A 56451-nucleotide genomic window follows, 5' to 3' on the forward strand; every position below is an offset into this window, starting at 1 on the left:
CTCGCCTGCAAAACGAACACCGCGGCGTCTGTTGCAGGCGAGGGCGCCTGCGCTACGGCGACACCTTCAGCGCGCGGTTCGGCGGCGGCCCGCGTCTCAACTCCGCGAACGCCTGGAGCTGCCAGTGGCGCACCGCCACCAGCAGCGTCATCGGCGAGCGCTCGCCCAGCGGCAGGCGCGAATCGTCGTTGTGCAGGTCGGAGAACTCGCGCGTGATGCGCTTCAGGCGGTTGACCATCTCGGCGCTGGACGTCGTCGACAGCATCCCGTTCACGACCAGCATGAACTCGTCCGGCCGGTTGAAGCGCGACCGGAAGAACTCGTTGTGGGCCTGATCGTTGAAGAACCTCTGGATCGGCCCGTCCGGCAGCCACGAGAACGTCCGTGACACCAGGAGCTTGATGCGGTTGCCGGGGAGGAGCTCGATGAACTTGAGCTTGTCGAGCCGCGTCAGGAGCTGCACGCATTCGGCGGTGGTGATGTCGTAGGTCTCGACGATCTGGTCGAAGGTGACGTAGTTGAGCGCGCACACCGCGACCAGGAAGAGCTTGCGGTCGGACACGATCTCCCGCTCCTGCTCGTAGGTGAGGTGGGAGATCAGGGTCTCGTCGCGCACCACCGCGCGGGCGAGCTCGGCGAACTCGATCTGGGCGCCTTTGCAGATCTCGTCGAGACGCTTCAGGGTGAAGTCGCGGCGCGAGAACATGCGCTTCACGCTCGCCTCCGACAGCTTGAGCTGCCGCGCGAGATCGGCGTAGGTGACGCCGCGGGTCCTGAGCTCGCGCTTCAACACTTCGACCAGGGCCGCCGTGTGCGCCATCGATCCCCCTCGCGAGTCGTCGCGGTTCTTCGGGCGCATAACCGCAGGATGCGGCTTCGCACCATTCCGCGTCAGTAGCGCTTAATGATACCGCCGGGAATGCAGTCGGCAACCTTGCGGAAAACGCTCGCATCGTGCGTCCTGCGCGCTCATGATCGCTCCATCCCGAGTGCCTGCAAGCCGCTGAGTCTCTTCCTGCTTCGCCCGCTGCCAAGGAGGTCGACCATGGAAACGAATACGCCGCTTCGCACACCGAGCTCCACCCACCGCCCGATACAGATCGTCCTCGTGCGCGCCAACGGACCGCTCTTCTACAGCGTCGCCGCGGCGTCGCTGCTCGAAGCGATCGCGCCGCTGTATGCGCGCCGCCTCGTCTATCTCGCTCGCGATGACGACGCGCTCACGCGCTGGATCGCGGACGAATGGCTGCCGAAGAAAGCCGAGCGCGCCAGGGTGCTGCAGGACTATGTGCAACGCACGTGGCCGGAGCTCGACTGGTACTGCGCGCACGACCAGTATTGCGCCCAGGCGGCCGCCGACGGCGGGCTCGGCCCCCAGCGCGCGACGCTCGCGCACGAGCTCCTTGCCCGCTGCGTGGCGGCGGCACAGAGCGGCGTCATCTATCGCTGTCTCGCGCGCTGGGCGGACGACCCCTGCTTGCGCGCGCTGGCGGCGGAGATCGCACAGGACGAGGCCGACTGCTTCGCCTATTTCCGCGCCGCGTACGAGCGCGTCGCGCGTGCCCAGCGCTTCGGTATCGCGAAGGCATGGCGCACCGCAAGGGCCTGTGTGCGCACCGCGCGCGATACGCACCTGCCGCTCGTGTTCCGCGCGCTCAACGCGCAGTGCGGTCCGCAGGTGCCGTTCCCGGTGCTGCGCTACAGCGAGTTCCTGCGGCGCATGCGCCCGGTGATCGCGCGCTACGCCTATCCGGGCTCGCCCGAGCGCCTGCTGTTCCGGCCGTGGCTCGGCCGGCCGCGGGTCCCCAAGGTGTACGAGAAACAGCACCGCCACCCGGACTGGTTCAAGCCGCTGTTCAACTCGCCTGCGTGAGAATACGTCGAGCGGAACGCCTACCCGCCTTGCTCAAGCAGCAGGCTTGAGCGCCGCGGCGATCGCTGCCGCGAGCCGCGTCAGCGTGAGCGGCGCGCTGCCTTCGGCCTTGTTGTTGGCGATGACGTAAGCCGGCTCACCCGCACGCAGCGCCGCCGCGACCAGCCTCGCGATCGATTCGCGCGTCGTGACGTCCGGGTCGACCAGCCGATCGAAAGGCGCATAGCGCGCCCTGGCGGCCTCGTATTCCTCGCGCGGATTCAGATTCCAGCGAACCACGAGCGGCGCCGGCCCGGCGCCCGCCATCGCGGCCGCCTGTACCGCCACCGCGGGCAGCCGGGGATGAACCGCGACGCAGTAATGCGCGCCGGCTTCCCGCAATGCCGCGAAGAAGCGCCGCGTGAGGAGCGCGGCGTCGCGCACTTCCACCGCATAGAAGGGTCCCTGCGGCAGCGCGGTGAGGAACGCGTGCAGCCGATCGACGAAACGCGCGGGATCGCGCATCTGCGCACGTCCGAGAGGAGGGAACTGAAAGAGCAGCGGTCCCGCTTTGTCGCCGAGGCCTTCCGTGGCGGGCGTCACGAGCTGCGCGATCGCAGCCGACGCATCGAGGAACGTGGGGTTCCCCTGCGGCTTGCCGTCGCGGTCGCGCAGCCAGCTCTGCGTGACCGCGGCAGGCGCTTTCACGACGAAGCGGAAAGCCGCCGGCACCTGCTCGGCATAGGCCGTGTACTGGACGTGCTCCAGGGGCGCGTAGAACGCGCGGTCGACGCAGACCGTCGAGAAGAGCGGGTGCCGGGCGTACGCGGCAAGGCCGTGCCGCGACAACGTCGTCTCGTCGGCGGCCCGGTCCCAGACGAGCCCGCGCCAGCCCGGGAAGAACCACGACGAGGTGCCGAGATGGAGCTTAGTCGGGAGCGCGCTCGCGAGCTCGAGCGCTTCGCTGCCGACGGCCGCCGGTCCCACCGGCACTGTCTCGGGCGCGTCGCTTGCGGCCTTCTCGTTCGAAAAGAGCGGAAGCTGGCGCGCCATGAGACGGAGCCTTTACCAGCTTCCCGAGCTGCCGCCGCCGCCGGAGCTGCCTCCGCCGCCGGAGAAGCCGCCCGACGAAGAGCTCGAGCTCCACGATGAGCCGGAGCTCCACGACGAGCTTCCGCTGCTGCCGCCGATCACGAAGCCCCCGACGTTCGCCCGGCCTTTGCTGCGCAGGTCCTTGCGTGCGCGCTCGTACCACGCGCTGCGCGAGACCAGAAGCTTGGCGACCGGAAAGCCCACGAGGTACACGCCGAGCAGGGTCAGCGCGCCGTTCACGCCGAGGATGACCATCGGAAACATCGCCCAGAAGGGGATGAGGAACAGGTACAGGAACCAGCCCATGCCCGGCGTGAGCACGCCGATGACGGTGAAGAGACCGATGATTCCGAAGATGAAAGCGCCGAAGAGTATCTTCTCGCCGAGCGACAGATCGGGCCCCTGGAAGCCGGAGCCTGACTGCGCCGGCGCCGCGTCGGCGTTCGACTCCGCGACCGCCTCGCCCTCGCCCCGCAGCTGCATGAGGATCGCCGTGACGCCTTCCTCGACGCCTTTGTCGAACGCGCCTGCCTTGAACTGCGGTGCGATGACGTTGCGGATGATGCGGCTCGCGGCGACATCGGTGAGGCGGCCTTCGAGCCCGTAGCCGACCTCGATGCGCATCTTGCGCTCGCGCGGAACGATGACGAGCAGCACGCCATTGTCCTTGGACTTCTGTCCCAGCTTCCACGCCTGGAACACCTCCACCGCGTACTCTTCGATGCTGCGCCCTTCGAGGCCGGGAACGGTCAGCACGACGACCTGATCGGTCGTCCGCGTCTCGTGCGCCTTGAGAAGGCCGCTGACGCGATCGACCGCGGCGGGGGACAGCATCTCGGCGTTGTCGACGACGCGGCCGCTCAGGAACGGCACGTCGGCCGCGAGCGCGGTGTAAGCAAGCAGTAAGCATAGGATCCCGGCGAGCGCTCTCATGCGCTCCTCCCGACCAGCATCTCGTCGTCCAGCGCGTTCTCGCGAGGCTCCGGAACCATGCCGTGCGTCGACAGCAGCGCCTCGACGCGGGCGAACGCGAGGTCGAAAGCGCCCGCCATGTCGCCGCGCCGCATGAGCGCGCCGGCCTCGCTCCCGATCGCGCCGAGCGCCGCGGGCGGCGCGTACTGCGCGAGCCCCGAATCGGCGAGCACCACCGCCATACCTTCGAAACGGCACATGACCACGAGCACCGCGCGGCGGGTGCGCGTGCGAAAGAGCTCCCGCTCGAGGAACATCGACTCCGCGTATTGCAGCGACTCCCCGCGCGCGCGCACCCGGTCGAGGAAGAGTCGCCCGAACGCGGGGACGAGCGCAGCGAGCGCGGCGAGCACCGCACCGCTCCCGAGGATCAACATCGCGTCGAGCGCGGGGGTGCCGACGTCACTCCAGATGCGTATGACGGTCGGGTGCAACGCAGCGGCGAGCGCCGCGATGGATGCGCCGAGCGCGAACGCTTTCCAGGGGATTTCGGGATACGCGTCGGCCCTCAGCGTCACTGCGGCCACCGCCTCCACGCCGGTAGCTTTTTCGAAGCGCGCGACTAGCTGGTTGATTTGTAGTCGCTCTTTCTCCGAGACAGGCGCCATCCGCGGGCCTCCGTTTTTCGATGTGTTTTCATTCGAAGCCGAGCGCTCGCGACCATCGAGGTGTAGCGTTTGTCACATGCGCTCGAACTTGTGTTTCTACTCTCACGGCTGAGTGATTGACAACGGCGTTTTCCCTCGGCATCCTCTCGTCACCGCGCTGCGCTATAGGCGGCAAGGGCAGCAAATCCAACCGACCACCATACGATAAACGGGAGACACCGAATGGCTGCAAAGAAAAAGGCTACCAAGAAAGCACCGGCTAAGAAAAAAGCCGCTGCGAAACGCAAACCGAATGCGGCGTTCATGAAAGCGATGCAGCCGAGCGCGGCACTCTCGGCGGTCATCGGCGGCAACGCGATGCCCCGTACCGAAGTGACCAAGAAGATCTGGGCATACATCAAGAAGAACGGCCTGCAGGACAGCAAGAACAAGCGCAACATCAACGCTGACGACAAGCTGAAGGAAGTGTTCGGTGGCAAGAAGCAGGTCTCGATGTTCGAGATGACCAAGCTCGTCAACAAGCACCTGAAATAACCCCACCCGCGGCCACATTCTCCGACCTGACGGCCGGCGCCTCGAAGAGGGCCGGCCGTTTCGTTTTCCGCGGCCGGCGACCTGAGAAGCCGGACGTTTCGTTCCTAGCGGCGCCTGCCCGCGTACCACCCGCCCGCGATCAGCGCGCCCGCCATCGTCCAGAACACCGGCGCCATGCCGAGCGCCGCGCCCGCGGCGCCGAACATGAGCGGCATTCCCGCCTGGCTGATATTGAGGAGGAAGGTGCGCACGCCGACCGCTTCGCCCGCGCGTCCCGGCGGCGAGGTGTTATACAGCAGCGCCATCACCATGGGCTGCGCGCCGCCCAGCCCCATCCCGATCACGAACGAGAGCGCCACGAGCAGCGTGACGTCGCGTACCAGCGGCAATGCCGCGAGCCCGATCCCGGTGACGAGCATCGCGCCGATCAGCATCTTCCATTCGGACAGGCGGTGCACGATCGGCGGCATCACGAGGCGCACGACGAACACCGCAGCGCCGAACGCGCCGAGGATGAGACCGATCGTCGAAGCGCTGAGCCCGAGCTCCCTGCCGTGTATCGGCATCACGAACGAGAAGAGGTCCCAGCCCATCGAGAGGAGGCCGCTCACCACGAGCACGCGGCGCAGGGTGGGAACGCGCAGCAGGTCGACGACGTGTTTCCTGCCGCCCGCGTGCGCGTGCGGCTCATGGCGTCTCACTTCGATCTTCCACACCGACAAGAGCGCGATCATCAGCACCACCGCGCCCGCGAAGAGGGCGAACGTCCAGGTGTAGCCGACGAAGTCGATCGCGAAGCCCGCGGACATCGGTCCGAGAAAGCTCGACACCGAGAACGCGAGCGCGAGCACCGAGAAGTTGCGCGCGCGCTCGGCGGGCACGCCGATGAGACCGGCCGCCTGATTCACGGCGATATGGAAGTACATGAAGCCGCTGCCGGCGAACGCGCTCACCACGAACAGTGTCTCGAGCCGGGGCACGGCGCACGCCAGCGTCAGCGCGAAGAGGATCGCCGCCGCGCCGGTGTACATCGGACCCCGCACGCCCACGCGATCGATGTAGCGCCCCCACCGCACCGCGAACAGCACCGGCACGATCGCGAGCAGCGACATGAGCACGCCGACCGTCGCGGCGCTGGCACCGAGGTGCAGCGCGAACAACGACTGCGTGACGCGCATGCCCGCGAACGCGAGGTGCAGCAGTATGGTGAGAAACGCGATGCGGTACAGCGTCACGCGGGTTCGGCTCCCGGGCGTGCGCGCCATACCACGAGCGAGACGCCGAGCGTGGTCACCGCGATGCCCACGATGGACAACATCGACGGGACGACACCGAAGATGAGTAGCTCCGGCACGACCGCGAACACCGGCGTGAGATAGATCAGGCTCGCGACCCGCGCGGCGTGCCCGCGCCGCATGAGCAGGTGCAGCGCGTTCACGCCCAGGATCGACGCGCCGATCACGAGAAACACGATGGCGCCCGCGAGCGACCACGACCAGATCACCGGCGCCCCCTCCACGAACCACGCGAGCGGCGCGAGCACCGCCAGCGTGCACGCGAACTGGATGACCGCGGCCGCCCGCAGGTCGACGAGCGGACAGAACGCGCGCTGATAGAGGGTTCCCGCGGTCACGCCGCATAGCGCGATCGCGACCGCGACGAGGCTGCCGGCCGTCGCCTCGCGCACGTCGATCTTGTGCCATACCACGAGGGCCACGCCGAGCAGCCCGACCGCGATACCGGCCCACTGGCGCGTCGTCAGGCGCTCGTTCATCCAGCGCGCGGCGATCATCGCGGTGAGCAGCGGCTGGATCGACAACAGCACCGCGGTGATGCCGGCCGACATGCCGAGGTATTGCGTGTAGTGGCTGCCGCCGAGATGGACCGCGTGCATCAGGAGACCTGCGACGACGACGTGCTTCAGGTCGGTCGCCGTACGGGGCCAGCGCGGCCTCGTCACCACGGCGATGGGCACGAGGCATGCTAAACCGAACGCGAATCGCAGCGAGAGGAAGGTGAACGGCGGCGCGTGCGCGATCCCGATCTTCGTCGCGACGAAACCGGATCCCCACACCGCGACGAAATACCATGCGAGCGCCGCTTCCAGCCAGCGTCTTTGTGGGGACGTCTGCACGGAGAAGGCCGTATGTTTACGGCCACGACGGCAAAGACCGGGAGTATACGCGACCGCGCCACGCTCTTCGTTTCGCACGCGGGGAAACCGATAGAATGGCGCCGTTTCGAATCGACCGCGGCGCGCCCGCCGCACTATCCGGGAGGCAATCATGTTCGGCCGACTCATGCCGCGCGAAGGGCGGTTCTTCGAGCTGTTCAACGAGCACGCCGACGAGCTCATCATGGGCGCGCGCGAGCTCCAGGCGCTGATCACGAGCGAGGACGACGTCGAGCGGCGCGCGTACAACATCGAGTCGATCGAGAAGCGCGGCGACAAGATCGCGCACACCGCGATCGAGCTGCTGCACACGACGTTCATCACGCCGCTCGACCGCGACGACATCCACCAGCTCGTGTCCAAGATGGACGACATCCTGGACGTCATCGAGGACACGTCGCAGTCCATCTATGCCTACGACGTGCAGTCGATCACGCCGGAGGCGGTCCGCCTCGCCGAGCTCTGTGTCGCCTGTGTCGAGAAGGTGAAGTCCGCGGTCGGCATGCTCTCCAACATGGACAATGCCAAGGCGATCATGATCGTCTGCACCGACATCGACCGCCTCGAATCGGAGGCCGATCACGTGATGCGCTCGGCGATGGCCAAGCTCTTCCGCGACGAGCCCGACGTGAAGCAGGTGATGAAGATGCGCTCGGTGTACGAGATGCTGGAGACGGTCACCGACCGCTGCGAGGACGTCGCCAATCTCATCCAGGGCATCGTGCTCGAGAACTCCTGACGCAAGAGGCCCTCCGGGCCGGAAAGCATCACATGTCGTTCGAAGTTCTCGTCCTCCTGATCCTCGTCGCGCTCGCGTTCGATTTCATGAACGGCTTCCACGACGCCGCGAACTCGATCGCGACCGTCGTGTCCACGGGCGTGCTGCGCCCGCTGCAGGCGGTGGCGTGGGCCGCGGCGTTCAACTTTCTCGCGTTCTTCCTGTTCGAGACCAAGGTCGCCGCGACGATCGGCAAGGGCATCATCCATCCCGAGATCGTCGACCACTACGTGATCTTCGGCGCGCTGATCGGCGCCATCGTCTGGAACATCGTCACCTGGCTGTACGGCATACCCTCGAGCTCCTCGCATGCCCTGATCGGCGGGCTGGTCGGCGCCGGCGTTGCCAAGGTGGGCGTCGACGCGCTGATGACGAGCGGCCTCGTCAAGGTCGTCGCGTTCATCTTCATCGCGCCGGTCCTGGGCATGGTGCTCGGGGGGCTCCTGATGATCATCGTGTCGTGGGTGTTCTTTCGCGCGACCCCGCGCCGCATCGACAAGTGGTTCAGGCGGGCGCAGCTGTTCTCCGCGGCGCTGTACAGCCTGGGCCACGGCGGCAACGATGCGCAGAAGACCGCGGGCATCATCTGGCTGCTGCTGATCGCGGCGGACCACTCGACCACCGCCGATCACGTCCCGGCGTGGGTGGTGATGGCGTGCTACGTCACCATCGCCCTCGGCACGATGTTCGGCGGCTGGCGCATCGTGAAGACCATGGGCCAGCGCATCACCAAGCTCAAGCCGGTCGGCGGCTTTTGCGCGGAGACGGGCGGGGCGATGACGCTCTTCCTCGCCACCGGCCTCGGCATCCCGGTGTCGACGACCCACACCATCACCGGCTCGATCATCGGCGTGGGCGCGTCGCGCAACGTCTCGGCGGTGCGCTGGGGCGTCGCCGGCGGCATCGTGTGGGCATGGGTGCTGACGATCCCGTGCTCGGCGGCGGTGGCGGCGATCGCCTGGTGGGTGGGAACGCTGTTCTTGTAGCGCAGGCGCCCCCGCCTGCAAAACCTGTTCGGGCCTTTGCCTGCCGGCGAGGGCGCCTGCGTTACGGCGCGAGCCTGACGATCTCCCAGCTTCCCGCATTCTTGCGATAGACCAGCCGGTCGTGCAGCCGGTTCGGACGGCCCTGCCAGAACTCGACGGTCTCCGGTATCACCCGATAGCCGCCCCATTCGGCGGGACGCGGCGGGTTGGGGCCGTATTGCTTCCCGGCCTGCGCGTAGCGCTCTTCGAGGATGGCGCGCGCGGCGACCACCGCGCTTTGAGGTGACGCGATCGCCGCGATGCGGCTGCCGAGCGGACGCGTCGCGAAATAGGCGTCGGACTCTTCCGCCGTCGTCTTCTCGATCGCGCCCTCGGCGCGCACCTCGCGCTCGAGCTCGATCCAGTAGAAGAGCAGCGCCGCGCGCGGGTTGGCTGCGAGCTCGCCGCCCTTGCGGCTTTCGTAGTTGGTGTAGAACACGAAGCCGCGCTCGTCGGCGCCTTTGAGGAGCACGATGCGCGCCGACGGACGGCCGCCGGCGTCCGCGGTCGCGAGGGTCATCGCGTTCACCATCGGCAGCTGCGCTTCGACCGCTTCGGCGAACCACGTGTTGAACTGCGCGATCGGATCGTCCGCGGCGTGCGATTCGTCCAGCGGCTCTCCCGAGTAATCCTGGCGTATGCGCGCGAGGTCCAGAGTCATGGCACGAAGGTGGTGCGCGGCTCGCGGTCCTCGGGGAGCGGGATGAACTCGGGATCGCCCGGCACCATCGGGAACGTGCCGCTCTTCCAGCGCTCGGAGGCTTCGGCGATCAGCTCTTTCGAGCTCGCGACGAAGTTCCACCGGATGTGGCGATCGCTTTCGAGCGCCGACCCGCCGAGCAGCATCACGCGCGCGACCGAGCGCGCGCTCACGCGCACGTGGTCGCCCGCAGGCAGCACCGCGAGGTGATGCTCGGGCAGCGGGGATCCCGCGACCTCGACGTCGCCGCAGACGACGTACACGCCGCGCTCCTCGTGCTCGTGCGGCAGGTCGAAGGCCGAACCGGCTTCCATCTCGACCGCGAGATAGAACAGCGGCGAGTAGGTCGGCGTCGGCGCGGTGCGCCCGTACGCGGTGCCGGCGATGAGATGCATGTCCACACCCGGCAGCGTGATGCGCGGCACCGTGCTCTTCGGGTGGTGGCTGAACGTCGGTTCGCAGCCTTCGTGCTCCAGCGGCAGCGCCACCCAGGTCTGGATGCCGTGCAGCTTCGGTCCCGCGGGGCGCAGGTCGTCGGGGCTGCGCTCCGAATGGGCGATGCCCTTACCGGCCGTCATCCAGTTCACCGCGCCGGGCTCGATGCGCTGCACGGTGCCGAGGCTGTCGCGGTGCATGAACGCGCCTTCGAAGAGATACGTCACCGTCGCGAGCCCGATGTGCGGGTGCGGCCGCACGTCGACTCCGGTCCCGGGCGCGAGCTGCGCCGGCCCCATGTGATCGAAGAAGATGAAAGGGCCGACCATCTGGTGCGGATGGCCGGGGAGCAGACGGCGTACTTGGAAGCCCCCCAGATCCTTCACGTGGGGCTTGAGCAGAGAGACGGCGGACATACAGAGTGTTAAGTGTTGAGTGTTGAGTGTTGAGTGAAAAGCCACTCCATGGCGACACCCTACACTAAACACTCACAACTCAACACTTGCGGCTTCAGCCGCCGGTCGTTTCACCGCCCATCACCTGCAGGACGATCCCGGTGATGTAGGACGAATCCGCGTCCGACGCGAGAAACACGTACGACGGCGCGAGCTCCTCCGGCTGGGCGGGCCGGCCGATCGGCGCCTGCTCGCCGAACTTCGCGACCTTTTCCGGGGTCATGCCGTCGTCCGAGGGATTGAGCGGCGTCCATACCGGTCCCGGCGCGACCGCGTTCACGCGGATGCCTTTCTCGATGAGATTCTGCGCGAGCGTCTTGGTGAAAGCGTTGATCGCGCCTTTGGTCGCCGAGTAATCGGGTAACTGCGCCGAGCCCATGATGCCGGTCTCGGAGCTCGTCGCGATGATCGCCGCGCCCGCTTTCATGTGCTTCAGCGCGGTGCGGCACAGGCGGATGTAGGCGAGGATGTTCACCTCGAAGGTGGTCGCCAGCTCTTCGTCGGTGAGCTCGTCGAGCGATTTCTTGCGGTTCTGGTGCGCCGCGTTCGACACGAGGATGTCGAGCTTGCCGAGCTCGTTCACGGCCTGCTCGACCAGGTGCTTGCAGAACTTGATGTCCGAGAGATCGCCGGGGATGAGCACGCAGCGGCGGCCTTCGGCTTCCACCGCGCGGCACGTCTCGTCCGCATCGGTCTGCTCCTCGGGCAGGTACGAGATCGCGACGTCCGCGCCTTCACGCGCGTAGAGCACCGCGACCGCGCGTCCGATACCCGAATCGCCGCCGGTGATGAGCGCGCACTTGCCTTCGAGCTTGCCGGCGGCCTTGTAGCGCGCGGCCTGATAGCGCGGTCGCGGATCGAGATCCGCTTCGAGCCCCACGCCTTCCTGTTTCTGCTCGGGAAACGGCGGCTTGGGCTCGCTTTGCATCTGAGGCGTGGCGCTCGCCTGGGGGCTGCCTTCGAGGTCGCTGGTCTTGCGCTTCGCGGGCTGCTTGGCGGAGGAGGATTTCGAACCGGTCGGCATGGCGGTCTCCTGCGGGTCAAGGTCGTATCCGGAACCTTGACCCGCAGCAATGCGCATGCCGCCGGAACGTCATTCCCGACGCGCGCCCGCGGCGCGCGATCGGTAATCCATTTTTTGGGCCCTCGAAAATCAAATGGGTTCCCGCTTTCGCGGGAACGACGTCATGTGCCCGTCAACGGCTACGCTCGGCAAGAAATTCAGCCAGGATGCGCGCGGTGTGCGACTTGTCCGGCGTGCGCACGATCTGCCACGGCGAGCCCTGCACGACGACGCGCCCACCGCCGTCGCCGCCCTCGGGCCCGAGATCGACGATGCAGTCGGCTTCGGCGATGACGTCGAGGTTGTGCTCGATCACGACGACGCTGTTGCCGGCGTCGACCAGCCGGTGCAGCACGTGGATGAGCTTCTCGACGTCGGCCATGTGCAGGCCGACGGTCGGCTCGTCGAGCACGTACAGCGTGTGCTTCACCGCGCCGGCACGTCCCGGCCGATCGCCCGCGTCGCTCACATCGGTGCGCACCTTGGAAAGCTCGGTCACCAGCTTGATGCGCTGCGCCTCGCCGCCGGACAGCGTCGGACTCTGCTGGCCGAGCGTGAGGTAACCGAGCCCGACGTCCTGCAAGAGGCGCAGGCAGTGATGGATGGCGCGATGCGCGGCGAAGAAGTCGACCGCCTCGTCGACGCTCATCAGCAGCACTTCGCCGATCGACCTGCCCTTGAAGCGCACCGACAGGGTCTCGGGATTGAAGCGCTGGCCGTGGCAGACCTCGCACGGCACGCGGACATCGGGGAGGAAGCTCATCTCGATGCGCTTCACGCCCTGGCCTTCACATGCGTCGCAGCGGCCGCCGGCGGTGTTGAACGAGAAGCGGCTCGCGGTGTAGCCGCGCATACGCGCTTCGGGCACCTCGGCGAAGAGGCGGCGCACGTTGTCCCAGAAGCCGACGTAGGTCGCCGGGCACGAGCGCGGGGTCTTGCCGATCGGCGTCTGGTCGACTTCGAGCACACGGCCGACGCCTTCCCAGCCTTCGATCGCGCGACAACCCATGAGCGCCGGCGCGGCCTTCCGGTTGCGCGTTTCGGCGACGAGCCGGCACAGGTTGTCGTGCAGCACGTCGCGCGCGAAGGTCGACTTGCCCGATCCCGAGACGCCGGTGACCGCGACGAGGCGCCCGAGCGGCACTCGCACGTCGATGTTGCGCAGGTTGTGCAGGGTCGCGCCGCGCACGCAGATCGCGGGCGCGTTGCGCGCGATGGCGCGGGGCTCGTGCAACGGGTGCTTGAGCGGCTGCGCGAGGAAGCGCCCGGTGATCGACTGCGGCTGCCCGACGAGGTCGTCGGCATGGCCCTGGGCGATCAGCTCGCCGCCGACCTTGCCCGCGCCGGGCCCGAGGTCGATGACGTGATGCGCGCGGCGGATCGTCTCCTCGTCGTGCTCGACCACGATGAGCGTGTTGCCTTTCTTCTGGAGCGCGTCGAGCGTGTCGAGCAGGATGCGGTTGTCGCGGGGGTGCAGGCCGATCGTCGGCTCGTCGAGGATGTAGCAGACGCCGCGCAGGTTGGAGCCGAGCTGGGCCGCAAGGCGGATGCGCTGCGCTTCCCCACCGGAGAGCGTGGGCGCGGCGCGGTCGAGGGCGAGATAGCCGAGGCCGACGTGCTCGAGGAAGCCGAGGCGGCTCCTCAACTCGGGGATGATGTCGCGCGCGATCTCGGCTTCACGTCCCGCCATCGAGACGTCGTCGAAGAAGCGGCGCAGCTTCTCCACCGGCAGCTCGGTGAGTGCGGCGATCGACTGGTCGCGATAGCGGACCGCGAGCGCTTCCTTGTTGAGGCGGCGCCCTTCGCATTCGGCGCAGGTCTCGTCGATCTCCAGCCATTCGAGCCACGAGTCGAGGACGTGGTCTTCCGCGCCGGTCTTCTGGCGCTCTTCGTCGAAGTTCACCTCGTCGATCTTGAGGCCGGTGCCGTAGCACGCCTCGCACCAGCCGTGCTTGGAGTTGAACGAGAAGAGCCGTGGGTCGAGCTCGGGGAAGCTCTTCTGGCACGACGGGCACGCGCGGTTCACCGAGTACACCGCTTCGCTCGTCTTCTGGAGCGACGGGTCCTTCATCACCAGCGCTTTCTCGAGGCTGTCGAGGCCGTCCATGATGTGCACCACACCCTTGCCGTGCTCGAGCGCGGCCTTGAGGCATGCGCGCAGCGTGGCTTCGTTCTCGGGCTTCACCGTGACCTCGGCCACCGGCAGCTCGATGCTGTGCTCGATGAAGCGCGCGAGCCTGGGGAAAGGCTGCGTGGGCACGAACGCGCCGTCCACGCGCAGGTGGGTGTGGCCCTTGCCCGCCGCCCACTTCGCCAGATCGGTGTAGATGCCCTTGCGGTTCACGATGAGGGGCGCGAGCAGGCCGATGCGCTCGTTGCGGTAGTCGCGCATGACCGCGGCGACGATGCTCTCGATCGTCTGCGGCTCGATCGGCACGTTGCAGTCGGGGCAGTACTGCGTCCCGAGCTTCACGTAGAGCAGGCGCAGGAAGTGATAGATCTCGGTCAGCGTCGCGACCGTGCTCTTGCTGCCGCCGCGGCTGGTGCGCTGCTCGATCGCCACCGTCGGCGGGATGCCGAAGATCGCATCGACGTCCGGGCGCGACGCGGCCTGCACGAACTGCCGCGCATAGGCGTTGAGCGATTCGAGATAGCGGCGTTGGCCCTCGTTGAACAGGATGTCGAAGGCGAGCGTCGACTTGCCTGAGCCGGACACGCCGGTGATCACCGTGAACTCGCCACGCGGAATCTCGACGTGGACGTTCTTGAGGTTGTGCTCGCGGGCGTTGTGGACGCAGATGTTGTTCGAGCCGCGTGAGGCGTGAGGGGTGAGGGGCGAGGCGTCCTCGGCGGCAAGCGCCGCGGGGGCGGAGAGCGCGAGCTCGTATTCGCGCAGGGCCTTGCCGGTGTGCGATGCGTCGTGCGCCATGACCTGCGCGGGCGTGCCTTCGGCGACGATCTCGCCGCCGCCGTCGCCGCCTTCGGGACCGAGGTCGATCACCCAGTCCGCCGAGCGGATGACGTCGAGGTTGTGCTCGATGACGATCAGCGAATGGCCCGCGGAGATCAGCTTGCGCAGCGCCTTGAGGAGCTTGGCGATGTCTTCGAAGTGAAGGCCCGTCGTCGGCTCATCGAATAAGAACAGTGTCGAATGTCGAGTGTTGAGTGTTGAGTTGGTTGTCCGTTTGCTGCTGCTCGCCGCTTCGGCCAGGTGGCCGGCCAGCTTCAGACGCTGTGCTTCGCCGCCCGACAACGTGGGGACGGGCTGGCCGAGCTTGAGGTACTCGAGGCCGACATCGGCGAGCGGCTGCAGGACGCGCTGGATCTCCTTGTTCGACTTGAAGAGCGCGAGCGCTTCGGAGACCGTCATCTCCAGCACGTCCGCGATGGAGCGGCCGTCGACCTTCACTTCGAGGATCTCGTCGCGATAGCGGCGGCCGTTGCAGTCGGGGCAGCGCAGATACACGTCCGAGAGGAACTGCATCTCGACGTGCTCGAAGCCGTTGCCGCTGCACGTCGGGCATCGCCCGTTGCCCGAGTTGAAGCTGAACGTGCCGGCGGTGTACTTGCGCTCCCTGGCGAGCGGCTGCTGCACGTACAGCTTGCGGATCGCATCGAAGGCGCCGACGTAGCTCGCGGGATTCGAGCGCGTGGTGCGGCCGATCGGCGACTGGTCGACCATGACCACTTCACCGATCAGGTCGGCGCCTTTGAGCGCCTCGTGCGTGCCCGGTGATTCGGTCGGCTTGCCTTTCTGCTTGAGCAGCGCGGCGTACAGCACGTCCTGGATCAGCGTCGACTTGCCGGAGCCCGACACGCCGGTGATGCACACCAGCCGCCCCAGCGGGATCGCAACGTCGATGTTCTTGAGGTTGTGCTCGCTCGCCCCCAGGATCTGGAGGCGGCCCGAAGCATCGTCATTCCCGCGGAGGCGGGAATCCATTTCGACGTTCGAGGCCCCGACAATGGGTTCCCGATCGCTTCCGCTATCGCGGGTCGGGAATGACGATCTTTCATCGACGTGTTTGCGCCCGGCCAGGTAATCCCCGGTCAGCGACCCCGCCGCATTCCGTACCTGCGAAGCCGCCCCGAAGTACACGATCTCGCCGCCGCGCTCGCCCGGCCCCGGCCCCATATCGAGGATGCGATCGGCGGCGAGCATCACCTGCGGGTCGTGCTCGACGACCACGAGCGTGTTCCCCGCGTCGCGCAGCTTGTGCATGACGTCGACCACGCGGCCCATGTCTCGCGGATGCAGGCCGATCGAAGGCTCGTCGAGGACGAATAGCGTGTTCACGAGCGAGGTGCCGAGCGCGGTCGTGAGGTTGATACGCTGCACTTCGCCGCCCGACAGCGTGCGCGACTGGCGGTCGAGCGTGAGATACGACAGCCCGACGGTGCAGAGATAGTTCGCGCGCGTGCGGATCTCGCCGAGCAATAGCCCGGTCGCGTCGTCGAGCGGCTGCGGCAGCTCGACCGTGTCGAAGAAGCGCTTGGTACGCTCGATCGGCAGCAGCATGAGATCGTGTACCGTGAGGCCCGGCAGCTTTTCCAGCGTCTCGCGCGAGAGCTTTGCACCGAGCGGCAGGAAGCGCTGCGCCGGCGCGAGCACCGCGTCGGCGTTCGCTTTGGAGCCCAGACGCCACGCGAGCGCCTCGAGCTTCAGCCGTGCGCCGCCGCAGGTCGTGCACGCGGTGTAGGCGCGGTACTTCGACAGCAGCACGCGCACGTGCATCTTGTAGGCTTTCGTCTCCAGCCACGTGAAGTAGCGGCCGACGCCGTACCACGTGCCCGGCCACGATTTGCGCCAGCTCTTCCACTCGGGCTCGCCGTGCAGCACCCAGTGGCGCTGCGCGTCGGTGAGCTCGCGCCATGGCGTGTCCAGCGGGATGCCCCGCTTCTTCGCGTACTGGACGAGGTCGTCCTGGCACTCCTTGCCCGAGGCGGTCTGCCACGGCTTCACCGCGCCTTCGCGCAGGGTCTTCGATTCGTCGGGGATGACGAGACCGAAGTCGAGCCCGATGACGCGGCCGAAGCCGCGGCAGGTCTCGCACGCGCCGAGCGGCGAGTTGAACGAGAACAGCGACGGCGTCGGCTCCTGGTAGTGGATGTCGCACTCGGCGCAGTGCAGGTCGCTGGAGAACTTCCAGCAATCCAGCTCGGCCGACTCGTCGCCGACCACGTGCACGTTGACGCGGCCCTGGCCCACCCGCAGCGCCGCCTCCAGCGCTTCCACCACGCGCGAGCGCTCGGCGTTCCCCATGCGGAAGCGGTCCTGCACGACCTCGATGGTGTCCCCGCGCTGCTGGTGGATGCGGGTATAGCCCTGCTGCTCGAGCAGCGCTTTGACTTCGGCTTCGGTGAAGTTCTTCGGGATCGCCACGGGGAAGGTGACGACGAGGCGCGGGTCACCCGATCCGGACGCGCGACGCGTCATGTCGTCCGCGATGCTCTCCGGGTTGTCGCGCCGCACCGGCGCGCCGCAGCCGAGGCAATAGAGCTGCGCACCGCGGGCGTACAGCAGCTTCAGGTGGTCGTTGAGCTCGGTCATCGTGCCGACCGTCGAGCGCGAGGTGCGTACCGGGTTGGTCTGATCGATCGCGATCGCCGGCGGGATGCCTTCGATGGCGTCGACCTGCGGCTTGTCCATGCGGTCGAGGAACTGCCGCGCGTACGGCGAGAAGGTCTCGACGTAGCGCCGCTGGCCCTCGGCGTACAGGGTGTCGAACACCAGCGACGACTTGCCGCTGCCCGATACGCCGGTGACGACGACGAGCTCGTTCGCGGGGATCTCGAGCGTGAGGTTCTTGAGGTTGTTCTGGCGCGCGCCGCGGATGACGATCGCCTCGCGCTGGGCGCGCGGCGACGCTTTGAGCGGAGAAGAGGAAACAGCGGGCTTGTAGCCTGATTCGGGCATCGGACCTGACAGTGGAAAAGCGGTGAGGGAACTGCGGCGGCGGCCCTCGAAAAAGAGCCGCCTGTTGGTGCCCACATTTTACCCGACCGCCACCGCGCGCGGCAGTCGTCGCCCTGTGTTAACGTCGGCGCGAAGGCCGCCTGTTGACGGAGCGGCGGCTCATGGAGATACCGATGGCAGACAAGGTTCTACTGGTCGTTCCCGAAGCGCCCGCGCCCGCCGCCGAGGCGAAGGTGCAGGAGCGCGCGATCGACAGGAAAGGTATACGCCTCGGCGTGCTCGACAACAGCAAGGGCAACGCCGACCACCTCCTGAAGTTCATCGTCGATTCGCTGCAAAGCGAGGTGTCGGTCACCTCGGTCGTGTCCCTGCGCAAGGCGAGCGTGAGCCTGCCGGCGCCCGACGAGATCCTGGATCAGCTCGCGCGCGAGGCGGACGTCGTCGTCAGCGCGATGGCCGATTGAGGGTCCTGCACGTCGTGGAGTGTCCACGACATGGCAGAGCTCAGGAAGCGCGGGCTGGTGACGGCGGTGGTGTGCTCGACCGCGTTCAAGAAGCTGGGTGAGACCCAGGCGAAGATCTTCGGCGTGCCCGACCTGCCCCTGCTGGTGATCCAGCACCCGCTGGGCGGTCTGGACATCGACAGCGTGAAGGCGCGCGCCGAGGTCGCGACGCCGCAGTTCGTCAAGCTGATCAAGGACCACGCCGGCTGACCTCGCGCAGCACGGCCTCCCATTCCGCCGCGACCGATTGCGGCGAATGGTGAGCCGCGACATACGCCTGTCCCGCCGCAATCCGCTCCAGCACCGCGGCGCGATTGTCTAGCCCCCACGCGATGCCGGCGGCGAGGTCGCCGCCGACCGCCGCGAAAGGCTTGAATTCATCGTAGGCCGCGAGCGCGCCGGTGACCGCATAGCGTCCGGCGCGCAGCGCTTCGACGACGCGGTTCGGGCCTTTGGCCGCCGAGAACTCGTCGCTCTTCACCGGGATCAGCACGAGGTCGCACGCGTCGAGCGCTGCCCAGTTGCCGCCGAGCGTCCATTCCTGGAACGTCAGCCTGAGGTCGGGCCCGCTCATCTTCGCGAACGCTGCTTCGAGCCCTTCGCAGCGCCGCGTCAGCGCGACGATCTCCAGCCGGAAGTCCCTGCGCTGAGGCAGCGTCATCGCGGCCTCGAGCAGCGCGGGCAGGTTGAGCGGCGTGCCGAACCACAGCGCGCGCACGCCGGACGCGGCCGGCGACCAGCGCGGCGTTCCGGCAGGACCTTCGTACGGATCGCGGACGAGATGGGCCTCGCGATCGGTCGCGTCCTCGATCGCCGCGGCGAGCCGCAGGCTCGAAGCGGTGACGGTGCCGGCGCGCTCGACCAGCGCGCGGTAATACGGCGTGAGGTCGTGCGGCCGAGAGAAATAATCGTCGCAGACGTCGACCACGGTCGCGACGGCTCGCTCGTGCGCGCGCTCGAGCAGCGCGATGACCTCATGGGGCTCGGTATGGTTCTTGGCGACCACCAGCGCGTCGGCGTCGCGCAGCGCGGGGTGCGCATCGTCGATGGCCTCGCCGGGTGACAGGGCGTACCAGTCGCAGGTATGGCCGCGCTCGCGCAGCGCCTGTAACGGTATGGCGGCGCGATAGCGATAGCTCGCGAGGTCGGACAGGAGATCGGGCGACGAACGCTCGACGTTCGTTCCGGAGACGATCCAGCGGATGCGCATGACGCGGCTAGAATACCCGCAAGACACGAAGAGGAGCATGGCCGTGAGCGATCTCGCCGATCTTTTGAAAGCACCCGGAGCCGCCGTCGAGGCCGACGACGATTTCGAGGCGATCAACGCGCTGTATATGGAGCGCGGCTGGAGCGACGGCCTGCCGATCGTGCCGCCGACCGCGGCGCGGGTCGAGAAGATGCTCGCGTACTGCGACCGCCCGTGGAACGAATCGATCGCGAAGATCGCGCCGCGCTACGGCGAAGCGACGCCGCTGCGTCTGGCGGCGAACGCGGTCATGGCGGGCTGCCGCCCCGAATACTTTCCGCTCCTCGTGCTCGCCGTGGAAGCGCTGTGCGAAGAGCCTTTCAACCTGTACGGCATCCAGGCGACGACGCATCCGGTCGCGCCGCTCGTCATCGTCAACGGCCCGGTCGCGCGAGAGCTCGGCATGAACGGCGGACACAACGCTTTCGGCCCCGGCAACCATGCGAACGCCACGATGGGGCGCGCGATCAGGCTCGCCCTGCTCAACATCGGCGGCGCGATCCCCGGCGCCGGCGACATGTCCACGATGGGCGCGCCGTCGAAGTACAGCTTTTTCGTGTGCGAGAACGAGGAAGGAAACCCCTGGGAGACGCTCGCCGTCGAGCGCGGCTTCGCGGCCGATACGACGACGATCACGGTGGTCGGCGGCGAGCCGCCCCACAACGTCAACGACCACGAAAGCCTTTCGGCCGAAGGGATCCTGACCACGGTCGCGGGAACGATGGCGACGACGGGCAACAACGACGTCTATTACGACGCCCAACCGCTGGTGATCTTCGGCCCCGAGCACGCCAAGACCGTCGCGGACGGCGGCTATTCCAAGGCCGAAGCCAAACGCTTTCTCCAGCAGCACGCCAACCTGGCGATGAATCGCTTCTCGAAGGAGAACATCGAGCGCCGCTTTCGTTCCGGCCCGTTCAAGGCGCGCTACGGCGAGGCGCCGCTCGATACGCTCATCCCGATGGTCGAGCGCGCGGAGAACATCATCGTCGCGGTGATCGGCGGCGCGGGCAAGCATTCGGCGATCGTGCCGACGTTCGGCGCCACCAGGTCGGTGACGCTGCCGCTGCGCACGCAGGAAGGGCAGCTCGCGAAGAGCGTCAAGGATTTCAAGCGGTAAAATACGCGGTGCGTTATCACGCACCCTACGTGTCGATCGCGGTCGATCCGTAGGGTGCGCGTAAGCGCACCGCGCCGTTCAGGCGCGCGATAGCGCGCCCAAGACCTTGTCCGCGGTGAACGGCACCGACCGCAGCCGAACCCCCGTCGCATCGTAGATCGCATTCGCGATCGCCGACGGCACCACCGCCGCCGCGGGCTCGCCCGCGCCCCACGGCGCCTCGCTCGGCCGGTCGATGAGGTCGATCGCGATCTGCGGCACGTCGGGGAAGCGCAGGATCGGATAGCTCTCCCAGTCGACGCTGGTGACGCGCGAGCGGTCGAACTTGACCTCCTCGATCAAGGTGCGGCTCACCGTCTGCACGATGTTGCCTTCGATCTGGTTCTTCAGCCCGTCCGGGTTGATGATCTGGCCGCAGTCGTGCGCGCAGTAGAAGTTCGTCACTTTCACCGCGCCGGTCTTGCGGTTCACCTCGACGTCGGCGACGACCGCGACGTAAGTGCGCACGAGCTCGTACTTGATGTACGAGAAGCCGCGTCCGCGGGCGACGTCGCCGCTGTCGCGGCCGCTGCTCTTGCCAAATGAGCGCGGCGTCCACTGCGCGAGCCTGGCGGCGCGCTCGATGCACTCGGCGCCCCGCGCGTCCTTGAGGTGCTTCAGCCGGTACTGGATCGGATCCGCCCCGGCCGCCGCCGCGACCTCGTCGATGAAGCTCTCGTTCGCATAGGTGTTCTGCATGCGGCCCGGCGTGCGTATCCACGACGGCTTGAACGGCGTGTGCTCGAGCCAGTGCGCGGTCGCTTTCACGTTGGGGAAAGCGTACGGGATCGCGAGCGCCTGGTGGATGTTGCCGGGGAATGCGAGATCCTTCGGCATGCCGGCAAGCTCTGCGGCGACGAGTGTTACCTCGAAGCCTTTCGGCCGGTCCGGGATGTACACGTGCGAGTCCCACGCGACGACGTTGCCGTTCGAGTCGATTGCCGCCGAGTGCTCGAGCAGCGTCGGCGGTCCTTTGGGATCCCAGCCGTGCTCGTCCTGCCGGCTCCATTGCACGCGCACCGGGCGGCCGAGCTCGGTCGCGAGCAGCGCCGCGTCCGCGGCGGCGTCCTCATGGCCGTTGCGGCCGTAACAGCCCGCACCTTCGACGTACACGCAGCGCACGTGGTCGGGCTTCATCGAGAACATGTTGGCGAGCTGCTTCTTCAGCATGTGCGTCGCCTGCGACGCGCTCCACACCGTGAGGCGGCCGTCCTTGTATTCCGCGATGGCGCACGACGGGCCGATCGAGCCGTGGGTATGGATCGCGAAGTCGTAGGTCGCGTGCAGCGTCTTGCCGGTTTTCATCGCGTCGGCGGCGTTGCCGACGTTCTGGAAGACCTCCTCCTTGACGACGTTGGTCGAGCGCACGTGCTCCCACAGCTTCGAAGGATCGGGCAAGCCCTGCCAGTCCGACCATTTCGCCTGGATCGCATCGGCGCAGCGGATCGCCCCCCATTCGTCCTTCGCGACTGCGGCGAGGAAGTTGCCTTTGCGCACCGTCGCAAGGTAGCCGGGAAGCTTCTTCGCCGCGCTGTCGTCGTACGCAACGAGGTCGGCCTTGAGCGCCGCAGGCCGCACCACGCGCGCGTGCACCATGCCCGGGACTTTGACGTCCTGCATGTAGGTGAACCTGCCGTACACCTTGTCGGGAATGTCGAAGCGGCGTATCGGCTTGCCGACGATGGCGTAGGTCGCGGGCGGTTTGAGCGCGACCTTGTCGTTCACCTTGGTCTCGAAGTGGCTGCCGCCGATGAGCTGGGCATAGGGCACGCTCGCGCCGCCGCCGAGGCGCATCACCGCGCCGTCCTTGGCATAGACGCCGTCGCGCGCGAGATTGAGCTTTTGCGCGCCGCGGTCGAGCAGCGCTTCGCGCGCGGTTGCGCACGCGCGGCGGATCTGCATGCCGCCGAGCTGTATGGTGAGGCTGCCCCAGGTCTGGCCCTGGTCGGGTGTCAGGGCGGTGTCGCCCTGCACCAGCGTCACGCGCTCCAGCGGTACGCACAGCTCTTCAGCGGCGATCTGCGACAGCGCGGTCGAGACGCCGGTGCCGAGATCGACCTTGCCCGAATACACCGTGACGCGGCCGTTGCCGTCGATCGCGACGAAGCCGTCGACTTCGTTGGCGGCGACGGTCTTGGTCGCCGTCGCGGCGGCGCCCGCGATCGTCGGCGCCACGCTGAAGGTGACGACGAGCGCGCCGGAAGCTTTGAGGAATTCGCGTCGGGTGAGGATCGTATCGTTCATGACCGTCCTCCTTACGCGGCCTCGGACGCGCGCTTGATCGCGCGAACGATGCGCACGTGCGTGCCGCAGCGGCAGAGATTGCCGGCGAGCGCCTGGCGGATCTCGTCCTCGGTGGGTTTCCTGTTGCGGTCGAGGAGGGTCTTCGCCTGCATGATCATGCCGTTGATGCAATAGCCGCACTGCACCGCCTGCTCCTCGACGAACGCGCGCTGCAGCGGATGCGGCTTCTGCGGCGTGCCGATGCCTTCGAGGGTGAGGATGGTCTTGCCGGCGGCTTCGGACACCGGGATGGAGCACGAGCGCACGGCGCGCCCGTTCATCTCGACGGTGCACGCGCCGCACTGGCCGAGGCCGCAGCCGAAGCGCGGACCGTGCAGGTCGAGATCGTTGCGCAGAACGTACAGGAGCGGGGTCCTGGGATCGTCGACGCGCACGGCGTGTGACCGGCCGTTGACGCGTAGCGTGTAGTTGGCGGCCATCGTTGTCTCCTCCTGTGGGGCGGCAAAACGACTCTAGACCCACCGCCGGCCGCGGGCAACTTCCCCGTCATTCCCGACCCGCGCCAGCGGGAGCTATCGGGAATCCATTTTGATGTCGAAGCCGAAATGGATTCTCGCCTTCGCGAGAATGACGATCACATTTCGCCGAGCGCGCGATTCACCCGCGGCATGACCTCGGTCGCCATCAGCTCCATCGAGCGCTTCGCGAGCACGGGGTCGTGCCAGTCGTGGCCGACGTAGAGCAGCGTGCCGAAAGGCCCGACGTTGTTCCTGAGGCCGACGATTTTCTCCGCGACCGTTTCCGGCGTGCCGTAGATCGGCAGGCGATTGAGCACGTACTCGAGCGTGCATTCCGAATCGGGCATCGCGAGGTCGTGCTTGAACGTGTCGAGCATGCCGCGCGCGCGGCGCTTGGCCATGAGGTTCCAGAAGTAGAAGCCGTAAGCGCCGTTCGGATCGAGCGCGTAGCGCTTCGCCGTCGCTTCGTCGTCGGCCACGAAGATGCTGCGCGCGACGCGCCAGTCCTCGCCGCGGATCGCGTGGCCGCCGCGCTCGCAGCCTTCCTTGTAGGTCGGCCAGTGCGTCGCGAGCCAGTGCGGGTGGATGAAGTTCGCCGAGATCGGCTTCCATCCGCGTGCCGCCGCCGCTGCGAGGCCTTTGGAGTTCGGCACCACGACCGTGATGACGATCGGCGGATGCGGCTGCTGATAGGGCTTCAGCATGCAGCCCTGACCCGCCTCGGCGAGCAGCGTGCGGCGCGTGGAGAGCTTCCAGAACTTGCCGTCGATGTCGTACGGCGGCTCGCCCGCCCACAGCGCGAGGATCTGATCGGCGCACTCGACGAACATCGAGTTGCGGTCGGCGTCGAGGTTCTCGAATATCTCCCAGTCGGAGCGCAGGCCGCCGGGACCGATGCCGAGGATGAAGCGCCCTTCGAGCATGTGGTCGATCATCGCGACGTGCGCCGCGAGCTGCGCGGGATGGCTGTTCGGCAGGTTGAGCGTGCCGGGGCCGAGCTTGATCTGCTTCGTGTCGTGCGCGACGCTCGCGATGAACGACAGCGGCGAAGGAATCGTCTCGCACACGTCGGTGATGTGCTCGCCGATGAACGCTTCGATATAGCCGAGCCGGTCGGCCAGCAGGATCGCTTCGCGATCCTCCTTCAGCGTCTGCGTGTAGTTGCGCGTCTGGGGGTGGATCGGCATGGTGAAGTAACCCAGCTTCATCGTGCTGCCTCTATAGGGTAACGATCATGAACCGCAAAGGACGCAAAGGACGCCAAGGAAAAGCGAAAGAATGCGTAGGGTGCGTTAGCGCCAGCGTAACGCACCGCACCCTTTCGTAGGGTGCGCGCGAGCGCACCGGGGTCCTTTGCGGTGCGTTATCACGCACCCTACGGTCTCTGTCCCACGACCGGTGGGGTAAACAACGCAGCCACTTCGTTGCTGCGCGCCTTTGCGACGTAGCGCTTCGCATCTTCGGGCAGCAGGTAGCGCTGCTCGACCAGCTTCTGCACCGCGGCTTCGTAGCGCTTCACGTAGTCGGCGTGGCTGCCGTAGCGTTCCTCGATCGAAGCCCGCGGGTCGTTGCGCGCGGCGCGCTCGGCGCGGGTGCGCGCGAAAGGCGCGTACGTGCCGTCGCGGTCGCACAGCTCGCCCTCGGGGAACGGCGTGCGATAGAGGTTCCAGCCGGTGTGCGTGCCGAGCGGCACCGCGATGTCGGGGAGCTTCACCCCGGCGAGCTCGTTGCCGTCGGCGTCGACCTGCGGCACGAGCGGCCGGTACGGCTTCGCCATGTCGATCGAGGGGCGCGTCCAGTCGGTGATGACGCCGATCTCGTTCATGAGGCGCGCGACGGTGACTTCCGGAATCGCCGGAAAGCCGAGCTGCGCCGGCAGCGTGAGCGTCGCGTCGGCGAGGCGAGGCACGTTCGACGGCGGCGGCGCCTTGCCGTCGACCCATTCGTCGAGCGCGACGAAGAGCGCGCGCTGCAACGGTATCGGGTTGTGCGGGTTGCGCGGGTTCGTGCAGCTCCCTTTGGTCGAGGTCATGTACGCGCCGGCGTTGTGCTGGGTGCCGGTCACGAGGTAGGAACGGGCGTTGGAAGGCAGCTCGATATCGCCGGTGCCGAGCGGATCGGTCGTCAGCAGCGATGCGCCTTTCTGCCAGTACTCGGTGGAAGTGTTGGTCTCCATCCACAGCGGATCGAAACCGTCGTTGCGAAAGAGGCCGCCGGTCCTGCGCGTCACCGGATCGGTCAGGCGCGCGGTGGAAAAGGGGAACGCCGCTTCGGGAAACGTGTGGTCTTCGTGCTGCGTGCTGGTGCGGTTGGGCTGGCCGAACTCTTCGTTGAGGAAGACGCCGCCCACGCCCGCGGTGTGCGCCATCACCCCGTCGAACACCTTGCGCTGCGCTTCGTCCTGGTTGAAGCCGTCGCGCACGAAATCGCGCAGGAAACGCCCACTCTGCGACGAGCCGTACGCGAGCGCGCGCGTCATCTTCGTTCCCGCCGGGTTCGGCGTGCCTTTGGCATCGCGCGCATCGTTACGCAGGAACGCGACGAAGTCTCGCGTCGCGGCCATGCCGATGCCGAGCACGCGCGGGTTCTTCGCCGGATATTGCAGCTCGTAGATCGAGCCCGGCTCGGGCTTGCCGCCGGTGAGCTGGATCGTGCGCGCATCGGCGTAGCGCCACGCGGTGGCCGCGACCTCGCGGCGCTGACCGTCATCGGTCCGGCGCACCGTGAGCCTGGCGGCGTTGGTGTCGAGGCTCGCCGCTTCGTACGTGAGCCTGAAGCTGTTGCCGTCGGCGCGCGAGCCGCCGTCGCCTTCGTCGCGCGCGCGCGTGCCGCTCACGAACTCTTCGCGGATGCGACGCATGATCGCGGCGCCGTTGTTGGTCGCGACGACCGGTTTCATGCGCAGCCCCGGCGCATCGGGATCCCAGCCGCTCCATGCGAAGGTGTACCCCTGCCGGAAGAACAGGCCGTCGCCGACGTCCGCGGCGACCTTGGGATCGTTGGTGCGGCTCTTGGCTTCGGTGAAGCGCGCATGGAAGTTCATCCGGCCGCGGTTGTTGACGTCGTAGATGAGCTTGCCGTTGCGCTTCGCAGGGTCCGCCGGCCGCATGATGAAGAAATCGGCTTCGTATTCGACGCGGCCCGCAGCATTGCGCGGCGCGCGGTCGAGGTTGACGATCACCGCGTTGCGCGGGTCGCGGGGATCGAGCTCTCCCCTGAACGTGCCCTTCACTTTTTCGTAAGCGCCACCGTCGCCGAACGCGGTTCCCGGCGCGAAAGGCTCGACGGATTCGATCTCGATGGTCGTGATGCGTGCGTAGGCGGTCGTCGACATGAGCGCAAGAGTGCACGCGAGCGTGCGCGTGGTCGGGTTCATCGGGGTCCTCCCCAGGGCGGTTTATGTTACTGCGTAATTTACTGCCGAGGGCGGAGTCGCCGCACCGCGGCTAACGCGCCCTACGCAACGGCATCGATGCCCAGCGCCTGCGCGAGCACGCTGCGCATCCGATCCCAGTGCGAGCCTTCCCAGTAGATCCGGTCGCAGCCGGGGCAGTGCATGAACTGCCGGTATTGCGCCTGGATGCGCTCGGGCACTTTCGCGGCAACTGCCGAAGGATCCGCCGGCTGCAAAGGCAGGTTGCAGTGCAGGCACAGCGCGAACGGCTTCATGTGCTCGGCGAGCGGGTAACGCTGCGCCATCTCGGCGAGCTGCTTCTCGGGTTTGAGCGCGCGCACGAACGCGCCGCGCATGACGTCGCGGCGCTTCAAAAGCTCGCGGTCGCGCGTGAGCACCACGCGCCGCTCGATCGAAGCGATATCGGCGATCTGCGGGTCGTTCAGGGCGTTGTCGTAGATCGTGTCGAAGCCGAGCATGCGCAGCATGCGTCCCAGGCCGCCGAGGTGCGCGTCGGCGACGAAGGCGAGCGGCGTCTCGAAAGGCGCCGCGCCGGGCGCGTGCGTGAAAACCTCGACCTCGTCGTGCTCACGCACCGTGCGGTCGAGCGTGGCCGCCGAGCCGTTGACGGTGATGCGGCCGATCTCGGTGTGCGGCACGCCGAGCGCCTCGATCGCCTGCTTCATCGTCGCGGCGCGCGCGTATTCGTGGACGATCGTCGCGCCGCGCTGCTCGCGCGGCAGGAACAGGTCGAGCTCGGGCGCGAACGTGAACGTTGCCGCGCTCAACGGGAGGGGCCGCAATCCGTTATCATGGGGGTCTTCCGTTCCAAATCCCTCCAGGTATTCATTCCATGGCTCAGTACGTCTATACGATGCGCAGGGTCGGCAAGGTCGTTCCGCCGAAGCGCGTCATTCTGAAGGACATCTCTCTCTCGTTTTTCCCCGGCGCCAAGATCGGCGTGCTCGGGCTGAACGGCTCGGGCAAGTCGAGCCTGCTGCGCATCATGGCGGGCGTCGACAAGGATTTCGAGGGCGAAGCGATACCCATGCCCAACATGCGTGTGGGTTTCCTGCCGCAGGAGCCGCACCTCGATCCGGAAAAGGACGTGCGCGGCAACGTCGAGGAAGGCGTGGGCGAGACGATGGATCTCCTCACGCGCTTCAACGAGATCAGCGACAAGTTCGCCGAGCCGATGGACGACGACGAGATGGCGAAGCTGCTCGAAGAGCAGGGCGAGCTCCAGGCCAAGATCGACGCCGCCAACGGCTGGGAGATCGAGCGCAAGCTCGAAGTCGCCGCCGACGCGCTGCGGCTGCCGGCGTGGGACGCCGACGTCGAGACGCTCTCGGGCGGCGAGCGCCGCCGCGTCGCGCTGTGCCGGCTGCTGCTCTCCGAGCCCGACATGCTCCTCCTCGACGAGCCCACCAACCACCTCGACGCGCTTTCGGTGCAGTGGCTGGAGCAGTTCCTCGAGCGCTATCCCGGCACGGTGGTCGCAGTCACGCACGATCGCTACTTCCTCGACAACGCCGCCGGCTGGATCCTCGAGCTCGACCGCGGCTACGGCATTCCGTACGAAGGCAACTATTCGTCTTGGCTGGAGCAGAAAGAGCAGCGGCTGGAGATCGAAGCGAAGCAGGAGACCGCGCGCATCAAGACGATGCAGCAGGAACTGGAGTGGGTGCGCTCGAACCCCAAAGCGCGCCAAGCGAAGAGCAAGGCGCGTCTCGCCCGCTTCGAAGAGCTGCAATCGCAGGAGTTCCAGAAGCGCAACGAGACCAACGAGATCTACATTCCGCCCGGCCCGCATCTGGGCGACCTCGTCATCGAAGCCGAGAACCTGAAGAAGTCGTTCGGCGATCGCGTGCTCTTCGACAACGTCTCGTTTCGGCTTCCTCGCGGCGGCATCGTCGGCATCATCGGGCCGAACGGGGCGGGCAAGACGACGCTCTTTCGCATGCTGACGGGCGTCGAGAAGCCGGACAGCGGGACCTTGCGCATCGGCGAGTCGGTGAAGATCGCGTACGTCGACCAGAGCCGCGACGCGCTCGACGACAGCAAGACGGTGTGGGAAGAGATCTCCGACGGTCTCGACATGCTCACCGTCGGCAACTACAGCACCTCGAGCCGCGGCTACGTGGGACGCTTCAACTTCAAGGGCACCGACCAGCAGAAGATGGTCGGCCAGCTTTCGGGCGGCGAGCGCAACCGGCTGCACCTCGCGAAGGTGCTCAAGGCGGGCGGCAACGTGCTGCTCCTCGACGAGCCGACCAACGACCTCGACGTCGAGACGCTGCGCGCGCTGGAGGAAGCGCTGCTCGATTTCCCCGGCTGCGCGGTCGTCATCTCGCACGATCGGTGGTTCCTCGACCGCATCGCGACCCACATCCTCGCGTTCGAAGGCGAGAGCCAGGTGGTGTGGTTCGAGGGCAATTACGCCGAGTACATGGAAGACCGGCGCAAGCGCCTGGGCGAAGAGGCCGACAAGCCGCATCGCATCAAGTACAAGGCTTTGATGTAACCAGAAACGGTCATCGCGAGGAGCGATAGCGACGCGGCGATCTCGTGGCGCACGTCTCGGACGCTCTGGGATTGCTTCGTCACTCCGTTCCTCGCAATGACACCTTCCGGAGATCCTCGACGAACCGCGCGTACTCCTCCGCCTGCCGCGCTTCGGGCACTCGGAGGAGATACGACGGATGCACCGTCACCAGCACCTGCGTGTCGTCCGACACGCGCATCAAAGACCCGCGATTCTTCTGTACCGCCGTCGGACGTCCGAGCACCGAGTGCGCCGCCGTCGCACCCATGGCGACGATCAGGCGCGGCTGGACCAGCGCGATCTCGCGTTCCAGCCATGGCCGGCACGCTTCGATCTCCTGTTGCGCGGGCGTCTTGTGGATGCGCCGCCGGCCGCGCGGCTCGAACTTGAAGTGCTTCACCGCGTTCGTCACGTAGACGGCCGCGCGTTCGATACCTGCCTGCGCGAGCCCGCGATCGAAGAGCCGGCCCGCGGGACCGACGAACGGCCGGCCGGCGAGATCCTCCTGGTCGCCCGGCTGCTCGCCGACGAACATCACCGAAGCGTTTTCGGATCCTTCGCCGAACACCGTCTGTGTCGCTTTCTTGCACAGCGCACACGCAGTGCAGCGCCTCGCGGCGCGCGCGATCGTGGCGAGCGAGTCGAGGTCGTGCTCGGCGACGTCAGCGGCATGCGCCGGCGCGCGCAAGCGCGGAGTCGACGCGGGCTCCTCGATCATGCGCTGTGTCGCGCGCGGCGCCGAGGCAATTAGCGACGTGATGAGCCCGGCCTCCGGCAGATTGCGCCAGTACCTGGCAGGCATGTGCGCGCGCATCGTGTCGGTCTTCAGGCGCGCGGGATTGAAGATGCTCGCGTAGTAGGTGCGCCACAGGCTTTCCAGCGCGTCGCCGTCGGGCGCGTCCGCGCGCTCGGCGCCGGGGCCGAAGCGCAACGCATCGCCGTCCCAGTGCGCGCTCACGCGCGGCGTGAGGATCGAGAACCTCATCGCGGCGAAGCGGCGCACGAAGAACGGTGCGGCCGCTTCGAGCGTGTGATGCACGGGCTCGAACCACGCGACGTAGACCGGGCCGTCGTCGGTCGGCACTTCGCGAAAGCGCACGAACGCATGCGTCTTGTGGATCTCGCGCGAGACCGCGTCTTCCATGGCGCGTGCTCGCGCCACGTCGGCGTCGCTCGCGACGTCCATCAGCTTCGGCTCGGCGCGCAACCGCCAGAGCAGACGGTAGAGCAGGGCGAAACGTGCGGGATCGCTGTGCAGGATCGCGCGCCGGGCGAGCGACAGGTAGGACCGGGGGACTTTGAAACCGGGGTCAGACCCCGAAACAACGGGGTCTGACCCCAAGACGGGGTCTGACCCCAGCAGCGTCGCTGCGCCGCCGACCACCCAGTCGACGTCCTCCGGGCGCGCCGCGTCCGCGACCAGCGACCGCGCCGCGTCTCGCCAGCCGTCGAAGTCGATCTCGCTCGCCAGCCGGACGAGCCGCATCAGAACAATGCGAGCTGCTCGGTGCGCCGCGCGCTGCCGGCGAGCTTCTCGCTGTCGAGCGCGCTGTACGCGCGATGGTCCGCCGTCACCACGAACGGCAGCGCTTTCGACAGCGGCACCTTCAGCCGCGCGAGGTCGTCGCTGCGGATCGCGCGCACGCGCCGGGCTTTGAGGATGCGCGCCACCGTGCGCGTGCCGAATCCGGGCACGCGCAGCAGCATCTCTCTGTCCGCGCGGTTGACGTCGACCGGAAAGCGCTCGCGATGCGCGAGCGCCCAGGCGAGCTTGGGATCGATGTCGAGGTCGAGCATGCCGTCTTCGGCGACGACGATCTCGCTCGAGCCGAAGCCGTAGAAGCGCATCAGCCAGTCCGCCTGATACAGCCGGTGCTCGCGCACGAGCGGCGGCGCCTTCAGAGGCAGCGCGGCGTTGGAATCGGGAATCGGGCTGAACGCCGAGTAATACACTCGCTTCAGCTTGTAGGCGCCGTACAGGTTCGCGCTGGTCTCGATGATCGCGCGGTCGTCGCTCGCGTCGGCGCCGACGATCATCTGAGTGCTCTGTCCGGCCGGCGTGAAAACGGGCGGTTTTTGCTTCGCCTTTTTCGCATCCTCGCGCTCGTCGAGCCGCACGCGCACGCGCGCCATCGAGCGGCGGATCGCACCGGCGTCTTTTTCGGGCGCGAGCCGCGTGAGGCCCGCTTCGGTCGGCAGCTCGATGTTGATGCTCAGGCGGTCGGCGTAGCGCCCGGCCTCGGCGATGAGCTCCGGGCTCGCGTCGGGTATGGTCTTCAGATGGATGTAGCCGCGGAAGTGATGTTCCTCGCGCAAGGAGCGCGCGACGCGTATCACCTCCTCCATCGTGTAATCGGGGCTTCTGATGATTCCGGAGGAAAGAAACAAACCTTCGATATAGTTGCGGCGGTAGAAGTCGAGCGTGAGCTTGACGAGCTCCGGCACGGTGAAGCGTGCGCGAGGGACGTTGCTCGAGATGCGGTTGACGCAATACAGGCAGTCGTAGGTGCAGAAGTTGGTGAGCAGCACCTTGAGGAGCGAGATGCAGCGGCCGTCGGGCGCGTAGCTGTGGCAGATGCCCATGCCCTCGGTCGAGCCGATGCCTTTGCCGTCGGCAGAATCGCGCTTCGAGGTGCCGCTGGACGCGCAACTGGCGTCGTACTTGGCGGCGTCGGCGAGGACGGTGAGCTTGCGGGCGAGGTCCATCGGGAGGCATTACAGCGGCGAGGCTGTATAATCATACAGGAGTCTGGCGGCGTGGCAAGAGTGGGCGTGATAGGCGCGGGCCTCATGGGTACCGCGGTGACGAAGCGGCTGGTCGCGGCGGGATTCGAAGTGCTGGCATACGACGTCGACGCGGACAAGCGCCGCGCGATCGAAGCCGCGGGCGCGCAAGCGCAATCGACCGCCGGCCTGGTGATCGCAGGGTGCGAGATCAGCGTGCTCTGCGTGTTCAACACCGATCAGGTGGAGACGGTGATCGCGGGGCCGGGCGGCGGCGTGGACGCGATCGCGCAGGGCGGCACCGGCGCGCGCGTCTTCGTCGTCACGAGCACGTGCGATCCGGAACGACTCGCGGCGCTGGCGCGGCGCGTGTCACCCGAAGGCGCGCGCGTCGTCGAAGCGCCGATCTCGGGAACGAGCCGCCAGGTCGCGAACGGCGACGGTGTGTTCCTGATCGGCGGCGAGCGCGAGCACGTCGAGCGCGCCTCGGCGGTGCTCGACGCGATCTGCCCGAAGCGTCATTACCTGGGCGCGGCCGGCAACGGCTCGCGCGCCAAGCTCGCGGTGAACCTCATCCTCGGTCTCAATCGGGCGGCGCTCGCGGAAGGCCTGGTGTTCGCGCAGGCGCTCGGCCTCGACCCGGTCGCGTTCCTGAACGTCGCGCGCGGCTCCGCGGCGTACTCGCAGGTGATGGACGTCAAGGGCGAGCTCATGGCCAGGCGCGAGTTCACCCAGCCGCAGAGCCGCATCGATCAGAGCCTGAAGGACTTCACGCTGATGCTCGAGCAGGCGCACGCGAAGCACCAGGGGTTGCCTTTCGCGTCGGTGTACGTGCGCATGCTCGAAGACTGCATCGCCAACGGCGAAGGGGAGTGGGACAACGCGGCGATCGCGGCGGCGATCGCGAGACTGCGTGCGCCGTGACGTCGGCGTTTGCCCGTAGGATGCGCGCTAGCGCGTCGCTAAAAAGGCGCGGTGCGCTCGCGCGCACCCTACGTTACTTCGTGGAGCGTATAGAGAGGTCGAGCCCCCGCAGCAGCGGCAGCACGACGTCGATCGTCGGGGTCTTGACCCCCGCCTCGCGTGCGAAGGCCTGCATCTGTCCCAAGTGCGACTCGACTTCCACGGACCGGTTCAGCAGGACGTCCTGAAGCATCGACGGCGTCGACATCGGCCCCGGCGTCACGCGCGCCGCGGCCTTCTCCGGGTCGATGTCCTTGCGCAGGTCCCATCCCATCGCGGCCGCGACCTCGAGCGACTCGCGCATGATCGCGATGCCGACCTCCTTCAGGCCAGGATTGCTCCAGGTGTCGTAGTGGCCGCGCCGCGTGAGCGCCGCGATCGAGTTGCCCGGCGCGTTGTTCATGAGCTTGCGCCAGATGTCTGCACGGATATCCGCCGTGGTCTCGGCAGGCAGGCCCGACTGGTCGAACAGATCGACCACCGCCTGCGCACGCGCCGTCTGCCGGTCGTTCGGCTCGCCGATCACGAAACGGTTGCCGCCGATGTGCAGGATCACGCCGGGGCTCACCACTTCGTTGGGCGAATAGACGACGCAGCCCAGCGAGCGCTCGCGCAGCCGGTTCCACAGCCCGCCTTCGGGGTCGAGCAGCGGCAGGGCGCCCTTCGAGTTGCGCTTGCCGATGTTCCACCACCACGTAAGGCCGTTCAGGGGAAAAAGCGCGACGCCGTCCGGCGCCAGCAGCTTCTCGATGGTCTCGGCCAGCGCCGGCACGGCATGCGCTTTCACCGTGACGATCACGAGATCCTGCTTCGGGAGCGAAGACGGATCGTCGGTCGCGGCCGCAGGCTCGCCGACGATCTCTTCCCTGCCCGACTTCAGCGTGATGCCGTTCCTGCGGATCGCTTCGAGCTGCGCGCCGCGCGCGATCACCGACACCTCGCAGTGACCGGCATGGGCAAGCCGCGCCGCGAGGTGGCCGCCGACGGCGCCGGCGCCTAGTACGCAGACTTTCATCCGTTATCCCTAAGCAGTGAGCTGCTTGACCACCTGATCGACGTATTTGAGCGTCAGCTCCCGCATCTCGTCAGCCTTGAGATTGCTGATCGGGTGCGGCAGCTCGACGTAAGGATGGCCTTCCATCCCCTTGCCCTTGAACTGGAACACGCACGCGTTGGTGAACGCCTGCGTGATGATGACGGTCGCCGGGATGCCGCGTTTCTCGAGCTCTATGGTGTCGTGCACACTGCACAACGTGCAGGACCCTCATCCGCCGACGGCCGCGATCGCGACCTCGACCTCCTGCGCCATCTCGTCGATGATCGAGGCGACCGCGGGCTTGGAGTAATGCTCCTTGCGCATCAGCACCACGCGCGCCACGCCGTGCTGCTCGCGCAGCGCGTCGCCGATCGTCTTCAGGATCACCTCGCCCTGCTCCTTGGTGTTGTCGAGCAGGCCGACGACCTTGCCGGCGAGGTCCATCGGCCGCGGCGCGGCCGCGATCTTCGCCTTTCCGCCGCCGGCGGTGGGGTCGATCCAGGGTAATGCTTCGCTCATTGCTGCTCCTTTTTCGCAGGGTGCGTGCTAACGCACCGCTAATCGATCGGTGCGCTCGCGCGCACCCTACGGTTACGCGTCGTACTTTCCATGCACCGCCCGGCTGCCCCCGCTCCACCCGTGACAGATCGCCGTGCACGGTCCCCAGCCGCCCGCGACGAGGAGCTGGAGGTCCTTGGGATCCTTGATCGCCGGGATGAACTGCTCGTCGTCGTCGGGATCGACGCGGATGGGGAACTGCAGCGCGCGCTCGCGCCGCCAGTTGCCGCCGTCCTTCAGGTCTTTCACCTTGCGCCCGGCGAGCCGGCAGAGCTCCGCGTGCACGTCCGCGCGCGACAGGCCGCCCTTGGCGCAGATCGTCGCGTGCTGGGGTCCCATCACCACGACCATGTCCGATTGCGCGTGCATGTTCCACGAGCCCATCGCGACCATCGAATCGGCGATGCCGTTCAACAGCCGCTTCGGTTCCTGCGAGACATCGTCGAAGCACAGCCGCGGGCTCTCCACCATCGCGCACGTGATCACGTTCTCGTCCGAACCGTAACCTTTCGAGACCGCGAGCGTCTCCCACGGGCTCTTCTCGACGTTCTCGCCGATGCACGCGGTGTAGCGCATCGGCGTCGCGAAGATCGTCGCCGAGCCGATGCCGGGTATGCCGCCGCCGAGGTTGAGCATCATGAGGCGGATGGCGCGGCCTATGGTGGCGTTCGCGCGGAACGAGGGCCCGAAGCAGCCGTTGCCGCCGTGGATGCCGATCTTCTGCGCGTACGGGCCGTTGACGATCATCAACGGCGCCACGCCGTGCATCGTGCCCTGCACCCCGTTCATGTTGAATTTTTCGAGCAGCATGAGCTCGAGCGCGCCGAGCACGACCGGAAGATATTCGGGCTTGCAGCCGGCCATCAGCGCGTGGATCGCGACGGTGCGCACCGTCGCCGGCTCCATCGCCGGCGGGACGTTGCCGATCACCTCGTCCGGATCGCGTCGGGTCGCGGCGAGGAAGCGCTCCAGCCGCGCTTCGGTGGGCGTCACGACGGGCAGGCCGTCGGACCATTGTTTGTCGAGAAAGAATTCGAATTCGTCAATCATCGTTGGCCATCATCTCGTAGGATGCGCGCGAGCGCATCGCGCCTTTAGCGGTGCGTTCGCACGCACCCTACGGTCATTCGGTTCGATACGTTCCATGCACCGAGCGGCTGCCGCCGCCCCACCCGTGACACACTGCGGTGAGCGGTCCCCATCCTCCGGCGACGATGAGATGCAGGTCGCGCTCGTCCTTGATCACCGGCACGAAGCGCGCTTCGTCGGCCGGATCGACACCCAGCTTCTGCGCGCGCTCGACGCGCCAGTTGCCGCCGCGCTTCATGTCGCGCACCGCGAGCCCGGCGAGCTCGCGCAGGCGCCGGTGCACGTCGGCGCGGCTCATGCCCGCCCTCGCGCAGATCGTCGCGTGCTCCGGGCTCATCGCCACGACCATGTCGGAGCGCACGTGCATGTTCCACGAGCCGAGCGCGGTCATCGAATCGGCGATGCCGGTCAGCAGGCGCTCGGGCTCCTGGTTCGCGTCGTCGTAGCACAGGCGCGGGCTCTCGACCATCGCGCAGGTGATCACGTCGTCTTCCGCCGAATAGCCGCGCGAGACCGCGAGCGTCTCCCACGGCGTCTTGTCCAGGTTCTCGGTCAGGCACGCGGTGTAGCGCAGCGGTGTGGCGAACACCGTGGCCGATGCCACACCCGGTATGCCGCCGCCGAGGTTGGTCAGCATGAGGCGTATGGCACGGCCGATGGTCGCGTTGGCGCGAAAACCCGGTCCGAAGCACCCGTTGCCGCCGTGCAGCCCGATCTTCCGCGCGTACGGACCGTTGACGATCATCAGCGGCGCGACGCCGTGCATCGTGCCCTGCACGCCGTTGAGATTGAACTCGGTCTTCAACATGATCTCGACCGCACCGATCACCACCGGCAGGTACTCGGGCTTGCACCCCGCCATCAGCGCGTGGATCGCGATCGTGCGCACCGTCGTGGGCTCGCCCGCCGGCGGGATGTGGCCGACGAGCTCGCCGGGCGCACGCTTCGTCCCCGACAGCATGCGCGTCAAGCGCGCCTCGGTCGGCGTGACGACCGGAAGGCCGTCCGACCATTGCTTGTCGAGGAAGAATTCGAACTCGTCGATCATTCCGGATTGATCTTCGCCGCCTTGATCACCTTCGCGTACTTCGCGGTCTCGCTGCGGATGAATGCCGCGAACTCCTCCGGCGTGTTGCTGTGCGGCTGGGTGCCGAGCTTGACGAGCGCCGCCGCGTTCTTCGGGTTCGCGACCGCCGCGACGATCTCCTTGTGCAGCCGGGTCACGATCTCCTTCGGCGTGCCCGCGGGAACCAGCAGGCCGTACCACTGCGTCACTTCGTAGCCCGGCAGCAGCTCGGCCATCGTCGGCAGGTTCTGCATCGAGCGCTTCGGGCCGGTCGTCGCGAGCGCGCGCAGCTTGCCGGCGTCGATGTGCGGCACGACCGACGGGCCGCTGCCGAACATCATCTGCGATTCGCCGGTGAGGATCGCCACCGCCGCGGGGCCGTTGCCTTTGTAAGGCACGTGCAGGATGTTCACTTTCGCGAGCAGGTTGATGAGCTCGCCCGCGAGATGCGGCCCGCCCAGGTTGCCGCTCGACGCGTAGGTCAGCGCGCCCGGTTTGGCGCGCGCCAGCGCGATCAGCTCTTTCACGTTCTTCGCGGGGAGCGAAGGGTGCACGGTCAGGATGTAGTCCGAAGTCGCGACGAGCGAGAGCGGCTGGAAGTCCTTGAGCGGGTCGTAGGCGAGCTTCAGGCCCGAGCCGGGAAGGATCGCGAGCGGCGCCACGTTGCCGAGCACGATCGTGTAACCGTCGGGCGGAGATTTCGCCGCGAGCTCGGTGCCGATGCGCCCGCTCGCGCCGCCCCGGCTGTCGACGACGACCTGCTGGCCCATCTGCTCGCCGAGCGACTGCGCGATGATGCGCGCGGTCGCATCGGTGCCGCCGCCGGGCGGATACGGCGAGATCAGCCGCACCGGTTTGCTGGGGTAGGCCTGCGCGCACGCGAGCTGCACTGCGCAGCACGAGAGCGCGACACAAAACAATCCTCTCAACATCTTCATCCTCCTGCGGAGCCTGGTTTTTGGACGGGCCGGCGGGACGCGCACGCTCGTAGGCGCGCGCGAGGGTGGGACTGCGGCTTCTGCGGCCGCTCGTTCAGCCTTCGATCGGGTGCTCGGCCGCCTTGGCGGTCGATCAGCCTTCGAGATGGTTCTCGGGCGCCGCGGTCCAGACGTTGAAAGCCGGTCGCGCGACGATCTCTTTATACCATCGATCGATATTCGGGAACGACGGGCATTCCAGGGCGAAGAGGCGCCAGCGGTGCACGCGCAGGCCCACCGCGATGTCGCCGTAGGTGAAGCGCTCGCCGCACATGTAGCGCGTGCGCGAGAGCTGCTCTTCCATGATGGACAGGCGCTTCACGAAGTCCGTCCGCGCCTTTTCGAGCGCCTGCGCATCGCGCTTGTCTTCCGGCAAGCGGATGAGGTGCATCGCCATCTCGTGCTGCGGCGGCAGCAGCTCGTTGTTCTCCCAGTCGAGCCAGCGGCTTGCCGACGCGAAGGTGCGGACGTCGTTCCCGTAGAGGAGGTCGGGCGCGTACTGCATCGCGAGGTAGCGCACGATCGAGTTCGATTCCCACAGCACGAAGCCGTTGTCGTCGATCGTGGGCACGCGGCCGTTCGGATTCATCGCACGGTATTCCTGCGTATCCACGAGCCCGAAAGGCTTGTTGCCTTTCGAGACGTGGCCGCCCGGACCCATGACGCCGCTCGCCAGGACGAGGTCGAAAGGAAGGTCGATCTCCGCGAGCGTCCACAGTACTTTCTGCGTGCGGCCGGAGGTGGGGCGGCCCCATAGCTTCAGCATCAGCCGCGCCCCGCGTAGGGCATCTTGGTCGCCATCACCATCAGGTGATAGATGTTCACGTCGAGCGGCTGGTTCGCCATGAAGAGCACCGAGCGTGCGACGTCCTCGACGTCGATCATCGGCTCGACCTTGATCTCGCCGTTCGGCTGCTTCACGCCCTTGGACATGCGCGCCGCGAGCTCGGTCATCGCGTTGCCGACGTCGACCTGGCAGCACGCGATGTCGTGCTTGCGGCCGTCGAGCGAGATGGTGCGCGTGAGACCGGTGATCGCGTGCTTGGAGGCGGTGTACGGCGCCGAGTCCGGCCGCGGCGCGTGCGCCGAGATCGAGCCGTTGTTGATGATGCGGCCGCCCCTGGGATCCTGGTCCTTCATCATGCGAAAGGCCGCCTGCGCGCAGAGGAAGCTGCCGGTGAGGTTGGTGTCGACGACCGCTTTCCAGCGCTCGTACGGAAGCTCGTCGAACGGCACGCCGGGCGCGTTCTGGCCGGCGTTGTTGAACAGCGCGTCGATGCGGCCGAACTTCGATTTGACCGTGTCGAACAGCGCCTGCACCGACGCGGGATCGGCGACGTCGGTGGGCACGCCGATCGCGCGCTCCGCGCCCGCGCCCGCGGCCTTGACCGCTTCGTCGAGCATCTCCTTGCGCCGTCCGACGAACACGACGCGCCAGCCGTCGCGCACGAACGCGAGCGCGGTCGCTTTGCCGATTCCGGTGCCTGCGCCGGTTACCACTGCGACTTTGTCGCTCATGCTCCCTCCCTCGTGTTGGTTGTCAACGGCGTCCCGCGTAAGCGTTGAGATCCGCCACCTGCTTCACAGTCTGTTCCGCGGCCCGGTACGCGTCGAGCGCTTTCGCCGCCGCGCCCTTGACCAGACTGTCTTCGATCAGCGGCAGCTTGTCGACCAGCGGCACCACCTTCCATTGCGAAGCCGGAAACGATTCGAGCAGCATGCGATACGCGTCGACCGCCAGCCGATAGTCGCGGAGATCCTTGTCCGCGGCTTGCTTGAGGCGCACCGCTTCGGCCGGCCAGCCGGCGGCGCCGCGGTCGGCCTTCATGTGCGCGGCGAGCGCCCTGTAGCTCGCGTCGAGCGCGGCGCTGCTCTTCTGGATCTCGACCGCGCGCCGGCCGATCTCACGCGCGGTCACGAGATAGTCGTCGGCGGCGTCGGCGAGGGGCGTGAACGAGGCGGTGTTCATCCGTCTCAGCGTCGCCGCGTAGCCTTCGAGCGCGGTCGCGTGCGCTTCGAAGTCGATCTGCGTCGGCGTGCCGGGCTGGGCCTCGACCACCGCGCGCACGCGCACGGCGGCGTCCTCGACCATCGTGATCACGTGAGTGCGGCGCGAATACTTCTCGTAGGCGAGATAGCTTCCGACGGCGAGGACGAGCGCGGCGACGAAGACCGCGGCGATGCGTAGCTTGTTCTGCATGAACCGCCGATGGTACCTAGGGCGGCGGGGTAGCGTAAACCGGTTAATATGAACCGATGAAAGCGATGCGGCTGAAAGCGGCGAAGACGCCGCTCGCGCTCGAAGAGGTCGCCGATCCGGTTCCCGGGCCCGGCGAAGCCGTCGCGCGCGTGCTCGCGTGCGGCGCGGGGCTCACCATCCATCACGCGCGCGCCGGACGCATCGAGGTCGATTACCCGCGCATCCTCGGCCACGAGATCGCCGGCGAGATCGTCGCGGTGGGCCGCGGCGTCACGAACCTGAAAGCGGGCGACGGCGTCACCGCGTATTTCTATCTCACGTGCGGCGAGTGTCGCTGGTGCCGCGTGAACCGCGAGACGCTCTGCGACGACTTCCGCGGTTACGTCGGGCGCGAGATCGACGGCGGCTACGCCGAGTACATCAAGCTGCCCGCGAACACCTTCATTCCGATTCCCGAAGGCCTCGACTGGCGCGCCCATCCCGCGGAAGCGGGCGTGGTGTGCGACGCGATCGCCACCCCGGTGAAAGTCATCCGCAAGGCGCGCCTCGCGCCCACCGATACCGTCGCGGTGTTCGGCGCGGGCGGGGGCTTAGGCGTGCACATGCTGCAGGTCGCGCGCTGGGCGCACGCGCGCCGCGTGATCGCGGTGGAAGTCGCGCCGTCCAAGCGCCAGGCGTGCCTCGACGCGGGCGCCGATGCGTTCGTCGACGCGTCGCAAGGCGACGTCGCCGAGCAGTTGATGGACGCGACACGCGGCAAGGGGATCGACGTCGCGATCGATTTCGTCAGCGCCGCGGCGACGCTGGAAGCGGGCTTTGCGGCGCTCGGCAAAGGCGGTCGCCTCGTGACGCTCGGAGGCAATTCGGGCAGCTTCACCGCCAATCCTTCGCAGATGCTGAGAAAAGAGCTCGAGCTCCTCGGCAGCCGTTATGCGACCAGGGCGGAGGTCGCCGAATCGCTGGAGCTCGTCGCACGCCGCGAGCTGTGGCCCATCGTTCCAGAGAAAGTGCCGCTCGCCGAAGCGGAGGCCGTGCACCAGCGGCTCGAGCAGGGGCTGGTCACGGGCCGCGCAGCGCTGATGATGTGAGTGAATCCGTAGGCTGCGCTAGCCGCGAGGCCGCGTAACGCCAGAGAGGCCGCACGTCGGCTATACGTAAGGCTCGGCTTCGAAGTGCGCAACACGGATGCCTTTCGCTACGATATCTTGGCTCGCGATCGCGAAGGCTAGAGTCGGCACCAGCGAGCTTCGAGTCGCAACATTCGCCAGCGCAACCGCCGTGCACGGCACGGCGCACCGTGTAGTGATGAAGCGAGCTCTCGGGGCGGCGAAAGGGCGCTGACGCGCCTTCAACGGCGCGGTGCGCTTGCGCGCGCCCTAGGTCCAAGCTACGCCGAAGCCGAACAGCGGACTTAAGCGTTCGCCGCGGCCTGGAGGGGCAGGGGCGGGGTGCTGGTGACGACGCAATTGCGGCCGCGGGCCTTCGCGGCGTAGAGCGCTTCGTCGGCTCGGCCGAGCAGCATCTCGAGCGTCGCGAGGTGCTCGCCGCTCTCGCCCGCGATGCCGACGCTCACGGTCACGCGCACCTTGTCGTTGGCGGGACAGAGCGCCGCGTCGGAAACTTCCTCGCGGATACGCTCGGCGAGCGCGATCGCCGCGGGCTCGGAGGTGCCGGGCAGCAGCACCACGAACTCTTCCCCGCCGTAGCGCGCCAGCAGGTCTTCCTTGCGCAGGCAACTGCGCGCGAGCCTGGCGAACCCCGCCAGCACGTCGTCGCCCGACAGGTGGCCGTGGGTGTCGTTGATGCGCTTGAAATGGTCGAGGTCGAGGAGGAGCAGCGACACCGCGCCGCGGCTGCGGCGGGCGCGCGAGAGCAGCGGCTCGGCAAGCTCCTTGAAGGTGCGGCGGTTGTAGACGCCGGTCAGCCCGTCGGTGGTCGCAAGCTCGTGCTTCTCGCGGTCGCCGCGCTCCTTGTGCATGAGCAGGAAAGCGAAAGACGAGGCGATCGTCACCGCGTAGAACGCGAGGAGCGATACGCCCGGCGCGGGTCGCGGACCGAAGGTCGGCAGGATCGCTTCCGGCTCGAACCAGGCCGTGAACGCGAGCCAGAAAAGTCCCGCCGCCATCACGAAGAAGCTGCCGGCGAGCAGGAGCCGGGTGCGCTTCTCGGCGGAGACGCGGTAGTACAGGAGCCCCGCTCCGGTGGCGAATTGTGCGAGCCCGAAGCCCAGACCGCACACCGCCAGCCGCGCGCGCGGATCCCGCACGTAAATGACCACCACCAGGAAGGCGATGACCGCCGGCCCGTAGAGCAGCCAGCGCGGCGTCGTCTTGCCGTGGAATTCGAGCAGCGCGCTCACCTGGAGCGACCAGCAGTAGACCAGGAAGGCGGTCGCGACCGCGATCGAGATGAAGTCCGGGACGTCGTTGCGCGAGAGGACCAGCAGCCACGAGAAACCCTGGACGATGAGCGAGCCCGTCCACGGGCCCAGCCCCGCCTGGAAGCGCCCGGCGAACGTGATCCACATCGCGCCGGCCATCAGCAGGTTGCTGACGATCAGTACGAGGAGGAGGGTCTGGGTATCGAGCGTCGGCACTGCGTCGATCGTCCGGGTCCGTTGGTTGTCCCTGAAGCACGCGGCGGGCCGGAAATATCGCTCCCGGAGCCCGGTGTGAATGCCTTTTAGCGGCCGTCGCGCCGCGATCTTTAGTCCGTTGCCCCGAATCGCAGGAATGGCGTCACGGGATTCTAAGCTGACTCGGCGCTCGCCCGCCGTGAGGTTTAGTACATTAGTCCCAGCGTACTCCTCAAAGAATCGACCAGAAGGTTGCGTAATGCCCGCCAGCGCGCCGCTTCGCCCGTCGTGTGCTTCTGGTTGACCTCGATCTCGACGCCGGTGTAGCGGCCGTCCGGATAGCGTTTCCGCAGGTGCGTCGTGAGGCCGTCGGCGCTCCCGCGGTAAGGATAGTTGCGGCGCACGACGAGGGTGCGGTCCGCGCTCAGGATCTGCCGCCGCCACGTGAGACATAAATCACGCTCGCTCCTGCGCGTCGGGTCGTAGAGCAGCCCGACGTCGGCCCGCCGCACGTCGCTCCCGAGCTGCGGCGTGAAGCTGTGGCTCGAAATGTGGACCACGTGCGCGCCGGCCGCGACGCCGGCGCCGACCTGCGACTCGACCCAGTCGCGGTACGGCCGGTAATAGCGGGCCAGCACCCGCTCCTGCTCCGGCGGCGGCAGGCCGAGCGTCGCTTCGGAGAAAAGCTGCTTGTGGTTCGGCGAGCGGTTGAGCTCGACCAGGAGGCGGCTCGTCGTCGAATACACGAGCTCGGCATCGAATGCTTTCGCGAGATCGCGCGCGAGCGCGAGCGCGCCGGGGTCGTAGCCGCGGTGACTGGCGAGCGCGGAGCGCATCTTCGCGAACAGCGGGCGGTATGGCGCGGGGATCTTGTTGCCGCCGTGCTCGCAGGTGACGAGGACGCGCACCCGGTTCATGGATCGAAGGGCTTGCCTGCCTGCAGTGCCTCGGCCAGCGCAGTGTACAGCTCGTGCAGGGCGCTCCGGCTCGGTCGCGGGCCGATCGCGCGCAGCAGGCGGCGTGCGAGCGGGCCGCGCGCGAGCACGTACTCGACCACCGGCTGCCAGACCCTGCGATGCGCGCTGCCGGCGCGCTCGAGGTGCTCGGCGATGTGCTCCCACACCACGCCCGCGGTGCAGTCGCGGCGCTGCACGCCGAAGAGCGCGAGGTACGCCTCGTTGCCGATGCGTGCGCGATCGGCCTCGTGGATCGCCGCGAGGAAAATGTTCGCGAGCGCCCGGGTCGGAAGCTGCTTCGCCGGATCGGGCCTGTAGTACGCGCTCTCGGTGAGCCACTGCGCGAGGTCCATGACGAGCGCCGCGAAGGCGACGTCCACCCCCGGGCATTCCTGCGCGTCGAGCACCCGGATCTCGATCGCGCTGCGATCGAAGCGCGCGATCGCGCCGCGCGCATTGAGCCACTCGTACTGGAGCACGCCTTCCGGGTCGTGCGGCTTGACCGCGCGATACATGGGCTGGAGGATGCGCGCTTCGTATTCGGCGCGCGACGAGACGATCTCGGGAACGATCTCGCCGTTGAGCGCGGGCAGCGCATCGGCGTTCCTGCGATAGGCCTCCATGCGAAAGTCGAGGATGCCGTCGGCGCGGCCGTCGGCATACGGCGAAGCCGCCGCCAGCGCCGGCAGTATCGGCAGGATCACGCGCACCGCCGCGTGCAATCGCGCGAACTCTTCGTCGCCGGCGAACGGAAGGTTCACGTGCGAGGCCTGGAGATTCGCCCAGCCGTGGCCGCGGCAGTCGAACAGCCGGTCGTAGGCGCGGTAGATCGCCGCGTTGTCGTGCGGCCAGATGCGCGTTTCCTGCGCGGGGTTCATCCACGGATGCATGCCGCCGGGCAGGAGCCGCGCGCTGTGCTTCGCGAGCGCCGTGTTCATCGCCACGATCTCTTCCTGGAAGCGTGCGGAAAGCTTCGCGAGATCGTCGGTCGGTGCGAGGTTCTTCACCTCCAGGAGGTGCATCACGAGCTCGTTCGACCAGCCGAGCTCGCCGCGCGCGGCGGCGTTCACCGGATCGCTCGCGCCCGCGGCGTCCATCAGCACGCGGTCGGCGATCGGCAGCACGTCGAGGGTCGCGCGGTCGACGAGCATGTACTCGATCTCGACGCCGCAGCCGTCGAACAGATGACGCGCCGGTGACTCCACGTCAGGCGGCAACGCGCCTGCGCGCGCCGATGCGTCTCGCGTACACCCCCATCACTTCGCGGTACAGCGCATCCTTGAGGATCTGGTCTTCGTTGCCGGCGTCGATGTTCGGATTGTCGTTCACTTCGATGAGATAGCACCGGTCGCCGATCTGCTTGAGGTCCACGCCGTAGAGGCTGTCGCCGATCAGGTTCGCCGCGCGCACCGCGGTATCGACGACGCACTCGGGCGCTTCGCCGACCGACAGCGCGACGGTCTGACCTTCGACGCGGTGCGCCGAATCGCGCTTGATCACCTGCCAGTGGCCGGGCGCCATGAAGTACTTGCACACGAAGAGCGGGCGCCGGTCGAGCACCGCGACGCGCCAGTCGAACGGCGTCGGCAGCCATTCCTGGGCGATGAGCAGCTCCGATCGCTCGAGCAGCGGTGTCGCGCGCGCCGCGAGCTCCTGCACGTCGTGGATCTTCACCACGCCGAGCCCGAAGCCGCTGTCGGGCTGCTTGAGGATGCACGGCAGTCCCAGCGTCGGCACGACGCGGTCCAGGTTCTCGCGGTGGACCCTCATCGTCTTCGGCGTGGGAATGGCGTGGCGCGCCATCAGCTCGTGCAGGTAGACCTTGTTGGTGCACTTGAGGATCGAATCGGGGTCGTCCATCACCGGCATGCCGAGCGCCGCGGCGCGCCGCGCGAACTCGTAGGTCCAGTGCCCGACGTTGGTCGTCGCGCGGATGAAGAGGCCGGCGAAGTCGGCCAGCCGCGCCAGATCCCCGGGTCCGATGATCTCGCCGCGCAGTCCCACGCTGGACGCCGCGTCGATGAATTTGTGCAGCGCCCGGTCGTTCGACGGCCGGTCGATCTGGCGCTCGTCGCGCAGGATCGCGACTGCTGCGACGTCGGAGTCCACAGGCGTGCTGCGCGCGCGCCGCCTGCCGGTGGCGTACCCGGTTGCGGCGGCGAGCAGGAAAGCGCGATGCTGGGGCGGGATGTCCGCGACGCCGATCGCGCGCACTTCCGCCAGACGCCAGCGCGAGCCCGTGCGCTCGAACACCGCGCGCAGCAGAGGCGCTTTGCACGCCGCGAAGAGGTGTTGCGCCAGCGCCGGATTGAGCTCCGCCGGATCGCAGCCGAAGTAGGCATCGAGCTCGAAGAGATTCGACGCATCGTGCAGCAGCGAGCGCTGCACGAGCGCGTCGAGGTCGTCCGCCAGCATCTCGGTGTGCGCGGGCGCCTGCAGGTCTTCGATCGTCTTCACGTCCGGGAGCGGACGGTGGCCCCGCGCTTCGGCGAGCAGCGACACGTAGTAGCCGCGTCCCTGGTAACGGTCGGCCCGGCACAGGTTGACGACCTGCGCGTCGGTGCTGCCGTGCGCGGGGTCGGTGAGGTAAGCCCTCGCCGTTGCGACGCTGGACCCCGGAATCTCGAAAGGCCAGTCCTGATGGCGGTTGACGACGAAAAGGGGTTTCACGCGCTTCCGGGCGGCGGGTGGATGATGAGCAGGTTGGCGTCGTGCGTGACGATGCCGAGCAGCACCGCGCCGACCGCGCGATCGATGCCGATCCAGTATTCGTGCGTCTTGCCGTACGGGTGCGGCTGGTACGGATCGACGATGAGCACGCGCCGCCGTTCGGCGTCGTAGCCCGCGATCACCACGAAGTGACCCGACGGGGTGCCGCGAACGTCGTCCTTGATGTCGTCGGGGCCGTATTCGCGCGACGCATGATAGAGGTAGGTCGAGGACAGCCCGGTCACGATCGGCAGGCGCCGCCGCAGGATGCGATGGATGAGCGTCGGCGAGAGGTCCATGAAGCGCAGTCGTCCGCCGAGCTCGAGGAATTCCAGATAGGCCGGCGTCACCTGCTCGAAGCGCCGACGCTCCATCTTGAACTCGAGCTGGCGCGTGAGCTTTTCCGAGATGTCGACGTCGCGCCTGAACCACGTCGGATCGAAGACGAGGAGGTTGTAGGTGTAGATCGTCGCGGCGTAGCCGTGGCGCAGCGCGTCACACGCGAGATACACCGCGTACGTGCCGCCGTGCTCCATCCGGTAATTGCGCGCGATGATGTCCGACAGCGGCACCTTCTCGCCCCAGTAGGTATAGACCGCGTGCAGGCACGTCGGTCCGCACGTGGTCTCGTCGGGCTGGCGGAGGATGGTGAGCGGCAGGCGAAATTCGCTCGCGCGGATCGGGTGGCGGCGCGGCGGGCGCGCGATCAGCGGGGCGTTCACACGTTCCCGGCTGCAGTTTTGGTGCCCATGAGCCTCCGTCGTTCCCGCGAAGGCGGGAACCCATTTTTTTCGGTCTCGAAAATGGATTCCCGATAGTCCCGCTACCGCGGTTCGGGAATGACGACGTTTACCGCGGCGCCCAGGAATCCTTGAGCGTCACCGACCGGTTGAACACCGGCGCTCCCGGTTTCGAATCGCGGCGGTCGGCGCAGAAATAGCCGTGGCGCTCGAACTGGAAGCGTTCCTCGGGCCTGGCGTCCTTCAGCGCCGGCTCGACCTGGGCGGTGATCACCCGCTTCGAATCCGGATTGAGGTCTTCGAGGAAATCGCGGTCGCGCCCCGGGTGCGGCACGCGGAACAGCCGGTCGTACATCCGCACCTCGGCGGCGACCGAGTGTGCCGCGGAGAGCCAGTGGATGGCGCCTTTCACTTTGACTTTCTCGGCGCCCGGCGTGCCCGATTTGGTGTCGGGAATGTATTCGCAGTGCACCGTCGTGACGCGGCCGTCCGCGTCCTTGTCGCAGCCGGTGCATTTCACGACGTAGCCGTAACGCAGCCGCACGCTGTTACCGGGGAAGAGCCGGAAGTAGCCCTTGGGCGGCGTCTCCTGGAAGTCTTCGCGCTCGATCCACAGCTCGCGCGAGAACGGGAGAACACGCTGTCCCAGCTCGGGTTTCTGCGGGTGGTTGGGGGCGTGACACTCTTCGCTCTGCCCGTCCGGATAGTTGTCGATGACCAGCTTCACCGGGTCGAGCACCGCGATGCGGCGCTCGGCGCTCGCGTTGAGGGTGTCGCGCATCGCCTCTTCGAGCACCGAGTACTCGATCCACGAATCGGCCTTGGAGACGCCGATGCGCTCGGCGAAGAGCCGGAAGCCTTCCGCCGTGTAGCCGCGGCGGCGCGCGCCCGCGAGTGTGGGCATGCGCGGATCGTCCCACGCTTCGCAATGCCGCTCCTCGACGAGCTGGATGAGCTTGCGCTTGGACAGCATCACGTAAGTGAGATTGAGCCTCGCGAACTCGATCTGCTGCGGCAGCGGGCGCAGTAGCAGGCCGCACTCGGCGAGACGCTCGAGCAGCCAGTCGTAGAAGGGCCGCTGATCCTCGAATTCCAGCGTGCACAGCGAGTGCGTGATGTTTTCCAGCGCATCCTCGATCGGGTGCGCGAAGGTGTACATCGGATAGATGCACCATTTGTCGCCGGTCCGATGGTGAGTCGCGTGCCGGATGCGATAGATGACCGGATCGCGCAGGTTGATGTTGGGCGACGCCATGTCGATCTTCGCGCGCACCGCCATGCTGCCGTCGGCGTGCTGGTCGTCGCGCATCTCGCGAAAGCGCGCGAGCGATTCCTCGCGCGGACGATCGCGCCACGGGCTGTTGGTCCCCGGCTCGGTCAGCGTGCCGCGCGCCGCGCGGATCTCCTCCGGGCGCTGCTCGTCGACATAGGCGTGGCCCGCGCCGATCAGCGCTTCGGCGGCTTCGTACATGAAGTCGAAATAATCCGAAGCGAAATACAGGTGCTCGCCCCAGTCGCAGCCCAGCCACTTCACCGCTTCGACGATCGAGTCGACGTATTCCTGCTCTTCCTTCTCCGGATTGGTGTCGTCGAAGCGCAGGTGGCACGCGCCCGCGTAGTCGATCGCAAGCCCGAAGTTCAGCACGATCGACTTGGCGTGTCCGATGTGGAGATAGCCGTTGGGCTCCGGCGGAAAGCGTGTGCGTATCTTCGCCGGATCGGGCGGTGCGTCGCGCTGCACCGCCGCGCCTCCGGGATGTCCTGCCCAACGCCGCCCGGCGTGCTTGGCCGAAGCGATATCGGCCTCGATGACCTGGCGGATGAAGTTCGAGACGCTGCCTTCGTTCTTCTCCGAGGGGGTCGGTTTGTTGCGGGCGGGCTTGTCTGATCCGGCGGGCATGATGCGAAAGTCTGGCAAAACCCTATTCTAAACGACCGGCTATTCGGACGTGATTTTCGCCGCCCTGATCACCTTCGCGTACTTGTCGGCTTCCTTGCGGAAATACGCGGCGAGCTCGTCGGGCGTGCTGCCGATCGGTTCCGCGCCGTCCCTGGCGATGGTCTCGCGCATGTCGGGCGCCTTGAGCACCTTGACGATCTCGCCGTGCAGCCTGGTCACGATGTCTTTCGGGATCGCGGCGGGCGCGAACATCGCGTACCAGTTGTCGGCGTCGAAACCGGGGTAGTACGACGCGAGCGTCGGCACGTCCGGCATGAGCGTCGAGCGGCGGGTCGAGGCGATCGCGATCGCACGCACGCGACCCGAGCGCACGTGCGGAAGCACCGCGAGCTGTCCGGAAAAGCGCAGGTCGACTTCGCCCGCCATCATCGCGGTCACCGCCGGACCGCCGCCCTTGTACGGCACGTGCACCACGTCGATACCGGCCGCCTGCTTGAGCATCTCGATCGCGAGATGGCTCGTCGTGCCGCTGCCGTTGGAGGCGGCGTTCAGCTTCGATTTGGATTTCTTCGCCAGCGCGACCAGCTCGGGCACCGTCTTCGCCGGCACGCTCGGGTGCACCACGAGCACCAGCGGGGCGGACGAGAAGAGGCTCACCGGCGCGAGATCTTTCAGCGGATCGAACGCCAGCTTCTTCACGAGCGTCACTTGTACGCTCAGCGACGCGGTCGTGAACAGCAGCGTGTAGCCGTCGGGGGGCGCTTTGGCGGCGAGCTCCGCGCCGATGAGCCCGCCCGCGCCGCTGCGGTTGTCGACGACGAAGCTCTGGCCGAGATTCTCGGTGAGCTTTTTCCCGAGCAGCCGGCTCTGCGTGTCGGTGCCGCCGCCCGGCTGGAACGGAACGATGACGCGCACGGTGCGCGACGGCCATGCCTGTGCGTGCACGTTCGTGCATGCGAAACCGGCTGACGCGATTGCGGCAGCGAAGAGCGCGATGGTGCGAAGAGCCGTCATGACGAGATCCCGCTGTTAAGCTTCGCACTATCGTAACAGTCACGATCGATATCTAACGAGGAGAGGTCATGCAGCATCAGTCAACCTTCATCGTCGCCTGCGGCGCGCTCGCGCTGGCGGCGGCTCAGCCCGCGCCGGCCGCGGAGAGTTATCCCGCGAAACCGGTGCGCGTCATCGCCGCTTTTTCACCCGGCGGCTACGTCGATTTCACCGCGCGGCTCGTCTCGGCACCGTTGAGCGTCGCGCTCGGGCAGCAGTTCATCGTCGAGAACCGCGCCGGTGCGGGCGGCATCGTCGGCACCGAAGTCGCCGCGCGCGCGGCGCCGGACGGCTACACGCTCGTCGTCGGCAGCGTCGGCACGCATGCGGTGAACCAGACGCTGTACAAGAAGCTTCCCTACAACGTGGTGCGCGATTTCCAGCCGGTCGCGAGATTGTCGGATGCGCCGAGCCTGCTGGCGGTGCACCCGTCGCTGCCGGCGAAGTCGGTCAAGGACCTCCTCGCGCTCGCGCGCAGCAAGCCGAATTCGATCAACTACGCCTCCGCCGGTTCGGGCACGTCCACGCATCTGGCCGCCGTGCTGTTCGAGCACCTCGGCCACGTCAAGCTCGTGCACGTGCCTTACAAGGGCGGCGGACCGGCGCTCGTCGCGGTCGTGTCGGGCGAGGTCCCCGTCACTTTCGGCACCGCCGCTTCGGTATCGCCGCATACCAAGAGCGGCCGGCTCAGGGCGCTGGCGGTGACTTCGGGCAAACGCTCGCAGGTGCTGCCGGACCTGCCGACGATCGCGGAAGCGGGGCTGCCCGGCTACGAGATGCTGAACTGGCTCGGTCTCTTCGCGCCCGCGGGCACGCCGCGCGCGATCGTCGACCGGCTCGCGCAGGAATCGCTGCGGATCGTGCGCTCGCCCGACACCGTCGCGAAGTTCCATGCGCAGGCGTCGGAGCCTTCGCCGCTCGGAACCGACGAGTTCGCCGCCTTCGTGAAGAAGGAGGTCGACAAGTGGGGGAAAGTCGTCACCGCGACCGGCATGACGGCGGATTGAGATTATTTGCAGGAGAACGGGGCCTTTGTCACCGCGAGCGCGGTGGGCGCTCCTCTACATTGGCCGGGCACTCGAACATAACAACGAGCCATGGTGCGCCTCTCCTGCAATCCTCACGTCCTGCGCAGCCTCGCGCTGTTTTCCCCGCTGTCCGACGCGCAGTTCGGCGCGCTCCTCCTCCAGATCGAGCGCCGCAGCTATGCGGCCGGGGCGCGTATCGTCAACGCCGGTGAAGGCCCCGACGGTCTCTACGTCATCCTGTCGGGCCGAGCGAAGCTCACCTTCCTCGACCGCGCAGGGCAGGAGCTCGTCGCGGCGGTGATGGAGCCGAACGATTTCTTCGGCGAGACCGGCGTGATCGACGGCAACCCGCGCGCTTCGAACGTCGACGCGCAGGATGCGTGCGAGATCCTCTTCGTGCCGCGCAGCGTGCTGCTCGAATGCGTCGAGCACAACGCAGCCGCTGCGATGGCGATGCTGCGCACGGTCGTGGGCAGGCTCGACGACGCCTATCGCAAGTTGGCGGCGCTCGCTCAGCACCGCGACGAGCCGCCGTTCGCGCTTCCGCCGCTCGCCGAGCGTCACTAGCGCTCCCGGTTCGTCCCGACCGTCGTATCGATACGCGCGACCGGGGGCTCTCGGCGGCCCGCACCCGGTCGGAAACCGCGGTGACCCGCACCGAGGCGTCCGTTACACTGCCGGCACTCATTGCCCTCTTCGGAGCGCCGCGCGTGGCCGAGCTCACCGTCATGCAGTCCCTCGCTTTCAAGGAGGCCTATCTCACGCTCGCGCCGCGCTACGAGCGCGCGACCGGACACCGCATCTCGACGCTGTGGGTGCCGACGGCGAAGGTCGTCGCGACCGTCGAACGCGGGGAAGCCGCCGACCTCGTCATCATCGCGGCGGCGGTCGTCGACGAGCTGATCGCGAAAGGGCTGGCGCGGGAGCGCATCGACCTCGCGACCTGCGGCGTCGCCGTGGCGGTGAAGGCGGGAGCGCCGCGGCCGGATCTTTCGTCGGCGGAGTCGCTGAAGCGCGCGGTGCTCGGCGCGAAGTCGATCGTGTACTCGCGCGGGCCGAGCGGCGTCTATCTCGACGGTCTGTTCCGACGCATGGGGATCTCAGGCGAGCTCGAGCACAAGCTGACGCGCGTTCAGGGAGAGCCCTCCGGCGAAGTGGTGGCGCGCGGCTTTGCCGAGATCGGCTTCCAGCAGATGTCCGAGCTGCTGCCGGTGGCGGGCATCGACGTCGTCGGGCCGCTGCCGGCGGAGATACAGGAGATCACGACCTTCGCCGCGACGGTGCTCGCGAAGGCGCGCGAGCCGCAAGCTGCACGGGAGGTGATCGACTATCTCGGCACCGAAGACGCCAAAGCGGTCATTCGCGCCACGGGCATGGAGCCGGTCTAGCGTCCGAGGTAGCGCGTCGGCATCCGGCGCTCCACCGCGCGTTTGCCCGAGCGCGTGATGCGATAGCCTTTGGCGCGCGGCAGGCTCGCGACGATGCGCGAGAGCTTGCCGTCGACGTAGTGCAACGCCGCGCCGTCGTCGGCCGCATGACCGTCGGGCATCGCGCCGCGCGCGACGAGCCTGCGAAACGTCGGGCGGCGGGCTTTCTCGCTGTCGTAGTGCGGGCAGTTGCTGCCCTGGAGGAAGCCGAGGCACGGCAGCGCGGTCAGCGCACCCGCGATCGAATCGGTCACACCGTAGTCGAACCAGCAGATCGAGCCCGCGCTCGCGCCGCCGAGCACGACGCCGCGTTCCCACGCTTTGCGCAGATGCTCATCGAGTCCCCAGTCGCGCCACACCGCGAGCATGCTTTTCGTGTTCCCGCCGCCGACGTAGATCGCATCCTGCTCGAGCACGAACGATTCGAGGTCGCGCGGTGTGCGCGCGAAGAGCGGCAGGTGAGTCGGCTTGCACGAAAATTGAGAAAAGCCGGCGTAGAAGCGCAACCGTCCCATGTCGGCGTCGCCGTGGGCGGTGCCGATGAAGGCGACTTTCGGTTTTCGTTTGGCGGTGAGGCCGAGGAAGTACTCGATCAGAAGCAGGTTGTCGAGGTCGGGCGGCAACGCCATGCCGCCGATGGCGAGGATGTGTTTTTTCATTTTTTATTGAAAAAATGGATCCCCGCCTGCGCGGGGATGGAGGGCTCTGCGCTCAGCCTTCCACCTTGACGTTTGCAGCCTTGATCACCTTGCCCCACTTGGCGATCTCGTCGCGCAGGAACTGCGTGAATTCCTCGGGCGAGTTGCCGACCGGATCGATGCCGACCTGCACGATCTTGTCGTGGATGTCCGGACGCCGGACGACCGCGGCGATCGACTTGTTCAGGGTGTTGACCACCTCGCGCGGGGTGCCCGCCGGCGCGAGGATGCCGACCCACGTGCCGCCGACCACCTTCACGCCCTGCTCGATCAGCGTCGGCACGTCGGTCGCGACCGCGGCGCGCTTGTCCGCCGCCATCGCGATCGCCCTGATCTTGCCCGCGCGCGCGTGCGGCAGGAGCGAGAGCGGGGTGTCCATCATGAACTGCACCTGGCCGCCGGAGAGGTCGAGCAGCGCCGGCGCAGTGCCTTTATACGGCACATGGACCATCTTGGTGCCGGTGGTGAGCATGAAGAGCTCGGTGGTGAGATGCGCGGCGGCGCCGACGCCGCTCGACGCGAAGGAAAGCTGGCCCGGTTTCGCTTTGGCGAGGTCGATCAGGTCCCTCACGTTCTTCACCGGCAGGCTGTTCGCCACGCACACGATGAGCGGCGCGGTGCCGAGCAGCGAGACCGGCGCGAAGCTCTTCAGCGAGTGGTACGGAAGCTTGGGATAGAGCGTCTGGTTCGCGGTGTGCGCGGGGATCACCGAAGTGAGCGTGTAACCGTCGGGGTTCGCCTTGGCGACGATCTCGACGCCGACGATGCTGTTCGCGCCGGGCCGGTTGTCGATGATCATCGTCTGATTAACGTCCTTGCCGACCTCGGTCATCACCAGCCGCGTCATCACGTCGGTGATGCCGCCCGGCGTGTAGGGCACGACGACGCGGATGGGGCGCGCCGGATATTTCGACGGCTCCGCCGCGGGCGCGGCGGGCGCGAGCAGGGCGGCCATCGACAACGCAAACAGCGCACGCCTCACCATCGAGCTCCTCTCATCGGTCGCGTGAGACTATCGTTGGGCTATTCTATACCGCACATGACGCCTCACTCTTTCGCGCTGCTGCGACTCATCGCCGACGGCGAGTTCCATTCGGGCGAAGCGCTCGCCCGCACGCTCGACATATCGCGCGGTACCGTCTGGAACGCGGTGCGCGCGCTCGAAGACGCCGACCTCGCCATCTACAAGGTGCGCGGGCGCGGCTACAAGCTTGCCGAGCCGGTCTCGCTGCTCGACGCGCGGGCGCTACGCGCGAACGGACTGCACGTCGAAGTCGTCGACGCGGTCGGCTCCACCAATACCGAGCTCATGCAGCGCGCCGCATCGGGGGCGGCGTCCGGAAGCGTGCTCGCCACCGAGTGGCAGCAGAGCGGCCGCGGCCGCATGGGACGCGCATGGCAGGCCGGCATCGGGCGCGCGCTCGCGTTCTCGGTCCTCTGGCGCTACGCGCAGGGCGCGAGCGCGCTCTCGGGTCTGAGCCTCGCGGTCGGTGTCGCCGTGGTGCGCGCGCTGCGGGCGATCGGCGCGGGCGACGTCGAGCTCAAGTGGCCGAACGACGTGCTGTGGCGCGGGGCCAAGCTCGCGGGCATCCTCGTCGAGCTGTCCGGCGATACGCTGGGGCCGAGCGCGGTGGTCGTCGGCATCGGCGTCAACGTCCGTCTCTCCGCGGCGATGCGCGCGCGCATCGATCAGCCTGCGGCCGATCTCGAAAGCGCCTGCGGCGGCACGCTGGATCGCAACGCGGTGCTCGGCGCGGTACTGCGCGAGCTGCGTGACGTGCTGGAGCGCTTCGGCGTCGACGGTTTCGCGCCGCTGCGTCCCGAGTGGGAGCGATACCACGCGCATCAGGGAAAGCGCGTGACGGTGACGCTGCCCGGCGGCGCGACCGACAGCGGCGTCGCGCGCGGCATCGCCGAGGACGGCGCGCTGCTGTTCGAAAGCGGCAACGCGTTGCGGCGGCTGCACAGCGGCGAGATCTCCCTGCGCGCGGTCAAACGTCCATGAAAGTGCTCGCGGTCGATGCGGGCAACAGCCGCATCAAGTGGGGTCTCGCCGACGAAGACGACTGGATCGAGCGCGGCGCGGTCGCCACGGGGGACGCGGACGCGCTCGAATCGGCGCTCGCGCATCTCACCGCGGTCGATCGCATCCTGGTGACCAACGTGGCGGGCGAGACCGCGGCGCGTGCGATTCGGCAGGCGGTCGGCCGCCTCGGCATCGCTGCCGAGACGATCGTGCCGCGTGCCGAGCAGTGCGGCGTGAAGAGCGGCTACGCCGCGCCCGAGCAGCTCGGGCCCGATCGCTGGGCGGCGCTCATCGGCGCGCGCACGCTCTTCGACGGACCGTGCGTCGTCGTGAACGCCGGCACGACGATGACGGTCGACGCGCTTTCCGGCGAAGGCGTATTCCTCGGCGGTTTCATCGTGCCGGGGTATGCAGTGATGCGCGGCTCGCTCGCCACGAGCACCGATCGGCTCAAGCTCCAGCACGGCGCGTTCAGCTTCTTCCCCGACAATACCGGCGATGCGATCGCGAGCGGCGCGCTCAACGCGCTGGCGGGCGCGGTGGACCGCATGGTGCGCTACATGGTCGACGTCGGCGAGGGCGAGCCGCTCGTCATGCTCTCGGGCGGAGACGCGAATCTCGTCGCGCCGCTCCTGAGCCATCGCGTGCAGGTCGTGGATAATCTCGTGCTCGAAGGTTTGCGGCGGATCGGAGCGGGCGATGTCTGAAAGGCGGAGGATGGGCGCGAAAGCGGCGGCGATCGTGCTGGTGATCGTCAACGTGCTGTTCTTCGCGTACGCGCGCTTCGTGCTCGACAAGGGCGCCGCCGCCTCGCGCATCGACGACCTGCAGATCAATCCGGCGCGCATCAGGCTCATGAACGCGGCGACCCGCGGGCCGGGCGGCAGCGTGCCGAAGTCGGCGTGTCTCGAGTGGGGGCCTTTCAACGCGATCGACGCCGGCAGAGCCGAAGCCGCGCTCCAGCAGCTCAGCCTGCGCAACTCGCCGCTGCAGCGCAGCCTCGGCGAAGCGGGCGCGCGGCGTTACGCCTATTACGTGCGCGAGCCCGACGCGGGCACCGTCGCGCAGATCGCAGAGCTGCAGCGCTCTTTTCCCGGCACCGACCTCAAAGCGGGTCCCTGCCCCGGTTAAAGGACAAAAGCATTTAACACGGAGGACACGGAGGAACACGGAGGACACGGAGAGAAGCGATCGGACGCAATGCGAGCGACGTCGTTCTAGCTTTCCTCCGTGCCCTCCGTGCCTTCCTCCGTGTCCTCCGTGTTGAGGCTTTTGATCTTTGCGGTGCGCTTGCGCGCACCCTACGGCTTACTTCCGGATTTTCTGCAGGAGCGCCGTCGTCGACCGCTCGTGCTCGAACGGGATCGAGTGCACGCTGCCGCCCCACGACCTCACTTCGGCGGCGCCGACGATGTCCTCGACTTTCCAGTCGCCGCCTTTGACCAGGACGTCGGGCCTGACTTCGAGGATGCGTTCGAGCGGCGTGTCCTCGTCGAACCATGTGACGAGC

53 protein-coding genes (1 of these 53 running past the window's edge) are annotated in these 56451 nt (G+C 67.5%); 16 read left to right on the forward strand and 37 right to left on the reverse strand.

What is annotated here, in order from left to right:
- Positions 1 to 52 precede the first annotated feature (52 nt).
- Positions 53 to 820: a helix-turn-helix transcriptional regulator gene (locus VHP37_09880; protein HEX2826642.1), complete on the reverse strand. Its 768-nt coding sequence runs from the start codon at positions 818 to 820 to the stop codon at positions 53 to 55.
- 225 nt (positions 821 to 1045) lie between these two features.
- On the opposite strand from VHP37_09880, the gene VHP37_09885 reads away from it, so the two are divergent.
- Positions 1046 to 1873, forward strand: coding sequence for a hypothetical protein (locus VHP37_09885; GenBank protein HEX2826643.1), 828 nt, complete (start codon positions 1046 to 1048; stop codon positions 1871 to 1873).
- A 33-nt stretch (positions 1874 to 1906) separates the two neighbouring features.
- Here VHP37_09885 and VHP37_09890 read toward each other — a convergent pair whose 3' ends face one another.
- The 3 genes from VHP37_09890 to VHP37_09900 are packed head-to-tail and all read right to left on the reverse strand — an operon-like array spanning position 1907 to position 4524.
- Complete coding sequence (locus VHP37_09890) at positions 1907 to 2905, reverse strand: DUF72 domain-containing protein (GenBank protein ID HEX2826644.1); 999 nt, start codon at positions 2903 to 2905, stop codon at positions 1907 to 1909.
- A gap of 12 nt (positions 2906 to 2917) precedes the next feature.
- Positions 2918 to 3877: a TPM domain-containing protein gene (locus tag VHP37_09895; protein HEX2826645.1), complete on the reverse strand. Its 960-nt coding sequence runs from the start codon at positions 3875 to 3877 to the stop codon at positions 2918 to 2920.
- Complete coding sequence (locus VHP37_09900) at positions 3874 to 4524, reverse strand: hypothetical protein (protein ID HEX2826646.1); 651 nt, start codon at positions 4522 to 4524, stop codon at positions 3874 to 3876. Before VHP37_09900 ends, VHP37_09895 begins: the two co-directional genes overlap by 4 nt.
- Before the next feature lie 222 nt (positions 4525 to 4746).
- On the opposite strand from VHP37_09900, the gene VHP37_09905 reads away from it, so the two are divergent.
- Entirely contained in the window at positions 4747 to 5058 is a 312-nt protein-coding gene (locus tag VHP37_09905; GenBank protein ID HEX2826647.1) for an SWIB/MDM2 domain-containing protein, read from the forward strand.
- A 104-nt stretch (positions 5059 to 5162) separates the two neighbouring features.
- Here the strand turns inward: VHP37_09905 and VHP37_09910 are convergent, their stop codons facing one another.
- Together VHP37_09910 and VHP37_09915 are read right to left on the reverse strand one after the other, a co-directional pair.
- The gene (locus VHP37_09910; GenBank protein ID HEX2826648.1) at positions 5163 to 6293 is read right to left on the reverse strand and encodes an MFS transporter; all 1131 of its coding nucleotides are present in this window, start codon (positions 6291 to 6293) and stop codon (positions 5163 to 5165) included.
- Complete coding sequence (locus VHP37_09915; protein HEX2826649.1) at positions 6290 to 7192, reverse strand: DMT family transporter; 903 nt, start codon at positions 7190 to 7192, stop codon at positions 6290 to 6292. Before VHP37_09915 ends, VHP37_09910 begins: the two co-directional genes overlap by 4 nt.
- A 151-nt stretch (positions 7193 to 7343) precedes the next feature.
- Between VHP37_09915 and VHP37_09920 the strand changes: the two genes are divergently transcribed.
- Both VHP37_09920 and VHP37_09925 read left to right on the forward strand, forming a co-directional pair.
- Positions 7344 to 7970 carry a DUF47 family protein gene (locus VHP37_09920; GenBank protein HEX2826650.1) on the forward strand — a complete coding sequence of 209 codons (627 nt, stop codon included), beginning with the start codon at positions 7344 to 7346 and terminating at the stop codon, positions 7968 to 7970.
- 32 nt (positions 7971 to 8002) lie between these two features.
- Positions 8003 to 8995 (forward strand): inorganic phosphate transporter, encoded by a 993-nt coding sequence (locus VHP37_09925; protein HEX2826651.1) that lies wholly within the window; start codon positions 8003 to 8005, stop codon positions 8993 to 8995.
- A gap of 61 nt (positions 8996 to 9056) precedes the next feature.
- Here VHP37_09925 and pdxH read toward each other — a convergent pair whose 3' ends face one another.
- From pdxH to uvrA, 4 genes are all read right to left on the reverse strand, one after another.
- A complete protein-coding gene (gene pdxH, locus VHP37_09930; GenBank protein ID HEX2826652.1) occupies positions 9057 to 9695 on the reverse strand; it encodes a pyridoxamine 5'-phosphate oxidase in 639 nt (212 codons plus the stop codon).
- Positions 9692 to 10585 carry a pirin family protein gene (locus VHP37_09935; protein ID HEX2826653.1) on the reverse strand — a complete coding sequence of 298 codons (894 nt, stop codon included), beginning with the start codon at positions 10583 to 10585 and terminating at the stop codon, positions 9692 to 9694. The genes pdxH and VHP37_09935 overlap by 4 nt, the downstream gene beginning before the upstream one ends.
- Before the next feature lie 94 nt (positions 10586 to 10679).
- On the reverse strand, positions 10680 to 11648 hold the full coding sequence (locus VHP37_09940) for an SDR family oxidoreductase (GenBank protein HEX2826654.1): 969 nt from the start codon (positions 11646 to 11648) through the stop codon (positions 10680 to 10682).
- 172 nt (positions 11649 to 11820) lie between these two features.
- Positions 11821 to 17604 carry an excinuclease ABC subunit UvrA gene (uvrA, locus tag VHP37_09945; protein ID HEX2826655.1) on the reverse strand — a complete coding sequence of 1928 codons (5784 nt, stop codon included), beginning with the start codon at positions 17602 to 17604 and terminating at the stop codon, positions 11821 to 11823.
- Positions 17605 to 17777: 173 nt separating this feature from the next.
- Between uvrA and VHP37_09950 the strand changes: the two genes are divergently transcribed.
- Complete coding sequence (locus VHP37_09950; protein ID HEX2826656.1) at positions 17778 to 18068, forward strand: hypothetical protein; 291 nt, start codon at positions 17778 to 17780, stop codon at positions 18066 to 18068.
- Positions 18069 to 18098: 30 nt separating this feature from the next.
- Positions 18099 to 18317 (forward strand): hypothetical protein, encoded by a 219-nt coding sequence (locus VHP37_09955; protein HEX2826657.1) that lies wholly within the window; start codon positions 18099 to 18101, stop codon positions 18315 to 18317.
- Here the strand turns inward: VHP37_09955 and VHP37_09960 are convergent.
- Positions 18298 to 19317, reverse strand: coding sequence for a hypothetical protein (locus VHP37_09960; protein ID HEX2826658.1), 1020 nt, complete (start codon positions 19315 to 19317; stop codon positions 18298 to 18300). The genes VHP37_09955 and VHP37_09960 overlap by 20 nt on opposite strands.
- Before the next feature lie 43 nt (positions 19318 to 19360).
- Here VHP37_09960 and VHP37_09965 point away from each other — a divergent pair, with 43 nt between their 5' ends.
- Complete coding sequence (locus VHP37_09965) at positions 19361 to 20476, forward strand: hypothetical protein (GenBank protein HEX2826659.1); 1116 nt, start codon at positions 19361 to 19363, stop codon at positions 20474 to 20476.
- Positions 20477 to 20554: 78 nt separating this feature from the next.
- Here the strand turns inward: VHP37_09965 and VHP37_09970 are convergent, their stop codons facing one another.
- The 5 genes from VHP37_09970 to VHP37_09990 all read right to left on the reverse strand — a co-directional run bounded on the left by VHP37_09970 (position 20555) and on the right by VHP37_09990 (position 27459).
- Entirely contained in the window at positions 20555 to 22759 is a 2205-nt protein-coding gene (locus VHP37_09970) for a molybdopterin cofactor-binding domain-containing protein (protein ID HEX2826660.1), read from the reverse strand.
- A gap of 11 nt (positions 22760 to 22770) precedes the next feature.
- Positions 22771 to 23238: a (2Fe-2S)-binding protein gene (locus VHP37_09975; protein ID HEX2826661.1), complete on the reverse strand. Its 468-nt coding sequence runs from the start codon at positions 23236 to 23238 to the stop codon at positions 22771 to 22773.
- Positions 23239 to 23393: 155 nt separating this feature from the next.
- The gene (locus VHP37_09980) at positions 23394 to 24485 is read right to left on the reverse strand and encodes an LLM class flavin-dependent oxidoreductase (GenBank protein ID HEX2826662.1); all 1092 of its coding nucleotides are present in this window, start codon (positions 24483 to 24485) and stop codon (positions 23394 to 23396) included.
- A 167-nt stretch (positions 24486 to 24652) separates the two neighbouring features.
- Entirely contained in the window at positions 24653 to 26653 is a 2001-nt protein-coding gene (locus VHP37_09985; protein HEX2826663.1) for an alpha/beta hydrolase domain-containing protein, read from the reverse strand.
- 80 nt (positions 26654 to 26733) lie between these two features.
- Positions 26734 to 27459, reverse strand: a complete 726-nt coding sequence (locus VHP37_09990; protein HEX2826664.1) for a Mut7-C RNAse domain-containing protein — start codon at positions 27457 to 27459, stop codon at positions 26734 to 26736.
- Between the two features lie 65 nt (positions 27460 to 27524).
- On the opposite strand from VHP37_09990, the gene ettA reads away from it, so the two are divergent.
- The gene (gene ettA / locus VHP37_09995; GenBank protein ID HEX2826665.1) at positions 27525 to 29195 is read left to right on the forward strand and encodes an energy-dependent translational throttle protein EttA; all 1671 of its coding nucleotides are present in this window, start codon (positions 27525 to 27527) and stop codon (positions 29193 to 29195) included.
- Positions 29196 to 29274: 79 nt separating this feature from the next.
- Here ettA and VHP37_10000 read toward each other — a convergent pair whose 3' ends face one another.
- Together VHP37_10000 and VHP37_10005 are read right to left on the reverse strand one after the other, a co-directional pair.
- Entirely contained in the window at positions 29275 to 30702 is a 1428-nt protein-coding gene (locus tag VHP37_10000; protein HEX2826666.1) for a UdgX family uracil-DNA binding protein, read from the reverse strand.
- Positions 30702 to 31922, reverse strand: coding sequence for a putative DNA modification/repair radical SAM protein (locus tag VHP37_10005; GenBank protein ID HEX2826667.1), 1221 nt, complete (start codon positions 31920 to 31922; stop codon positions 30702 to 30704). Before VHP37_10005 ends, VHP37_10000 begins: the two co-directional genes overlap by 1 nt.
- A 51-nt stretch (positions 31923 to 31973) precedes the next feature.
- Here VHP37_10005 and VHP37_10010 point away from each other — a divergent pair, with 51 nt between their 5' ends.
- The gene (locus tag VHP37_10010; GenBank protein HEX2826668.1) at positions 31974 to 32864 is read left to right on the forward strand and encodes an NAD(P)-dependent oxidoreductase; all 891 of its coding nucleotides are present in this window, start codon (positions 31974 to 31976) and stop codon (positions 32862 to 32864) included.
- A gap of 73 nt (positions 32865 to 32937) precedes the next feature.
- On the opposite strand, the gene VHP37_10015 is transcribed toward VHP37_10010, so the two are convergent.
- The 9 genes from VHP37_10015 to VHP37_10055 form a co-directional block, all read right to left on the reverse strand.
- Complete coding sequence (locus VHP37_10015) at positions 32938 to 33918, reverse strand: 2-dehydropantoate 2-reductase (GenBank protein HEX2826669.1); 981 nt, start codon at positions 33916 to 33918, stop codon at positions 32938 to 32940.
- 9 nt (positions 33919 to 33927) lie between these two features.
- The gene (locus tag VHP37_10020; protein ID HEX2826670.1) at positions 33928 to 34146 is read right to left on the reverse strand and encodes a hypothetical protein; all 219 of its coding nucleotides are present in this window, start codon (positions 34144 to 34146) and stop codon (positions 33928 to 33930) included.
- 21 nt (positions 34147 to 34167) lie between these two features.
- The gene (locus VHP37_10025; protein HEX2826671.1) at positions 34168 to 34458 is read right to left on the reverse strand and encodes a hypothetical protein; all 291 of its coding nucleotides are present in this window, start codon (positions 34456 to 34458) and stop codon (positions 34168 to 34170) included.
- Positions 34459 to 34530: 72 nt separating this feature from the next.
- Positions 34531 to 35547, reverse strand: coding sequence for a hypothetical protein (locus VHP37_10030; protein ID HEX2826672.1), 1017 nt, complete (start codon positions 35545 to 35547; stop codon positions 34531 to 34533).
- A gap of 73 nt (positions 35548 to 35620) precedes the next feature.
- The gene (locus VHP37_10035; GenBank protein ID HEX2826673.1) at positions 35621 to 36634 is read right to left on the reverse strand and encodes a hypothetical protein; all 1014 of its coding nucleotides are present in this window, start codon (positions 36632 to 36634) and stop codon (positions 35621 to 35623) included.
- The gene (locus VHP37_10040; protein HEX2826674.1) at positions 36631 to 37584 is read right to left on the reverse strand and encodes a tripartite tricarboxylate transporter substrate binding protein; all 954 of its coding nucleotides are present in this window, start codon (positions 37582 to 37584) and stop codon (positions 36631 to 36633) included. The genes VHP37_10035 and VHP37_10040 overlap by 4 nt, the downstream gene beginning before the upstream one ends.
- 139 nt (positions 37585 to 37723) lie before the next feature.
- Positions 37724 to 38395 carry a glutathione S-transferase family protein gene (locus VHP37_10045; protein ID HEX2826675.1) on the reverse strand — a complete coding sequence of 224 codons (672 nt, stop codon included), beginning with the start codon at positions 38393 to 38395 and terminating at the stop codon, positions 37724 to 37726.
- Positions 38395 to 39147: an SDR family oxidoreductase gene (locus VHP37_10050; protein HEX2826676.1), complete on the reverse strand. Its 753-nt coding sequence runs from the start codon at positions 39145 to 39147 to the stop codon at positions 38395 to 38397. The genes VHP37_10045 and VHP37_10050 overlap by 1 nt, the downstream gene beginning before the upstream one ends.
- A gap of 22 nt (positions 39148 to 39169) precedes the next feature.
- On the reverse strand, positions 39170 to 39829 hold the full coding sequence (locus VHP37_10055; GenBank protein ID HEX2826677.1) for a hypothetical protein: 660 nt from the start codon (positions 39827 to 39829) through the stop codon (positions 39170 to 39172).
- A gap of 56 nt (positions 39830 to 39885) precedes the next feature.
- Between VHP37_10055 and VHP37_10060 the strand changes: the two genes are divergently transcribed.
- Entirely contained in the window at positions 39886 to 40917 is a 1032-nt protein-coding gene (locus tag VHP37_10060; protein ID HEX2826678.1) for a zinc-binding dehydrogenase, read from the forward strand.
- A 323-nt stretch (positions 40918 to 41240) separates the two neighbouring features.
- Here VHP37_10060 and VHP37_10065 read toward each other — a convergent pair whose 3' ends face one another.
- The 7 genes from VHP37_10065 to VHP37_10095 all read right to left on the reverse strand — a co-directional run bounded on the left by VHP37_10065 (position 41241) and on the right by VHP37_10095 (position 49723).
- The gene (locus VHP37_10065; protein ID HEX2826679.1) at positions 41241 to 42425 is read right to left on the reverse strand and encodes a GGDEF domain-containing protein; all 1185 of its coding nucleotides are present in this window, start codon (positions 42423 to 42425) and stop codon (positions 41241 to 41243) included.
- 185 nt (positions 42426 to 42610) lie between these two features.
- Positions 42611 to 43321, reverse strand: coding sequence for an N-formylglutamate amidohydrolase (locus VHP37_10070; protein ID HEX2826680.1), 711 nt, complete (start codon positions 43319 to 43321; stop codon positions 42611 to 42613).
- Positions 43318 to 44565, reverse strand: coding sequence for a glutamate-cysteine ligase family protein (locus VHP37_10075; protein HEX2826681.1), 1248 nt, complete (start codon positions 44563 to 44565; stop codon positions 43318 to 43320). The genes VHP37_10070 and VHP37_10075 overlap by 4 nt, the downstream gene beginning before the upstream one ends.
- A 1-nt stretch (position 44566) precedes the next feature.
- On the reverse strand, positions 44567 to 46030 hold the full coding sequence (locus VHP37_10080) for a RimK family protein (protein HEX2826682.1): 1464 nt from the start codon (positions 46028 to 46030) through the stop codon (positions 44567 to 44569).
- Positions 46027 to 46791, reverse strand: coding sequence for a C39 family peptidase (locus VHP37_10085; protein HEX2826683.1), 765 nt, complete (start codon positions 46789 to 46791; stop codon positions 46027 to 46029). Before VHP37_10085 ends, VHP37_10080 begins: the two co-directional genes overlap by 4 nt.
- 127 nt (positions 46792 to 46918) lie before the next feature.
- Positions 46919 to 48709: a glutamine--tRNA ligase/YqeY domain fusion protein gene (locus VHP37_10090; protein HEX2826684.1), complete on the reverse strand. Its 1791-nt coding sequence runs from the start codon at positions 48707 to 48709 to the stop codon at positions 46919 to 46921.
- Between the two features lie 39 nt (positions 48710 to 48748).
- A complete protein-coding gene (locus VHP37_10095; protein ID HEX2826685.1) occupies positions 48749 to 49723 on the reverse strand; it encodes a tripartite tricarboxylate transporter substrate binding protein in 975 nt (324 codons plus the stop codon).
- Between the two features lie 68 nt (positions 49724 to 49791).
- Between VHP37_10095 and VHP37_10100 the strand changes: the two genes are divergently transcribed.
- The 3 genes from VHP37_10100 to VHP37_10110 all read left to right on the forward strand — a co-directional run bounded on the left by VHP37_10100 (position 49792) and on the right by VHP37_10110 (position 52178).
- Complete coding sequence (locus tag VHP37_10100) at positions 49792 to 50769, forward strand: tripartite tricarboxylate transporter substrate binding protein (GenBank protein ID HEX2826686.1); 978 nt, start codon at positions 49792 to 49794, stop codon at positions 50767 to 50769.
- A gap of 90 nt (positions 50770 to 50859) precedes the next feature.
- Positions 50860 to 51357: a cyclic nucleotide-binding domain-containing protein gene (locus tag VHP37_10105; GenBank protein ID HEX2826687.1), complete on the forward strand. Its 498-nt coding sequence runs from the start codon at positions 50860 to 50862 to the stop codon at positions 51355 to 51357.
- Between the two features lie 143 nt (positions 51358 to 51500).
- Complete coding sequence (locus VHP37_10110) at positions 51501 to 52178, forward strand: substrate-binding domain-containing protein (protein ID HEX2826688.1); 678 nt, start codon at positions 51501 to 51503, stop codon at positions 52176 to 52178.
- On the opposite strand, the gene VHP37_10115 is transcribed toward VHP37_10110, so the two are convergent.
- Together VHP37_10115 and VHP37_10120 are read right to left on the reverse strand one after the other, a co-directional pair.
- Entirely contained in the window at positions 52175 to 52876 is a 702-nt protein-coding gene (locus VHP37_10115) for a peptidase E (GenBank protein HEX2826689.1), read from the reverse strand. The two genes, VHP37_10110 and VHP37_10115, sit on opposite strands and share 4 nt — an antisense overlap.
- Positions 52877 to 52928: 52 nt before the next feature.
- On the reverse strand, positions 52929 to 53897 hold the full coding sequence (locus tag VHP37_10120) for a tripartite tricarboxylate transporter substrate binding protein (protein HEX2826690.1): 969 nt from the start codon (positions 53895 to 53897) through the stop codon (positions 52929 to 52931).
- A gap of 57 nt (positions 53898 to 53954) precedes the next feature.
- Between VHP37_10120 and VHP37_10125 the strand changes: the two genes are divergently transcribed.
- From VHP37_10125 to VHP37_10135, 3 genes are read left to right on the forward strand one after another with little or no spacing between them, the layout of a single operon-like run.
- A complete protein-coding gene (locus VHP37_10125; GenBank protein HEX2826691.1) occupies positions 53955 to 54920 on the forward strand; it encodes a biotin--[acetyl-CoA-carboxylase] ligase in 966 nt (321 codons plus the stop codon).
- Entirely contained in the window at positions 54917 to 55648 is a 732-nt protein-coding gene (locus VHP37_10130; protein HEX2826692.1) for a type III pantothenate kinase, read from the forward strand. The genes VHP37_10125 and VHP37_10130 overlap by 4 nt, the downstream gene beginning before the upstream one ends.
- The gene (locus VHP37_10135) at positions 55641 to 56072 is read left to right on the forward strand and encodes a hypothetical protein (protein HEX2826693.1); all 432 of its coding nucleotides are present in this window, start codon (positions 55641 to 55643) and stop codon (positions 56070 to 56072) included. The genes VHP37_10130 and VHP37_10135 overlap by 8 nt, the downstream gene beginning before the upstream one ends.
- Positions 56073 to 56249: 177 nt before the next feature.
- Here the strand turns inward: VHP37_10135 and rfaE2 are convergent, their stop codons facing one another.
- Positions 56250 to 56451 carry the end of a D-glycero-beta-D-manno-heptose 1-phosphate adenylyltransferase gene (gene rfaE2, locus VHP37_10140; GenBank protein HEX2826694.1) on the reverse strand. The gene runs 299 nt beyond the window's last position, so 202 of the gene's 501 nt are visible here — the last part of the coding sequence; its start codon lies off the right edge, out of view; the stop codon is at positions 56250 to 56252.

Source organism: Burkholderiales bacterium (assembly GCA_036262035.1).
In the GTDB taxonomy this organism is placed as follows: Bacteria; Pseudomonadota; Gammaproteobacteria; order Burkholderiales; family SG8-41; genus JAQGMV01.

Excerpts from the sequence above, each read along its gene's own strand:
- VHP37_09880 (HEX2826642.1), bottom strand. The coding sequence starts at position 820 with ATGGCGCACACGGCGGCCCTGGTCGAAGTGTTGAAGCGCGAGCTCAGG.
- VHP37_09885 (HEX2826643.1), top strand. The coding sequence starts at position 1,046 with ATGGAAACGAATACGCCGCTTCGCACACCGAGCTCCACCCACCGCCCG.
- VHP37_09890 (HEX2826644.1), bottom strand. The coding sequence starts at position 2,905 with ATGGCGCGCCAGCTTCCGCTCTTTTCGAACGAGAAGGCCGCAAGCGAC.
- VHP37_09895 (HEX2826645.1), bottom strand. The coding sequence starts at position 3,877 with ATGAGAGCGCTCGCCGGGATCCTATGCTTACTGCTTGCTTACACCGCG.
- VHP37_09900 (HEX2826646.1), bottom strand. The coding sequence starts at position 4,524 with ATGGCGCCTGTCTCGGAGAAAGAGCGACTACAAATCAACCAGCTAGTC.
- VHP37_09905 (HEX2826647.1), top strand. The coding sequence starts at position 4,747 with ATGGCTGCAAAGAAAAAGGCTACCAAGAAAGCACCGGCTAAGAAAAAA.
- VHP37_09920 (HEX2826650.1), top strand. The coding sequence starts at position 7,344 with ATGTTCGGCCGACTCATGCCGCGCGAAGGGCGGTTCTTCGAGCTGTTC.
- VHP37_09925 (HEX2826651.1), top strand. The coding sequence starts at position 8,003 with ATGTCGTTCGAAGTTCTCGTCCTCCTGATCCTCGTCGCGCTCGCGTTC.
- pdxH (HEX2826652.1), bottom strand. The coding sequence starts at position 9,695 with ATGACTCTGGACCTCGCGCGCATACGCCAGGATTACTCGGGAGAGCCG.
- VHP37_09935 (HEX2826653.1), bottom strand. The coding sequence starts at position 10,585 with ATGTCCGCCGTCTCTCTGCTCAAGCCCCACGTGAAGGATCTGGGGGGC.
- VHP37_09940 (HEX2826654.1), bottom strand. The coding sequence starts at position 11,648 with ATGCCGACCGGTTCGAAATCCTCCTCCGCCAAGCAGCCCGCGAAGCGC.
- uvrA (HEX2826655.1), bottom strand. The coding sequence starts at position 17,604 with ATGCCCGAATCAGGCTACAAGCCCGCTGTTTCCTCTTCTCCGCTCAAA.
- VHP37_09950 (HEX2826656.1), top strand. The coding sequence starts at position 17,778 with ATGGCAGACAAGGTTCTACTGGTCGTTCCCGAAGCGCCCGCGCCCGCC.
- VHP37_09955 (HEX2826657.1), top strand. The coding sequence starts at position 18,099 with ATGGCAGAGCTCAGGAAGCGCGGGCTGGTGACGGCGGTGGTGTGCTCG.
- VHP37_09960 (HEX2826658.1), bottom strand. The coding sequence starts at position 19,317 with ATGCGCATCCGCTGGATCGTCTCCGGAACGAACGTCGAGCGTTCGTCG.
- VHP37_09970 (HEX2826660.1), bottom strand. The coding sequence starts at position 22,759 with ATGAACGATACGATCCTCACCCGACGCGAATTCCTCAAAGCTTCCGGC.
- VHP37_09975 (HEX2826661.1), bottom strand. The coding sequence starts at position 23,238 with ATGGCCGCCAACTACACGCTACGCGTCAACGGCCGGTCACACGCCGTG.
- VHP37_09980 (HEX2826662.1), bottom strand. The coding sequence starts at position 24,485 with ATGAAGCTGGGTTACTTCACCATGCCGATCCACCCCCAGACGCGCAAC.
- VHP37_09985 (HEX2826663.1), bottom strand. The coding sequence starts at position 26,653 with ATGAACCCGACCACGCGCACGCTCGCGTGCACTCTTGCGCTCATGTCG.
- ettA (HEX2826665.1), top strand. The coding sequence starts at position 27,525 with ATGGCTCAGTACGTCTATACGATGCGCAGGGTCGGCAAGGTCGTTCCG.
- VHP37_10000 (HEX2826666.1), bottom strand. The coding sequence starts at position 30,702 with ATGCGGCTCGTCCGGCTGGCGAGCGAGATCGACTTCGACGGCTGGCGA.
- VHP37_10005 (HEX2826667.1), bottom strand. The coding sequence starts at position 31,922 with ATGGACCTCGCCCGCAAGCTCACCGTCCTCGCCGACGCCGCCAAGTAC.
- VHP37_10015 (HEX2826669.1), bottom strand. The coding sequence starts at position 33,918 with ATGAAAGTCTGCGTACTAGGCGCCGGCGCCGTCGGCGGCCACCTCGCG.
- VHP37_10025 (HEX2826671.1), bottom strand. The coding sequence starts at position 34,458 with ATGAGCGAAGCATTACCCTGGATCGACCCCACCGCCGGCGGCGGAAAG.
- VHP37_10030 (HEX2826672.1), bottom strand. The coding sequence starts at position 35,547 with ATGATTGACGAATTCGAATTCTTTCTCGACAAACAATGGTCCGACGGC.
- VHP37_10035 (HEX2826673.1), bottom strand. The coding sequence starts at position 36,634 with ATGATCGACGAGTTCGAATTCTTCCTCGACAAGCAATGGTCGGACGGC.
- VHP37_10040 (HEX2826674.1), bottom strand. The coding sequence starts at position 37,584 with ATGTTGAGAGGATTGTTTTGTGTCGCGCTCTCGTGCTGCGCAGTGCAG.
- VHP37_10045 (HEX2826675.1), bottom strand. The coding sequence starts at position 38,395 with ATGCTGAAGCTATGGGGCCGCCCCACCTCCGGCCGCACGCAGAAAGTA.
- VHP37_10050 (HEX2826676.1), bottom strand. The coding sequence starts at position 39,147 with ATGAGCGACAAAGTCGCAGTGGTAACCGGCGCAGGCACCGGAATCGGC.
- VHP37_10055 (HEX2826677.1), bottom strand. The coding sequence starts at position 39,829 with ATGCAGAACAAGCTACGCATCGCCGCGGTCTTCGTCGCCGCGCTCGTC.
- VHP37_10060 (HEX2826678.1), top strand. The coding sequence starts at position 39,886 with ATGAAAGCGATGCGGCTGAAAGCGGCGAAGACGCCGCTCGCGCTCGAA.
- VHP37_10070 (HEX2826680.1), bottom strand. The coding sequence starts at position 43,321 with ATGAACCGGGTGCGCGTCCTCGTCACCTGCGAGCACGGCGGCAACAAG.
- VHP37_10090 (HEX2826684.1), bottom strand. The coding sequence starts at position 48,709 with ATGCCCGCCGGATCAGACAAGCCCGCCCGCAACAAACCGACCCCCTCG.
- VHP37_10095 (HEX2826685.1), bottom strand. The coding sequence starts at position 49,723 with ATGACGGCTCTTCGCACCATCGCGCTCTTCGCTGCCGCAATCGCGTCA.
- VHP37_10100 (HEX2826686.1), top strand. The coding sequence starts at position 49,792 with ATGCAGCATCAGTCAACCTTCATCGTCGCCTGCGGCGCGCTCGCGCTG.
- VHP37_10105 (HEX2826687.1), top strand. The coding sequence starts at position 50,860 with ATGGTGCGCCTCTCCTGCAATCCTCACGTCCTGCGCAGCCTCGCGCTG.
- VHP37_10115 (HEX2826689.1), bottom strand. The coding sequence starts at position 52,876 with ATGAAAAAACACATCCTCGCCATCGGCGGCATGGCGTTGCCGCCCGAC.
- VHP37_10125 (HEX2826691.1), top strand. The coding sequence starts at position 53,955 with ATGACGCCTCACTCTTTCGCGCTGCTGCGACTCATCGCCGACGGCGAG.
- VHP37_10130 (HEX2826692.1), top strand. The coding sequence starts at position 54,917 with ATGAAAGTGCTCGCGGTCGATGCGGGCAACAGCCGCATCAAGTGGGGT.
- VHP37_10135 (HEX2826693.1), top strand. The coding sequence starts at position 55,641 with ATGTCTGAAAGGCGGAGGATGGGCGCGAAAGCGGCGGCGATCGTGCTG.